We start from the raw sequence: 55,803 nt of genomic DNA on the forward strand, positions 1-55,803 counted from the left end.
GCCCTGCTTCACCGACAGCGTCGCCGCGTCCAGTCTCTCGCCCGCCCTGTAGAACGACCTGCCGTGGTACGAGAACGCCTTGGCGCCGTCGGCCGTCAGCTTGGCGGGGATCCGGGGGAAGGTCATGGCCCCGCCCGCGCCCCGGCCCGGCTCGACCTTGGACAGGTCGAGCGACGCGACCGCGACGTCGTTGCGGGTCTTGCCGTCGGCCGTGACGTCGGCGGTGATGCGGCCGGTCGAGCCCTTCGTCACAACCTTCAGGTCGGTGAACTTGAGGTCCAGCTCCCAGCGGCCCTTCGCGTCCTTGTGGCCGAGGAAGCGCACGCTGCCCTTGAAGGTCGTGGAGACGGCGTGCTGCGACAGGTCGTAGGTGCCCTTGCCGGCGGAGAAGGTGAACGCACCGTTCCCCTTCGCCTGCTGGGCGCCGTCGGCCACCTGGACCTTGCCGTCACTGACCGGGCCCGTGACATAGGCCCGGAAGGACTCCTTCACGCCCCAGGTCAGGGTGCCGTCCTTGAGCTCGAAGGTGGCCGGCGGCTTCGCGGACGCCGACGGCTTCGCCGCCGTCGGGGGTTCGTCGCCGGCCGCGTAGGCCGGCACGGCGGCGCCCGTCGCGGCCACCGTGGCTATCGCCGCCGCGAGCGCGAGCGACCTGTGGGATACGGCCATGGTGTCGGGTCTCCTTTTGAAGAAGTGCGGCCCTTGCAGGCAGCGTATGAAAGGTAGTCAGGCGGACGGCCGTGCGGGAAGGGGTGGCCCGGCCGGTCACGCGGAGCGCTTGCGACGCATCCGTACGACGGCGTAACCGGCGGCGGCCAGCAGGACCGCGCCTCCGGCGACGCCGGCGATCAGCGGCACGTCATCGGAGGAGGAGGATGAGGAGGACGAGGAGGAGCCGCCGTCCTCCCGGGCGGCCGCCCCGGGCGCCGCGAGCGGCCCGTGCCCCACGTCCGGCAGCGGCGGCACCGGCGCCCCGGCCGTCAGGGGGACGGCCAGCGAGACCGGGTCCATCGCCGCGCCCTCCCGGTAGAGGCCGCCGAACGCCCCGGCGCCCTGGGCGGTCAGCTTCGCCGGGGCCTCGGTCACGGACGCGAGCCCGTCCTTCTGCCGGAGGCCCGCCGCGTCGAAGGTGACCAGCGGTACGGCCTTCCCGGGTGCGGAACCCGCGCGCCCCACCCGTGCGGACAGGGTGCCCTCGCGGTGCCTCACCTCGACCTCGACACCGCTCAGCGTCAGGTCGAGGTCCTTGCCGGTGAAGCGGAGGGTGCCCGCGAAGGACGCGGCGAGGGCCGCCCCTCGGTCCTCGTAGCGGCCCTTGCCGTCCGTGAAGCGGAAGAGCGCGCCGCCCTCGCGGGCGCCGTCGGCCACCGTCCAGGAGCCCTGGGCGATGGGGCCGGTGACGTACTCGCGGAAGGTGCGGCGTACGCCCCAGTCGACGGCCGCGCCCGTGAACTCGCCCCGTTCGGCGGGCTGTCCGGCCGGGGGGCCGGAGGGGGACGGCGACTCGTTGCGCGCGGCCGGGCCGGTGACGAGGTCGGCGGAGAGGGTCACCGGGTCGAGCTGCGTACCGGCGGTGTAGTAGCCGGCGAACGCCTCCGCGCCCTCGGCGGTCAGCTTCGCCGGAACTCCCGTGAGACTCACCGTCGTTCCGGCGCCGCGCAGGTCCGCGCCGGTCAGGTCGAGCGCGGCGAGCGGGACGCGGGTGCGGGAGGTGACTTCGCCCGTTCCCCTCGCCTTGCCGGTGATGTCGGCGAGGAGGGTGCCGCCCGTGCCCTCGATCCGGACGGCGGGCCGGGCGATCGTCAGGTCGAGCTCGGACGAGCCGTCGGGTTTCCGGTGACCGGTGAAGCGCACCCCGCCGGAGAAGCCGGCCTCGAAGGCGCCCTTGTCCGGCGTGTAGGTGCCCTTCGCGGAGTGGAAGCGGAACTGGCTGCTCCCGACCGTAGCGGCGCCGCCCAGCAGTTCCCAGCTCCCCCGGGCGACGGGCCCGGTGACGTAGCTCTGGAACGAGGACTTGACGCCCCAGTCCAGACGGCCGCCGGACACCTCGCGGCTCTCCGGGGCCGCTGCCGCCGGCCACGGCAGGAGCGCGGCGCAGAGTGCCGCGAGGATTACGGCGACGGGCGCACGGGCACATCTGTACGGCGACATCGAAAACCTTTCCCGCCGGAGGAGCCGGAAGCACACCGACGTGGCCACTTAGGTAAGGCTAACCTAAGCTATAGCCCGCAGTGCGTACACCCGTCCCCCACGGAAAGGCAGGACCGTGCAGCAACGGCAGGCGCCGGACGCGCCGTTGGGCCCGTCGCGCCCCCTGGCCACCTTGCTCGCCCTCGCCCTGGGCCTCGTCGCCCTCGTCGCCCTCACGGCCTGTGGGACGGACGGCACGGCGTCCCCGGGACCGTCGGCCTCCCCCTCCACGGCCGACCGCGCCGACGTGCCGCCGGGGCCGCCGCCCCGGCCTCGACTCCCGGCGACCGTACGGTCGGCCGACGGCCGGGACGTCACCGTGCGCTCCGCCGACCGGATCGTCCCGCTGTCCGGGGCCGTCGCCGAGACCGTCTTCTCGCTCGGGCTCGGCGACCGGGTCGTCGCGCGGGACGTCTCGGCCACCTTCGAGCAGGCCCGGAAGCTGCCGGTCGTCACGCGGGCGCACGACGTGTCGGCGGAGAGCGTGCTCTCGCTGAAGCCCGGCGTCGTCCTCGCCGACACCCGGACCGGGCCGCGCGAGGCCCTCGACCAGATCCGCCGGGCCGGCGTCCCGGTCGTCCTGCTGGACCCGCCGTCCCGACTCTCCGACATCGGGCCGCAGATCGAGCGGATCGCGGCGGCCCTGGGCGTACGCGACGCGGGCGCGGCGCTGCGGCGGCGGACGCAGGAGCGGGTCGACGAGGTGCGGCGCGGGATCCCGCGCGGCGGCGGCCGGCCGCGTGTCGCCTTCCTCTACCTGCGCGGCTCGGCGTCCGTCTATCTGCTCGGCGGGGCCCGGTCCGGCGCGTCCTCGCTCATCGAGGCGGCGGGCGGCGTGGACGCGGGCAAGGAGTCCGGGCTGACGAAGGACTTCACGCCCATCACCAGCGAGGCGCTCGCCAAGGCCGCGCCCGACGTCATCCTCGTGATGTCCAGGGGACTGGCGTCGGTCGGCGGGGTGGACGGGCTGCTGAAGGTGCCGGGCGTCGCCGAGACGCCGGCCGGGCTGGACCGGCGGGTGGCCTCCGTCGACGACGGGGTGCTGCTCAACTACGGGCCGCGGACGGACGTGGTGCTGCGCTCGCTGGCCGGACAGATCCACCGGGGCGGCAGGTGAGCACCCGGGCGGCGACCGCGGCCGCACGGCCGCGCACCGTTCCCGTGGTGCTCGGCGCCGCCATGACCGCCGCGCTCGTCCTCGCCTGCCTCGCCTCGGCCGGGACCGGCGCCTACGACATCCCGCTCGGCGACGTCGTCGGCTCGCTGCTGCACCGGACCGGGCTGGGCGGGGCGGAGCTGGACCGGGTCGGCGAGAGCGTCCTGTGGAACGTCCGGCTGCCGCGGGTGGTGCTGGCGCTGCTCGTCGGTTCGTCGCTGGGGTGCGCGGGGGCGCTCACGCAGGGCGTGTTCGGCAACCCGCTGGCCGAACCGGCCGTCATCGGCGTCTCGATGGGCTCGGCGGTGGGTGCCGTCGCGTCCATCGCGCTCGGGCTGGGTTTCCTCGGGACGTGGACGGTCTCGGCGTGCGCGTTCGTGAGCGGGCTGGTGACGGTGCTGGCGGTGTACGCGCTGTCGCGGTCCGGGGGGCGCACGGAGGTGGTGACGCTGTTGCTGACGGGCATCGCGATGAACGCGTTCGCGGGGGCGCTCATCGGGCTCGGGGTCTTCCTCGCCGACAACGCGCAGGTGTCGCAGATCGCGTTCTGGCAGCTGGGGTCGCTGGCGCAGGCCACCTGGCCGAAGGTGCTGGCGGTTCTGCCGTGTGCGGTGGCGGGGCTGGCGGTGGCGCCGCTGTACGCGCGGCGGCTGGATCTGCTGGCGCTCGGCGAGCGCCCGGCGCGTCATCTCGGCGTGGACGTCGAGCGGTTGAGGCTGGTGCTGGTGCTGGTCGTGGCGCTGCTGACGGCCGCGGCGGTGGCGGTGGCGGGGGTGGTGGCGTTCGTGGGGCTGCTGGTGCCGCATCTGCTGCGGATGGTGGCGGGGCCGGGGCATCGGTTCCTGGTGCCGGGGAGTGCGGTGGGTGGTGCGTTGGTGCTGGTGTCCGCGGACCTGGCCGCTCGGACGGCCGTTCAGCCGGCCGAACTGCCGCTGGGGGTGCTGACGGCGCTGGTGGGGAGTCCGTTCTTTTTCGTGCTGTTGCGGAGGGCGCGGCGGGGGCGCGGGGGGTGGATGTGAGCCGCTCCGCGGGGAGTTGACCCCGGACCCCCCGGAGGGGGCACAACTCCCCACCCCCACAACCCCCAGGAGACCCACATGCTCAGGCGACGCCCCCGTCCCCTCCCCCAGAACCCGCCCCCCGGCACCGTCCTCGCCGAGGCGCGCGCCCTGCGCGTCGTCCTCGCCGGGCGGACCGTCCTCGACGGCGTCGGCATCGGCGTCCGGGCCGGCGAAGTCGTCGCCCTCGTGGGGCCGAACGGCGCCGGGAAGTCCACGCTCCTCGCGGCGCTCGCGCGCGATCTGCCCGCCGCGGGCGGGCGCGTCGCGATCGCCGGGCGGCCCGCGGCGGAGTGGGGCGCGGCGGAGCTGGCGCTCCGCAGGGCCGTCCTGCCGCAGGCGGCCGAACTGCGCTTCCCCTTCACCGTGGAGGAGGTCGTGAGGATGGGCCGGGCCCCCTGGGCCGGCACCGGGGCCGAGGAGGAGGACGACGCCGCCGTGGCGGAAGCGATGCGGCTGACCGAGGTGGCCGGATTCGCCCCCCGCCCCTTCTCCGCCCTCTCCGGCGGGGAGCGCGCCCGCGTCGCCCTCGCCCGCGTCCTCGCGCAGCGCACCCCGCTGCTGCTGCTCGACGAGCCGACGGCCGCGCTCGACCTGCGGCACCAGGAACTGGTGCTGCGCGTCTGCCGGGAGCGCGCCGCCGCAGGTTGCGCCGTCGTCGTCGTGCTGCACGACCTCGGGCTGGCGGGCGCCTACGCGGACCGCGTCGCCGTGCTGCACGAGGGGCGGATCGCGGCCGACGGGCCGCCCTCCGCCGTCTTCGAGGCGGAAATGATCGGCCGCGTCTACGGACAGCCCGTAGAAGTGATCAAGCACCCGGCCACCGGTGAACCTTTGGTGCTGCCGATACGGGATGGTCGAAATTTTGCCCCGTGAGAGCAGAATCACGCCCCCGCACGGGAACAGGGTAGGCAAGCCTCAGATAAGTTAGGTCGGCCTAATTCGACAGTGCGTTTTCGGCCACCGCCGGAACCCGACTCTCCGAGCAAGCCTGGAGCCCGTATGCGAGCCCTCCGCTCCTCCGCCGTCACCGTCGTCGCCGCGGCGGCAGCGCTGGCAACCGTTTCCGGTTGTGCCGAGAAGTCCGACGCCAAGGATTCCGACGCGATACGCGTGACCGCGTCCGACGACTCGTGCGAGGTCTCGAAGACCTCGTTCCCCGCGGGGCACGTCAAGATCGATATCGAGAACAAGGGCTCCAAGGTCACCGAGGTCTACGTCTACGCCGCCGACGACCGGATCGTCACCGAGCGGGAGAACATCGGCCCCGGCACCAAGGCCGAGATCACCGCGACGGTCAAGAAGCCGGGCTCCTACGAAATCGCCTGCAAGCCCGGTATGAAGGGCGACGGAATCCGGCAGAAGATCACCGTCACCGGCGGCGACGGCACGGAGAAGAAGAGCGACCCGGCCCTCGACAAGGCGGTCGCCGAGTACCGCACGTACGTCCAGCAGCAGGCCGACGAGACCCTGCCCGCGGCGCGGAAGTTCGCCGAGGCGGTCAGGAACGGCGACCTGGACGGGGCGAGGAAGACCTACGCCCCGTCCCGCACCGGCTGGGAGCGCACCGAGCCGGTCGCCGAGTCCTTCGGCGACATCGACCCGAAGGTCGACGTCCGCGAGGACGGCCTGGAGAAGGGCCAGAAGTGGACCGGCTGGCACCGGCTGGAGAAGTCCCTCTGGCAGGACAAGAAGATCACGGACGAGGACAAGGCCCTCGCCGACCAGCTGATCAAGGACCTCCAGGACTGGCAGAAGCGCGTCGGCACCGCCGAGATCACCCCCACCAGCATGGCCAACGGCGCCAAGGAACTCCTCGACGAGGTCTACCGGAACAAGATCACCGGTGAGGAGGAGCGCTACAGCCACACCGACCTGGACGACTTCGAGGCCAATGTCGAGGGCGCCGAGAAGGCCTTCACCCTGCTGAAGCCGGTCGCCGCCAAGCAGGACGGGCCGCTGGTGGCCGAGCTGGACAAGCAGTTCGCCAACGTGAGGAAGGCGCTCGACGACTACCGCGAGGGCGACGGCTTCAAGGCGTACGACTCCGTCGGCAAGGACGACCGCAAGAAGCTGTCCGACGTGGTCAACGCGCTCTCCGAGCCGCTGTCCAAGCTCGCCGGCGCCGTGGCGAAGTGAGCGGGGGCACACCGATGACCGAGCAGGACACCCGACCCGGGCCCTCCCGCCGCACCCTGCTGGGCTGGGGCGGCGCCGGACTGGCGCTCGGCGCCGCCGTGGCCGGCGGCACGGCCGCCGCGCTGGACCTGGGCGGCGAGGACGCCGGGCCGGCCGCCGCCGGCGGCGACGCCGTCCCCTTCCACGGCGTCCACCAGGCGGGCATCGCCACGCCCGTCCAGGACCGGCTGCACTTCGCCGCGTTCGACGTGACGACCACCGACCGCGCCAAGCTGATCGCCCTCCTCAAGGAGTGGACCGCGGCCGCCGCCGCGATGACCGCCGGGCGCGAGGTCGGCACGGGCGCGGTCGGCGACAACGACGAACTGCCGCCGGACGACACCGGCGAGGCCCTCGGCCTCAAGCCGTCCCGCCTCACCCTCACCTTCGGCATCGGCCCCGGCCTCTTCGAGAAGGACGGCAAGGACCGCTTCGGCCTCAAGTCCCGCCGCCCCGAGGCCCTGGTGGACCTGCCGCCGTTCCCCGGCGACAACCTCGACCCGGCCCGCAGCGGCGGCGACCTCTGCGTCCAGGCGTGCGCCGACGACCCGCAGGTCGCCGTGCACGCCATCCGCAACCTGGCCCGGATCGCGATGGGCCGCGCCGCCGTCCGCTGGTCGCAGCTCGGCTTCGGCAAGACGTCCTCGACGACGCCGGACGCCCAGACGCCGCGCAACATGCTCGGCTTCAAGGACGGCACCCGCAACATCGCGGGCACCGAGACCGACCGGCTCGACAAGCACGTATGGGTCGGCGAGAAGGACGGCCCCGCCTGGATGGCCGGCGGCTCGTACGTCGTCACCCGGCGCATCCGGATGCACATCGAGACCTGGGACCGCACCTCGCTCAAGGAGCAGGAGGACGTCTTCGGCCGCACCAAGGCCGAGGGCGCGCCGATCGGCAAGCAGCGCGAGCACGACGAGCCCAACCTGAAGGCGATGAAGCCGGACGCGCACGTGCGCCTGGCCCACCCGGACAGCAACTCCGGGGCGACCATCCTGCGCCGCGGCTACTCCTTCACGGACGGCACGGACGGGCTCGGACGCCTCGACGCCGGGCTGTTCTTCATCGCCTACCAGCGCGACGTGCGGGACGGCTTCATCCCGGTGCAGACGCGGCTGTCGAGGTCGGACGCGCTCAACGAGTACATCCAGCACGTCGGTTCGGCCGTCTTCGCCGTGCCGCCGGGCGTCCGGGACAAGGACGACTGGTGGGGCAGGGCGCTGTTCGCCTGAGTCCGCCCGGACTCCCCCGAGTCCGCCAGAGATCTTCCTGAAACGAGGAGAAGCCGCGTGTTCGGCAACTATCTGATCGGCCTGCGCGAGGGGCTGGAGGCCAGCCTGGTCGTCTGCATCCTCGTCGCCTACCTCGTCAAGAGCGAACGGCGGGACGCCCTGCGCCCCGTCTGGCTCGGCATCTCCGCCGCCGTCCTGCTCGCCATGGGCTTCGGCGCGGTGCTCCAGTACGGCTCGCGGACCATGACGTTCGAGGCCCAGGAGATGCTGGGCGGTTCGCTGTCCATCGTCGCCGTCGGCCTGGTGACGTGGATGGTCTTCTGGATGCGGCGCACCGCGCGGCACCTGAAGAAGGAGCTGCACGGCAAGCTGGACGCGGCGCTCGCCATGGGCACCGGCGCGCTCGTCCTCACCGCCTTCCTGGCCGTGGGCCGGGAGGGCCTGGAGACCGCGCTGTTCATCTGGACCGCCGTGCAGGCCACCGACGACGGCGTACGGCCGCTGGTCGGCGCCCTGTTGGGGCTGCTGACCGCGGTGGTGCTGGGCTGGCTGTTCTACCGGGGCGCCCTGCGGATCAACCTGGCGAAGTTCTTCACCTGGACCGGCGGCATGCTGATCGTGGTCGCGGCGGGTGTCCTGGCGTACGGCTTCCACGACTTGCAGGAGGCGGACGTCCTCCCGGGGCTGGGCAGCAAGGCGTTCGACGTCAGCGAGCAGATCCCGGCGGACAGCTGGTACGGCACGCTGCTCAAGGGCGTCTTCAACTTCCAGCCGGACCCGACCTGGTTGCAGGTCGCGGTGTGGGCGCTGTACCTCGTCCCGACCCTGCTGTTCTTCTTCGCCCCGGGAGGGGCCGGCAAGCCGGCGGCGGGTAAGGTGGCGCCGTCCCGAGCACCCCAGGAGGCCCAGGCCGATGCGACTGTCCCGGCTGCTGGCCGCGTTGACGCTGCCGCTTCTGCTGCTGGTGACGGCGGGGTGCGTGACGGTGCACGGCGAACGGGAGATCATCCCGTCGGTGAGCAGGGCTGAGGCCGGCGACGTCCTCGCCCGCTTCACCGCGGGCTACACCGAGGCGTACCGGCGTCTCGACCCGGCCGCCGTCGACCGGGTCGAGACGGGCGCCCTCGCCGAGATCGCCCGCGCGGACCTGGTGGAACAGCGCGCCCGGCTGCCGAAGGGCAACCCCGGCTACCCGGCGCTGAGGCTCGACGACGCGCGCTTCACGATCCCCAAGGCGGCCGGCTGGCCGAAGTTCTTCCTCGCGGACACCCGCAGCAACCGGGACGGCAACCGGTGGCTCGTCGTCTTCGTGCGGGCGGCCGCGGGCGAGCCGTGGAAGGCGGCGTACCTGACGCTGCACGCCCCGGGGTCCGTGCCGGCGTTCCGGACGGACCGGGACGGGTGGGCCGAGCCGGTGCCCCCCGCTTCCGGCGGCGGCCTCGCGCTGGCGCCGTCCGCGGTGAGCCGCGCCTACACGGCCTTCCTGCGGACGGGCTCGGGGGACGTCTTCGCACCCTCGGCCGCGACGACGCGGGCGCGGGCCGACCGGGCCCGCCTCGCCCGTACCCCCTCCTTCCGGACGGACTGGATCGACACGCCCGAGGGCGCGCCCGGCTTCCCGCCGCTCGCCCTCCGCACGGCGGACGGCGGCGCGGTCGTCTTCTTCACCGCGCACCACCGGGAGAAGCGCACGATGGCCCGCGGGGTCCGTCCCGGGATCACCGATCCGCGGACGAAGGCGCTGCTGTCCGGCGATCTGCGGACGGCCGTCACGTACACGCGGGTCTCGGAGGCGGCGGTGCGGGTGCCGGCCGGGGCCGGGGGCCGGGTGGAGTTCCTGAACCGGATCGAGTCGCTGGTGGCGGCGCGGGGGGAGTGAGGGCCTAGCGGCCCAGCGGCCACGCCGCGTGGTGCTCGTGGTCCGGCCGCTCCCCCGCGTACTGCGCGCACGCGTCCGTCAGCGCCTCCAGCAGCGTCAGCGGATCCGGCAGCGGCCGCTCGGGGCCGAGGAGCCACGCCACGTACGGCGCCGTCGCCCCGTCCCCCGGCAGCCGGGACGGCGGCAGCAGGACGTAGCTGCCGCGGCAGTGCCACCGCAGGCCGGGGTGCTCGTCCAGCGTCTCGGGGTGGCAGTCCAGCTCGCAGGGCCACCACTCGTCCTCGTCGTCGGGGGTGCCGCGCGTCGCGGTGAAGAAGAGCATGCGGTCGGGGGCGACCGTGGCGACGGGCCCGACCTCGACGCCGGCGGAGGTCAGCCGGTCGAGGGCGGCGCGCCCGGCCGGCGCGGGGACGTCGAGGACGTCATGGGCCATGCCGGTGGCGGTGACGAAGTTGGCCTCGGGCTGGGCGCGGAGCCACTTGGTGACCTTCTCGGGGTCGGTCGTGGCGAGCGTCTGCCAGGCGAAGGAGACCGGGTGGCGGCCCGGCGTGGGACAGCCGATGCGTTCGCAGGAACAGCCGTAGCCGGAGGGGTGCGCGGCCGGCGCGACGGGGAATCCCGCGGCGGCCGCGGCCAGGAGCAGTTCCTCGCGGGCGGCCCCGGTGGCCGCCCCCGCAGCCGCGGTGCCGCCCGGCCCGCTCCTGGGGCGGCGCAGCCACTGGGAGAACCGGCTCTTGCGTTCCATCTATCCCCTCACTTCGACCGCGGTCTCCGCTCAATGCTGCCACCATCCTGCGCCCGGTGTGACCGCCGGGCGCATCCGGGGGTGTGACGCCCGGCTCACCGGGGGGTGAGGCCGCGCAGCGCGAGGTCGACGACGGCGTCGGCGTAGGCGTGCGTGAGGGGCAGGGTGCGCAGCAGCCAGCGGTGGGCGAGGGGGCCGACGATCAGCTCCAGGGCGGTGCGCGGGTCGGCGTCCGGGTCGGCCTGCCCGGCCTCCTGGGCGGCGCGGATGCGCCGTACGTAGAGTTCGAGCTGGGGCTCCAGCACCCGCTCGGTGAACTGGGCGCACAGCTCCGGGTTGACGACGCTCTCGGCGGCGAGGGCCCGCGAAGGGGCGTCGAAGCGGGGGCTGTTGAGCTCGTCGACGGTGGCGCGGACGACGGCCTTGAGGTCGGCGGCGAGGTCCCCGGTGTCGGGGAGCTCCGTCCCGCCGTCGGCGGCCTCCTCGCCGAGGGCGACGAAGGCGTCGAGCAGGACGGCGGCCTTGGAGGGCCACCAGCGGTAGATGGTCTGCTTGCCGACCCCGGCCCGGGCGGCGATGGCCTCGATGGTGAGCCGCTGGTAGCCGGACTCCCCGATGAGGTCGAGGGCGGCGGTGAGGATCGCCTGGCGGGAACGCTCGCTGCGGCGGGTGCGGTCGGGCTGCGGCTTGGGGTTCTTGGGGGTGCTGGAGGCCATGGGCAGCAGCGTAGCGGCAGTACGAGGCGAGACGGTTCGTCTCATTTCCGTTGACAAGACGAAACGTCTCGTGCAGTAATGGGTTCACGCGACGAGACGTACCGTCTCGCCAGACCAGGAGGAGGAGAGCCCGTATGACCCGAGGCAACGGACACCCGCTCGGCATCGGCGGCACCCGCAGGAACCTCTCCCGCGCCGCGCTCCGCGGCGGGACCGGGGGCGGCCCGGCGGGCGGCCGGGGCACCGACCCCCTCGCGCAGAAGCGCGAACTGCTGCGCGCGCTGCGGGAGGGGCGGGCGGCCCGGTAAACCACCCGTACGGTGCATGCGCGAAAGCCGCCCCGCGTGGACGATTTGGGCACGTACGCTCGGCGCGTACGTGCCCAACACCACCGTGAGGAGCGCGAGTTGCGTACCGCACCACCACGCACGGCGAGACCACGCCGCTTCCTGATGTGCCCTCCGACCCACTTCAAGGTCACCTACTCGATCAACCCCTGGATGGATCCGGCGAAACCCGTCGATCTGCCGCTCGCCCTCACGCAGTGGGAAGACCTCCGCGACCGCTACCGCTCCCTCGGCCACACCGTCGAGGAGCTCGAACCCCGCCCGGATCTCCCGGACATGGTCTTCGCCGCCAACGGCGCGACCGTCGTCGAGGGCCGGGTGCTGGGCGCCCGCTTCGCCCATCCGCAGCGGGCCGCGGAGGCGGCCGTGCACCGCGCGTGGTTCCGCTCCCACGGCTACGACGAGGTGCGCGAGCCCGAGCACATCAACGAGGGCGAGGGCGACTTCGCCGTCACCGACTCCTGGCTGCTGGCCGGCCGCGGCTTCCGCAGCAGTCCCCTCTCCCACCCCGAGGCACAGGAGTACTTCGGCCGGCCGGTCATCGGGCTCGACCTCGTCGACCCGCGCTACTACCACCTCGACACGGCGCTCTGCGTCCTCGACGGGGACGAGGTCATGTACTACCCCGGCGCCTTCTCCCCCGGCAGCCGGGCCGTCCTCCGCCGCCTCTTCCCCGACGCGCTCGTCGCGAGCGAGGAGGACGCGGCGGCGCTCGGCCTCAACGCCGTGAGCGACGGGCGGCACGTGCTGCTGCCGCAGGCGGCGGTGGGGCTCTTCGCGCCGCTGCGGGAGCGGGGCTTCGAGCCGATCGGGATGGATCTGGGCGAGCTGCTGAAGGGGGGCGGCAGCGTGAAGTGCTGCACGCAGGAGCTGCGCTGAGGTCCGCGCGGCTGCCCCCCCCGGGGCCGGACGGGCCGGTCCGGCCCCGGGCCGGACCCCTATCCGGCCCCGGCCGGCGGCGGCCACGCGTCGCCCCAGTCGGCGTCCCGCGCCGCCCGGTACACCTCGCCCCGCCGCTTCGTCACCGTCTCGCGCCGCAGCCCCTCCTCCGCCGTGCACAGGTCCAGCAGGACCTGCCCCTTGCGGATCTGGGGACGGCGGACGACGCGCGCCTCACCCGGCCGCGGCGGCACCGCGTCGCGCACCACCGCCACGTACGAGAACTTCTCGTCCTCGTACGCCAACGACCCGCCCTTGACCTGCCGGTGCAGCGACGACCGGCTGACCCGGGCCGAGAAGTGGCACCAGTCCGTCCCCGCCACGACGGGGCACGCGCCGCCGTGCGGACACGGGGCGACGACCGTGAGGCCGGCGCCGGTCAGCCGCTCCCGCGCCTCGGCGATCCGCGCGTAGCCCTCGGGCGTGCCCGGTTCGACGATCAGCGCGCCCCGGGCGCGGGCCGCCTGCGCGACGACCGCCGCGCGGTCGGCGGCGGTCAGCTCGCCGAGGACGTAGGAGACGGTGACCAGATCCGTGTCCTCGGGAATCTCCAGGCCGGCGCCGATCGCCTGCCGCCGCCACCGCGCCGCGCGCAGGGCGGGGGAGGCGGCGGAGCGGGCCAGTTCGCCGCCGAGGGCGAGCGCGGGCTCGGCCCAGTCGAGGACGGTGGTCCGCCGCTCGCCGGACGGCCAGGCGTCGGCGACCGCCCAGGTCGCGGCGCCGGTGCCGCCGCCGATGTCCACGTGCGAGGCCGGCGTCCACGCGGGCAGCCGCGTGCGGAAGGCCGCGAGCGCGGAGCGCACCGCCTCGAAGGTGGCGGGCATGCGGTAGGCGGCGTAGGCGGCCACGTCGGAGCGGTCGCGCAGGACCGGGGCGTCGGTGGGGGTGCGCCCCCGGTAGTTGGCGATCAGCCGCTCGACGGCCTGGGCCGCCTGCCGGGGCGGCAGACCGTCGAGCAGTCCGGCGAGCGCGGCGCGGAGGTTCTCGCCGGCCGGCGGGGCGTTCTCGGGGGCGGGGGCGTGCATTGGGCGAATTTTACGGGGCGGCCGGCTCCGGTGCGTCCGCCGCGGCCGCCCGCCGTCCCGGCCGGCACATCAGCACGAAGCACAGCACCGCCGCCACCGCGCAGCCGAGCTGGACGACGGCCATCGGCACCGCCGTGCGCTCGCCGGCGATCCCGACGAGCGGCGAGGCGACCGCGCCCAGCAGGTACGTGGAGGTGCCGAGCAGGGCGGACGCGGAGCCGGCCGCGTCCCGGGAGCGCATCAGCGCCTGGGCGTTGGTGTTGGGCATGGCGAGGCCCATGGCCGACATCAGGACGAAGAGCCCGGCCGCGACCGGCGCGAGCCCCGGCTCCCCCAGGACGCCGGAGGCCAGCACCACCAGGCCCGCCGCCGCGGCGGTGATCACGGCCAGGCCCCAGCCGAGCGCCTTGTCGAGGCTGACGCGCCCGACCAGCACCTTGCCGTTGACCTGGCCGACGATGACCAGCCCGACGGAGTTCAGGCCGAACAGCAGGCTGAAGGTCTGCGGCGAGGCCCCGTAGATGTCCTGGACGACGAAGGGCGAGGCCGATATGTAGGCGAACAGCGCGGCGAACGCGAAGCCGCCGGAGAGCATGTAGCCGGTGAAGACCCGGTCCGCGAGCAGGCCGCGCATCGAGCGCAGCGCCTCCCCCAGACCGCCGTCCTTGCGCCGCCCGGGCGGCAGCGTCTCGGGCAGGCAGAAGCGGACGAGCAGCGCGAGGACGGCGCCGATCACGGCGAGCACGACGAAGATCCCCCGCCAGTCCGTCAGCCGCAGCAGCTGGCCGCCGACGAGCGGGGCGACGACCGGGGCGACGCCCGAGATCAGCATCAGCGTGGAGAAGAAGCGGGCCATCGCCACGCCGTCGTAGAGGTCGCGCACCACGGCCCGGGCGATGACGATGCCGGCGGCGCCGGCCAGGCCCTGGACCAGCCGGAAGCCGACCAGCAGCCCGGTGGTGGGGGCCAGCGCGCACAGCGCGGTGGCGACGATGTAGACCACCATGCCGGCGAACAGCGGACGGCGGCGGCCCCACTTGTCGCTCATCGGCCCCACCACGAGCTGCCCCAGCGCCATGCCCATGAGGCAGGCGGTGAGGGTGAGCTGGACGGTGGCGGCGGGGCTTCCCAGCGAATCCGTCACCTCGGGCAGCGCCGGGAGGTACATGTCCATCGACAGCGGCGCCATCGCGGTCAGGCCGCCGAGGGTGAGCGTGAGGAACAGGGCGGCGCGGCGGCCGGGGCCGGGGGGCTCCGGGGCCTGCCGGCCGGCCGCGGCGGGGGCGGTGGTTGCGGCGGGGGCGGTCGCGGGGACGGGCTCCTTCATGCATCACTCCATGGTTAGTACAACTATCTACTCATGGTGGCATGCGCGGGGCAGTGCTCCGGCCGTTTCCGCGCGACCGGCCGGAGGTCGCGCGCCCCGCGGTGCGCCTCGCGCGCCTCCCTGAACGGCTGATTCCGGGAGTAGCGTCCGCGTCACGTTCCGGCCGGAACACCGGTTCCGGCCGGAACACCGCCCGGGGCGCTTGCCGGGGCACGTGCCGGGGCCATACCGAGGGGGACGGTCATGACCACAGGGGAACCACCCGATCCACCGCTCCCGCAGGGCACCCGCTTCTGGCCGCGCGTCTGGCTGTACTGGGCGACGGGAGGGGTGGCCCTCGTGCTGGGGGCGGTCCTGCCCGTGCTGCTGCAGGGCGGGGCGTCCGGGGAGAAGCCCGGCCCTCCTCCGCCGACGCCCGCACCGCCGACGCCCGCACCGCCAACTCTCCGCGTTTCCGGTGCCGTTGTGAGTGTCCTCACCCAGGGGGCGGTGAGTCCGGGCGTGACCCGGGTCCAGGCGAACGTGACGCTCACCGGTCTCAAGGGGCGGACCGCCTACATCAGGTGGCACACGTACAACGACGCCACCAAGCAGACCATAGGGCTCGACCACACCGTCCGCTCCCCCGTCCTGGGGTGGGACGTCACCAACTGGCACCCGACGTTTCCCGTTGTCGATCCCGCCGTCCACTGGCAGGTGCAGGTGACGCTGTTCGGGCCGGACGACGCTCAGTTGGCGACGAATCACTCCACGTTTGTGTTCCCGTCCTGAGCCCTGAACGTCGTCCTGGAAATCCGTTCGACTCGACTGCAACCGTGGTCGCCCTTTTCACGTGTTCCTCGGTGAAGCGCCCAGAACGGGCCCACAAGGGAGGAACACCATGAACCGTGCATACCGCCTCGCCATAGCCGGTGTCCTGACGGCCGGCCTCGTCGGCGGCGCCGCCGCCGGCGCCTTCGCCGCCGCGCCCGCTCCCGCCGCCTCTCCCAAGGCTGTCGCCGCCGCCAAGCCGGCCCTCACCGCCCAGCCGAGCGCCAAGACGGTGAAGGCGTGGCAGGAGTTCCGCGTGACCGGCAAGGCGACGGCCCTCAAGCCGGGTACGACGGTCACGCTCCAGCAGCAGAAGGGCACCAAGTGGGTCGCCCTCCCGGCCAAGGTCGCCGTCAACAAGAACGCGGCCTTCTCGATGCGCGTCAAGCTCGGCATCAAGGGCAAGAACACCCTCCGCGTGACCGGCGGCGGCGCCGTCTCCGCCCCGTTCACCGTGACCGTCCGCTGATGCGCTCAACGCGCCCCCGGGCCCGGTGATTTCGCCCCCGCCCCGCCCTTTCACCGTTTCTCGCCGCGCTGCCGCGCGGGGAGCCTGACGCGGCTGCGCCGCGTTCGTCCTCACGCGCCGGACGGGCTGAATCCCCCCTCTGGGGGAGGAGTTGAGGATGGGCGGCGGAGCCGCGACCGGGGGGCGGGGGTGCAGGGGGCGCAGCCGCCCGGCCGGCCACGCGGAGCGCGGTTCCGGGACCGGGCAGGGCCCGGAAGGGGGCAGGGGGTGGAGCCGCGGGTGGGGGTGCGGGGGCGGAGCCCCTGGTCAGGGTGCGGGGGGCGCAGCCCCCACCCACCCGCGCAGAGCGCGGTCCCCGGCCTCGGGGCGCCCCCGCCCGGGGTGCAGGGGCGGAGCCCCACAGGGGATGCAGGGGGCGCAGCCCCCGCCCACCGCGCGGCAGCGCGGTCCCGAGCCAAGGGCCCTAACCCCGCAAAGGCGCCAGGGGTCGAAGCCCGCCACCGCGCGGAGCGCGCTCCCGGGCCCAAGGGCCCAACCCTGCAAGGGGGCCAGAGGGCGAAGCCCTCGGTGTGGGGCGCAGGGGCGGAGCCCCGCCCCGCCCGCGCGCAGCGCAGGCACGAGCCCCGGGGCGAAGCCCCCCGCCCAGGGTGCAGGGGCGGAGCCCCACAGGGGATGCAGGGGGCGCAGCCCCCGCCCACCGCGCGGCAGCGCGGTGCCGCGGCGGGCGGGGGAAGGGGCGCAGCCCCTGGGGAACGGGGAAAGGGCGGGGTGGGGGAAATCAGCACGCGGGGTCGCGCGCCGCGGCGGCGGGCGTCGGTCGCCGCGCGGTGACCAGGAGGCCGAGCAGCGCCGTGGCCACCCCGCCCGCCGCGAGGATCCACCAGGCGGGCCGCACCGCCGAGGTGAAGGCGGAGGCGTCCGTCAAGGGAGCGCCCCGCAGGCCCGCGTTGAGGATCGCGCCGAGGACGGCGACGCCCATCGCGAAGGACGACCGGCCGAAGGTGGTGATCATCCCGGAGGCGAGACCGGCCCGGTCCGCCGGCAGCCCCGAGACCCCCGCCGTGATGATCAGCGGCGTCGCGAGCCCGACGCCCACGCCGAAGAGGACGTACTCCACGGCGAGGAGCCCCCACGAGGAGTCCGCCGTGAGCAGCGCGGTCAGCACCCCGCTGACCGCGAGCGCACCCCCCGCCCCGGCCAGCAGCGGCCGTCCGCCGCAGCGGCGGGCCAGCCGGGCCGCGCACACGGAGGAGAGGGCGAGGGCGCCCGCGGGGACCAGCATCCACAGGCCCGCCCGCGAGGCGGACATCCGCAGGGGGTTCTGGAGGTAGAGCGCGGTGAGGAAGAAGAAGCCGCCGAACGTCCCGAAGACGGCCGTGGAGGCGGCGATCGCGCCGCAGAACCGCGCGTCGCGGAAGAAGGCCGGCTCGATCAGCGGTTCGGCGCGCCGCCGCTCGTAGCCGAGCAGCCCGGCGCACGACGCGACGGCCACGGCGAGGCAGGCGAGGACGACGGGCGCCGTCCAGCCGGCCCGCGGCGCCTCGATGACCGCGTACGCCAGCGGCCCCAGCAGGGTGATGACCAGGAGCTGGCCCACCGGGTCGGGGCGGCGCGGCCGCTCGGCCCGCGACTCCGGGACGCCGCGCAGCGCGAACAGCGTCGAGACGACGCCGAAGGGGACGTTGAGCCAGAACACCGACCGCCAGCCGGCGGCGTCCACGAGCAGTCCGCCGACGACGGGCCCGAGGGCCAGGCCGATGCCGTAGGCGCCCATCCAGACGCCCATGGCGCGGATCCGCTCGTGCTCGTCGGGGAAGGTGTTCGCGACGATCGCCATGGCGACGGGACCGAGCCCCGCGGCCCCCGCGCCCTGGAGCACCCGGAACCCGATCAGCAGGGGCAGCGACGGCGCGAGCGCGCACAGCACCGAGGCGGCCGTGAAGACGGCGACGCCCGCCATCAGCACGCGTTTCCGCCCGATCCGGTCGCCCGTCGACCCGGCGTAGAGCATCAGCGTCGCCATCGCGAGGCTGTAGGCCGCGACGGCCCACTGCATGCCCGGGAGGGAGGCGCGCAGCTCCCGTTCCATGGCGGGAAGGGCGACGTTGAGCGCGGTCACGTCGATGCCGACCATGATGACGGCCGCCGAGCAGACGGCCAGGACGAGGTGGCGCCGGGGCGGGCCGGTCGGGGGCACAGCGGATGTCCTTTCCTGCTGAGGCACACACTCCGCGAGGCTTTCCCGACAGGGGCTTTCCCGACAGGGTCCAGCAGGGCCCGGCAGGGCCCACCCGCGGAGGTCTTTCCTCTTCGACCTTCCGCCGCCGGGCCCCCCGCCGCCACCGGACACCCGGTGGTTGGCGGGGCCACCGCCCGTCCCCCGATCGTCCGACGTCACTCCCGCAGCACGAGCCTCCCGAGCAGCGACACCGTCAGCGCGAAGCGGTCCGCGTGGACCAGCCGGCGGCCGGCCGGGACCGCCGTCCCCCCGGCCGTCACCGTGTCCGTCGCCGTCGCGGGATCCGTGGCGTGGAGCTCGAACTCCTCGACGAGGACGCGGTATTCGGACGGCGGGAGGAGCTGCGGGGCGGGCAGGGTCAGGTCGCCGGACCAGGTGAAGGACTGGGCGGCCGGCGCGCAGGTGAGTTCGAGGACGGTGCCGGTGCCGGCCCAGTCGAGGTCGCCGCCGCCCGCCGCGCGGCGTTCGACCGTGGCGAGGACGCGGCGGCTCGCGGCCATGGCCGCCCGGCCCGTGCCGGCCCGGGCGCCGAGGGCGTTGGAGGAGACGGGGCCGCTCAGTTCGAGGCGGACGGCGCCGGCGGCGGTCATGGTGGCCGTGACCGTGCGGTCGGGGAGCGGCTGGAGGAAACCGGCGGTGGTGACCCCGGAGAGGTGCAGGGGGTCCACGGAGTACGGCTGGTAGCGGGCCAGGGCCAGCCGGACGTGGGGGAAGTAGGCCGGTTCCGGGAGGGCGAAGTCCACGTCACAGGTCCACAGGCCGAGTTCGGCGTCGAAGGCGGGGGCGAAGGCGGCGACCGAGGCCGTCGCCGGGGCGCCGGCGACCGGTTCGGCGAGGACGACGCCGGTCGCGGTGCGCACGGCGGCGGGGAAGTCCGCGAGGGCGAGCGGACGCAGGGGCCCGGCGTCCGCCCCGGCCGGATCCCGGGCGCAGCGCGTCGCCAGCTCGTCGGGGAGGCCGTCCCCCAGGACGACGGCGAGGAGTTCGTCGTCGCCCGAGGAGAACCAGGGGCGGCGCAGGTGCACGCGGAAGCCGGCGTGGCGGCGGGTGCGGGTGACCCGGTGCCGGTCGTGGTCGACCGCGCTCTCCCAGCGGACGGTGGGGACGAGGTGGCTGACGTCGGGGGGTTCGGGGCGGCGGGAGGAGGGGACGGGCCAGGGGCCGGAGCCGGGGCCCCGGCGGGTGATCAGCTCGGGGCGGCCGGTGATGGCGGGGTGGAAGTACTCGCGGAAGCGGGTGGTGGCGACGGGGGTGTAGGTGACGTTGCGGTGCCGCGTGTCGCGGAACTCGTGGCGGACGCCGAAGAGGGAGCGGTCGTCGTCGGCGGGGCGGAGGGTGACGTCGCCGACGCGGGCGTGTCCGTCGGTGCGGCGCGGCGCGTCCTCGGAGACGTCGTCGGTCCACTCGCTCCAGGTGGCGTCGATGTCGACGCGGCCGGTGCTGCGGGCGTGGGAGCGGACGCGGCCGGCCAGGGGCGTGAAGGTCCTGCCCTCCTCGCGGGGGAAGGCGAGCGGCCCCAACTCCGGTTCCTCCAGGGGTTTCTCGACGGCGTGGACGAGGGTCAGCTCGGCCCACGGGGTGATCATCCAGTTCTCGCCGGCGGCCGCCGCGGCCGTCAGCTCGTCCTTCTTGGCCCGCGGCAGCCCGGCCCAGAGGGCGGAGTCGGTCAACAGCCTCCAGGCGCCGAAGAGTTCGAGGTCGGCGGTGTCGAGCAGGCAGCTCATCCGGACGGTGGCGACGGTCGCCTTCGGCAGCCGGACGGTCAGCTCCCGCGCCGCCGGCCCGCTCCGGACCGGCGGCCCGTCCCCCTCGACGATCCTCAGCCGCAGCGGCCTGGCCTGCGGCCAGGGGCCGGGGAAGTCGTACGTCTCGTTGGGCGCGGCGCCGGGCAGTCCGCGCAGGGACACGCCCCGGGCGGGGACGTCGGGCAGGTAGGGCAGCAGGAGCTGGGCGGCGTCGTGGACGACGTACTCGCCGGGCGCGAGTCCCGCGCCGCGCGGCACGGGCAGTTCGGTGAGCGGCCCGGTGTCGTGGGGGTCGTGCTTGGCGACGTGGATCTCGCCGAAGAACGCCAGGTCGCGGGTGACGAAGGGGTCCTCGGGGAGGCTGACGACGGTGTCGAGGAAGCTGCCCGCCTCGCGGCCGGCGTCCGCCGCCCAGCGCCGCCGGACGGCGTCGGGGACGTCCGGGCCGAAGACGTCGTCGTAGACGCCGTGCCGTTCGGCCGTCTGGAGCGGCGACTTGGGCGGGGCGATGTGCCGCTCGTCGAAGCCGCGGTAGCGGCGGTCGAGGTGGTCGACGGGGGTGTCGGCCGTGTGGTCGGGCACCTGCGCGGTGCGCAGGGCCGCCCAGGCGCCGGCCGGGACGGGCACCCCGGCGTCGTCCACCGTGCTGCGGATGACGAGCCGCGCCTCGGACTCGCCCTCCAGGAACGGCCACCGGGGCACGACCGCCGGCGGCGGGACGGGCTCCCAGCGGCGGTGGGTGACGGGGGCGGAGGCCACGTCGTCGGGGACGTCCGCGCCGGGCCCCGGCCCGTTGCCCGCCAGGTCGCACAGCCGGGCGCGCACCCGGTAGGTGTGCCCGTAGCGCAGGGCGGGCAGCGAGCCGGGCGGCGGGCGGAAGGCGGCGTCCAGCGGGAAGCGCGGGTCGGGGACGGACACGGGGACGACGGGCCGGTCGTCGGGGCCGAGGGTGCGGCCGGGCGGCGGGGCGGCCAGGCTCCAGCCGTGCCAGCCGAACAGCGCCTGGTGCGCGTAGAGTTGACCGGCCGCGTCCTCGCCGACCGCACCGGCCTTGACGTGCCCCTCGTCGGGGGCGACGGCCAGCGGCAGGGGCGGCTGCCCGGCGGGCCGGATCGCGTAGGTGCCGGTGCGCGCGCACAGCGGGAGCCAGGCGGTGACGGCCCCGGTGGCCGGGTCGGCGCGGCCGACGTCCACGCGGTAGCCGCGCACGAGGTGCGAGGCGTCGAGGACGGCCGCGGGGACGGGCTCGCCCGCCGGGCCGACGCCGGCCGCGTTGCGGGCGTCGGCCTCCATCCGGTCGGCGAGTTCGGCGTCCCCGCCGTCGCGGAGCACGGTGAGGCCGGCGCCGTGCAGGGCGGGCGGCGCGGTGGCGTCGGGGGCGGTGGAGGCGCGCGGGTCGGCCGCCGCGGCGAGCGCCTGGCCGACGATCCGGGAGAACTCGACGTAGGCGAGCGCCGCGCCGTCCACGTCCAGGTCGGTGACGAGCGTCCCGGGGCCGGCGAGGCGCAGCATCCGCCGCCCGTACGGCCCGTCGTCGGGGGCGTACGGCTCGAAGCGGGCGCCGGGGACGTGGCGGAGGTCCGTCCAGGGCCGCAGGCTTTCGTCCGCGTTCAGCCCGCCCTGCGGGTCGGTGAAGTGGACGCGGGCGAGCCAGCGGTCGGCGAGGCCGGGCGGCGGGGCGGCGACGAGGTCGAGGGCGAGGCCGAGGCGGCGCAGCAGCTCGGGGTGGTCGGCGAGGAGGGCGCAGGCGGTGTGGAAGTCCAGGTCGGGGCGTTCGGGCGGCTGTCGGGGGGCGGGGGCGGCCGGGCGGTCGTAGAAGCGGTACGCCTCGGCGGCGTTGTGGACGGCGGCGTTGGCGCGGTAGGCGTCGCCGGAGCGGTCGATGGTGCGGGGGCGGTAGGGGTTCGGGGCGGCGGCGGACGGCGCGGTGAACAGGGCGTCGAGGGCGGGGTAGGCGGCGGCGACGGCGCGGGCGAGGTCGAGGACGGGGGTGGTGAGGGGGGTGAGGAGGTCGTCGAGCGCGGGGTGGTCCCAGCGCGGCGGGAGCTGTTCGGCGGCGCCCTCGCCGCCGCCGGGCGGGAAGGCGCGGCGCCGCGCGGTGGCGGTCGCGACGGCCGTGTAGAGGGCCGTGACCCGGTCGTGGACGTCGCGGCCGGGGTACGAGCGCAGGACGGGCGGCGGGCCGTCGGCCGCGAACGCGGGCCCGCCGGGCGGACGTACGGGGGTGGAGGGCGGGAAGAGGCGCCGCCACAGGGCGCTGTCGGCGGGCGGGAAGCGGTCCTGGCGGGGGGCGGCGGGGACGAGCACGCCGGTGCCTCCGGCGCCGGGCGCGCGGAACGCGACGCGCAGCGCGGCGGCGCGGGCGGCGAGGGTGGCGGGCCAGTCGCGGAAGCCGGGGAAGCCGTCGAGGGTGGCGGCCCCGGTGAGGCGGGGGGTGACCAGGACGGTGAGCCGGAGCCCGCCGTCGGGTGCCGTGCCGTCGGGCAGGACGGTCCACCGGATCTGTTCGGGCACGGTCGGCTCACCTCACGGTCGCGAAGGCGGTGCAGTACTCGTCCACCGGGTCGCGCCGCAGCCCCGTCACGGGGTCGGGGTAGGGCGCCGTCATCTCGGCGAACGTGGGCGGGCGGACGGGGTCGGCGGCGGCGAGGGGCGGTGGCGGCGGGCCGGATCCGGCGAAGCGCTTCTCGCACTCCAGGGTGACCGACTGGGACCAGAAGCCGATGTGGACGCCGATGGTGATGCGCGCCCGGCCGTGGACGGTGCCGCCGGCGGACTCGTAGGAGAGGTCGAGGCAGAGTTCGACGGAGGCGGAGACGAGGCCGAGGACGTCCACCTCGCCGCGGGCGCGGAAGTACCCGGTGATCCGGCACTCGCCGGTGTCCGCCTCCAGCCGGAAGTAGATGCCGGCCATCACCGAGAGGCTGCCGGAGGCGACCCCGAAGTCGAGCGAGACCGCGGCCCCGAACTCCAGGGCGGCCTCCAGGACGGCGACGCGCTTCGGCGTGAGGACGATGCCGAAGAAGCCGCCGCCGCCGAGCATCGAGACGGTGAGCCGGAAGGGCGCCTGCCGGCTGCAGAAGGCGAAGCCGATCTCCAGCGGGCGGCCGACGAAGGGGAGGTCGAGGAAGGCGTCGAGGCGGATGTTCTCCAGGCTGAAGACGCCGACGGCCAGGCTGGGCAGCGGCAGTCCGTAGCGGGCGGTGATGCCGGAGGGGGTGACCTCGATGCCGGGCGGGTCGGAGAACCCGTCCGCGGGGATGAGCTTCCGCAGCGTCTCGACGAAGGAGAGCGGGCCGGTGAACCGCAGACCGGTGAAGCCGACGTCGATCTCCGGCTTGTGCCCGGCCCGTTGGACGAGGCGGACGTGGTCGAAGGTGAGGCGCATCGCCGGGAAGCCGGGGACGAGGACGAGGTCGAACCTCTCCAGCGAGCAGCTGACGTCGGCGCCGGAGGGCACGTCGGGGCGGAGCGAGCCGCGCAGGTCGGCGACGAGGGAGAGGCGGCCGTCCCGCGGGTGGGGGACGAAGACGGGGTCGTCCGCGGGCCACTGCCTGATGACCGGGTTCCATTCGAGGCGGGTGGCGACGGTCTCGGGCAGCTTGACGCCCCGGGCGGCCTGCTGGAGGGCGTCCCGGAGGGCGGGGACCGCTCCGGCGGGGGTGGTCCAGGTGGCGGTCTGCTGCCGGACGCGGTCGAGGAGGGCCCGGACGCCCGGGTCGGCCCCGGGCGGGAGGGAGCCGGTGAGGGCGTCGAGGGCGGCGGTGAAGTCGGCGAGGGCGGCGTCGAGGTCCTGGAGGGTGACGGGCGCCGCCGGTGCCGGGTGGTGCGCGAGGAAGTCCGCGATCAGCTGCGCGAGGCGCGCGGCGGTGTCGCGGACGCGCGTGGCCGCGGGCGGCAGGACGGGCGTCGCGTTGCCGACGAGGTCGCGGGTGCGGCGGAGGTCGGAGAGGAAGCCGGTGACGGTGCTGACGGTCTGGGTGAGGAAGTTCGGGACGTGCAGCGGCGGGAGGGGTACGTCGGGGGCGAGCTTCTCGACGATGTCCGCGAGGGAGAGGACGCCGAGGAAGTTGGCGTCCAGGAGGCCGAGGATGTCGGAGGGGTGGAAGAAGTCGGCGGGGTCGAACCGTCCGTCCGCCATCTTCTCCACGGCGTCGAGCCCGGCGGCGGCGCCGGCCACGGGCCCGGAGATCCGCGACAGTCCCGCCACGTCGAAGCTCGGCGCGACGAGCCCGCCGGAGCGGTCGCGTCCGCTCTCGAAGTCCATGACCAGGGCCTCGGTACCGGTGGTCAGGACGCTGAGGAAGACCTCGCCCGGGTTGCCCTTGCGGGCCCCCGCGGTCGCCCTGGCGAAGCCGGACAGGGCGTAGCGCCGGGCGTAGACGACGGGCACGGCCGCGGCGTTGCCGGTGAGCCCGGCGACGGCGGGCAGCGCGGCCGAGGCCCAGCTGAGCTGGGGGACGAACTGCGCCTCGCCGCCCGGGCCGGGCGCCGCCAGCGCGGGCGGCGCGGCGGCGCCCCAGACGAGGTGGGCGGCGTCGACGCTGGTGTCGCCGGGCTTGTCGGGCGGCGCCAACGCGACGGCCTGGCCGAGGAGTTCGGCGCTGGTGAGGGGCGGCGGCCCGGCCGCTGCGCGGGCGGCCGGGGGGACGGACCGGGCGTTGTACTCCGCGACGACGGCGGCGAGCCGGTCGCCGGTGGCCAGGTGTTCGGGCACGAACTGGAGCGGTGTGCGGAACTCGACGGACCGCCCCTCGTGGTCCACGGCCGTCACCTTGAAGCGGAACGGGTCCTCGGTGGCCGTCGCCGGGAAGAACGGGGCGGAGTCGGGCGGGTCGGGGGTGCCGGTGAGGTCGGGGGTGACCAGGGTGTCGAGCCGTACGGAGGTGAAGGGGAACAGCAGGTTGGCGAGCGGGTCCGCGGGGCCGTTCCCGGTGGGGAGCGGGCGCGCCGGGTCGTAGGTGCGCAGCGGCTGGCGGACGACGACGAAGACGCGCCGGAAGAGGAACGCGGCGCGCGGGTCGGTGACCTTCCGCTCGACCACGGTCACGACGGCCGCCCGGTGCCCGAAGGGGCACAGGTATCCCTCCCGCATCACACGGACGTAGTGGTCGCGGCCCAGCGTGGTCTGCTGCCGCCAGTCGGAGAGGTCGATGCCGGCGGGCCGCAGCGGCCACTGCCCGGCCGCCTCCAGCCAGCCGCCGGCGGCCGACAGCATCAGGAGGGGGACGCCGACGGGCGACGGGACGTACGACGGCGCGTCCCTGGCGGTGAGTTCGACGATCTCCCGGCGGTCCTGCGGGGTGAGCGGGAGGCCGGGCACCTCGGGGGCCGTCGTGCCGGCGTCCCGGTCGCGGTTCCACACGGCCCGCACGGTGCGGCCGAGGAGCCGTGTGTGCCACAGCTCGGCACGGGCGGCGTCCTCGTCGCCGCCCGTGCGGTGCACCCAGCGCGCCTGCGCGGGCGGTGACAGCAGGAGCCGGTAGGGCAGTTCGATGCCGGTGCGGGGGCGGGCGGGGTCGGCGAGGGGGTTCTCGGGGACGCGGGGCGGAACGGCACCGGCACCGTCCGCCTCCAGCGCCGCGTCCACCACCCGCAGCGGCAGCGAGCGCATCGCGTCGAGGAGTCCGGCCGTCGACCAGTCGACCACGTCGTCGGGGCCGACCTCGAAGACGAGCACGCTGCGGCCGGCGATCAGCGCGCCGACGGGCACGGACCGGGGTTCGGGCGGGACCGCGTCCGCCGCGAAGGCGTGCTCGGTCACGTGCTGCGGCCCGAACGCGACCACCAGCAGGCCCTCCCGCGCGGGATCCTCCCGCACCAGCCGCCGGCCGCCCGCCCGTTGCTCCAGCCGCAGGCCGGCGAACGCGACGCCCAGGTCCAGCAGGTCGGTGCCGCGCAGTACGCGGATCGGTGCCGGAGTGCTCATGCCCGCCCCCTCGCCTCGGCCCTCCCCCTGGATACCGCGCGGCGGGGCCGCGGGAGGAGGACCCGGACGGGTGACAAGGGGGCGAAGGGGCTCCCGATCGGGTGAAACAGGCGCGGAGCGGCCGTGGGGCGGCGCGCGCCCGGCCCCGCCGCTACAGCTCGGTGACGACCACGTCCAGCGCCCACGGGCGGCCCGCGCGCTCCGGGGCGCCGCCCTCCACGACGTACCCCAGGTCCCGCAGCACGTCGGCGAGTTCGGCCGGGGAGGCGGGGTCCGCGCCGGCCGTGAGCAGGTCGCGCAGCAGGCGGCCCTTGGTCGCCTTGTTGAAGTGGCTGACGACGGACCGCTTCTCGACGCCGTCCACCCGCCGCGACTGGAGCACCCGCACGGTCGCCGTCCGCCCGGCGACCTCGCCCTTGGGCCTCCACGCCGCCGCGTACGCCGCCGAGCGCAGGTCGAGGACGAGCCCGTCGCCCGCGGCCGGGGGCATCGCCTCCGCCATCGGCCCGCGCCAGAAGGCGCCGAGGGCGCCCGTCCCGGGCAGCTTGACGCCCATCGGGCAGCGGTAGGAGGGGATCGCGTCGTCGACGCCGACCGCGCCCCACAGGCCGGAGAAGACCAGCAGCGACCGGCCGGCCGCCCGGCGGGCCGCGGGCGACAGGCCGGCCAGGTCCAGCGCGTCGTAGAGGACGCCGGTGTAGATCTCCCCGGCGGGGCGGGTGCCGGCCGTGCGCAGCCCCGCGTTCTTGGCGACCTCGCCGCGCAGCCCCGGGCTCAGGCCCAGCACCCCGGCGGCCTTCTCCTCGTCGCCCGCGCACAGCCCGACCAGCTCGGCGAGGACCGCCTCCCGGGCGGCCGCCAGCTCGGGCAGGGCGAGGGCGGCGACGTCCACCGGCGCCCCCGTGCCTCCGGTGGCCTTCCCCTCGGACGGCGGCAACAGCACGAGCACGGTCGTTCTCCTCACTCGGTTCCACGGTCACGGCCGGCGGGCCGGCCCCCCGCGAGCCTAACGCCGTACGCCACGCCCACCGCGCCCCGCCGCCGGCCCGCCCCTACCCTCGGTGCCATGCCCCGCCACGGGACACGGGTGACGGACGAGGAGAGCGGCCCCCTCCGCGGGGCGCTGCGCGCCCTGCGCGAACGGACGGGCGCACCGGCCGCCTTCCCGCCCGCCGCCCAGGCGGAGGCCGAGCGCGCCGCCCGCCGCAGACCGCGCCTCCCGCCCCACGACGCGACGTGGCTGCCGCTGTTCACCCTCGACCCGCCCGGCGCACGGGAACTGGAACGGGCCCTGCACCTGGCCCGCCGCCCCGGCGGCGGCTACCGCGTCCACTGCGCCGTCGCCGACGTCGCCGCCTTCGTCTCCCCCGGCGGCGCCCTGGACGCCGAGACGCACCGGCGGGCGGTGGCCGTCCCGTACCCCGACGCCCGCGTCCCCCTCCACCCCCGCGTGCTCGGCGAGGACGCGGCGAGCCTGCTGCCGGACCACGACCGGCCGGCCCTGCTGTGGGAGCTCGACCTCGCCTCCGACGGCACCGTCGTCCGCGCCGGCCTGCGCCGCGCCCTCGTCCGCAGCCACGCCCGGCTGGACCCGGCGGGCGTCCAGCGGGCCCTGGACACCGGCACCGCGGAGGAACCGCTCGTGCTGCTGCGGGAGACCGGGCTGCTGCTGCGGGAGCTGGAGCGGGCCCGCGGCGGGATCTCGCTGCCCGTGCCCGTCCAGGAGGTCGTCCGCCGCGGCGACCGCTACCTGCCGGAGTACCGCACCCCGCCGCCGGCCGAGGAGTGGGGCGACCGGATCGCCGTCCTGACGCAGACGACGGCGGCCGGGCTGATGCTCGCCGCCGGCACCGGCGTCCTGCGCACGCTCCCCGCCCTCCCGGCGGCCGGCCCGCTCGCCACCCTGCGCCGCACCGCCCGCGCGCTCGGCGTCACCTGGCCGGACACCATGCCGTACCCGGTGATGCTGCGCGCCCTCACCCCCGCGCACCCGCAGCACGCCGCGTTCCTCCAGCGCTGCGCCGGGCTGCTGCGCAGGGCCCACTACACCGTCTTCGACCGCGAGCGCCCCGCCCGGCTCCCCGCCCCCGCCGACCCCGTGCACGCCGCCGTCGCCGCCCCCTACGCCCACTGCACCGCGCCGCTGCGCCGCCTCGCGGACCGCTACGCCCTGGAACTGTGCCTGGCCGCGGCCTCCGGCCGGGACGCCCCGGAGTGGGTGCGCTCCGCCCTGGCCGGCCTCCCCGGCGAGATGGCCGCCGGGGCCGCCCGCGCCGCGGAGGCGGAGCGGGCCTGCGCGGCGCTGGTCGACGCGGCCCTGCTGCGCGACCGCGTCGGCGAAATCTTCGACGCCCACGTCGTCGACGTCCTCCCCGGCCGCCCCACCGCCGGCACCGTCCACCTCCGCGACCCCGCCGTCCGCGGCCCCGTCGAGGGCGACCCCGCCGGCCCCCCGCTCCCCCTCGGCCACCGCCTCCGCGTCCGCCTGGCCGAGGCCGACCCGGGCCGCGCCGACGTCCGGTTCGCCCCCGCCTGAACCCGGCGTCAAAGGCCTGCTCACCGGCCCGGTACCATGGTCCGTACGGCGGACGAGCCGGCCGGGCGGCCGCGAGGGATCTCCCGATCCCCCGAGGAACGTCCGGGCTCCACACGGCAGGGTGGTGGGTAACACCCACCCGGGGTGACCCGCGGGACAGTGCCACAGAAAACAGACCGCCGGGCCTCTTCGGAGCGCCCGGTAAGGGTGAAACGGTGGTGTAAGAGACCACCAGTGCCCAGGGTGACCTGGGCAGCTAGGTAAACCCCACCCGGAGCAAGGTCAAGAGGAGCCGTCACGGCTCTGCGCGGACGCTTGAGGGCTGCCCGCCCGAGTCCGCGGGTAGACCGCACGAGCCCGCCGGCAACGGCGGGCCTAGATGGATGGCCGCCTCCCCGCGGCCCGCAAGGGCCCCGGGAGACAGAACCCGGCGTATAAGCCGACTCGTCCGTCGGCCATCTAGCGACAGGCCCCCTGAACTGCGAAACCGCAGGTCAGAGGGCCTTTTGCTGTTGAGTCGCCCGCCTCGTCATTCCTGGGTGATCATGGCCGTTCCGGCCCTTTTCTGCCCGTCGTGTGGCGATGATGTGGCGGTGAGGGCACCGCCTGAAGCGTATGACCAACCAGCATTCAGCCTTGGTCAGTCAACCGACCGACCACGTTCCCACAGTTCTTCGGTGTGCTCCGCGAAGCGGTCGAACAGCCCGCCGTCCTGAAGTTTGCGCAGGTGCAGCATGGGCGAGTCGTGACCGACCAACCGAGCAAGGTGGGGCGTGACAAGGGCCTGATCGTCGAAGCGAAAGACAGACAAGCCGACGTGGTTCGTAGCGTCCTCCTCCGAGGAGAAGCGCACCTCCAAGCCGGAGAGGTCAGACAGCTTGGCCAGCTCCTCCAAGCTGATACGGATGCGCGTGGAGACCTTGAGCGCAACGTCTTCGATGATCTCGCGCTGCTCGGTCACCCGACTGCCAGGATCACCGAGCAGGAATCGCACCCGGCACCCGGCTTCGACCTTCGCCCGGAGCGTGGCGTGGAACGCTGGCTGCTCGATCCAGAAGAAGTAGTTCGTGTACCCGGCGAGGATGATGTCTCGGGTGCTGTCGCCGATGAGCTGGCGCCACACCGAGGAGGGGCACGCTGAACGGTAGGGATAGGCCGAGATGATCTCCCGGTCCGGGCCGGTCTTCATGACTGCTCCCACAGTTTTGGGCCACAGCACCGCTTCATCAACTCCCAACACACTTGACGCGTCCACACGGTTTCGTGCGTGCGGGACCAGCTCCTCATCCGTGATCCATCGTTCCACCGTCTTGGCGGTCACACCGATGCGGGTTGCCAGCTGACGGGCTGAAAGCTTCTTGTCCGCCATAGCGGCTCGAAGGGATAAGTTCAAGGTCTCCACCTCGGTCGTTTGGGCGCCACTTTGGACGTTTGGGCGTTCTTGACGCTACCGATCGGAAGGCCGTCATGTCCCCTGAACGTCGATAGGAACGTCTGTGATGGGCGCCCATGCTCCGAGCATGGAAACCGCCAACGAGACGGCTCCGGACGCCCGCAGAAGAGGCGCGGAGGTTAGTAAGACGGCGAGGTGCACACATCAGCCCGGCGCCGAAGACCTCCTTCCGCCGCAGCCTGCCGTGATCAAGCGGGTTCATTGGACCGTGGAACCGGACCGTGAGCCAGATGCCAAACGGACCATGTACGCCCAGGAATGCGACGTCTGCGGCGAGGGCTCCCCGAGGGGCGCGGATGAGGACGAGGCGACGCAGTGGATCTTCCGCCACGTGAGGAACAACCCGTCGCACAACTCCTACACGGAGATCGTCAAGCGCGGGTGGCGCGCGTGGATGAGGCAGTCGTGATCCGGCGAAGGATCCTCCGGTGGGCGGGACCCATCTGGGCCTTGACCGTGGTTCTCTCCACGGCGCTGGTGATTCCCCTGGCGATTCTTGGCGACCCGTACCGCTGACGCTCGTCCCGCGTCCAGCCAGCACTCTGCAAGCCCCACAACTGGGTGACAGGCGCCCAGGGCGGGCGCCGGCCGCTGGCAGGATCACCCGCAGCCCCAGAGGGACACCGCCGGACGAGGAGCGCAGCAGTGAGTAACACCGAGTTCGAAGCCAAGGCGTTGGACATCGACGTAGAGGCCATCACGACAAAGATCAAGCGTGGAGGCGGCGTTCACGTGGCCGATCGCTTGATGCGTCGGTATGTGTACGACATCGTCCCCGGCGTGCAGGGCCGTTGGATTCGTCTCCGCGACACGGGGACCGAGGTCACCCTTTGCGTCAAGCACATCACCTCGGACGAGATCGACGGCACGCGCGAGGAGGAGGTGGCCGTTTCCTGTTTCGACACCACTAACGCCTTGCTGAACCTCATGGGTTTTACGGCGAAGGCGTACCAAGAGAACCGGCGCACCTCGTATCTCCTCAACGGCGTGCGCCTGGAAATCGATAGTTGGCCACTCATCCCTCCCTACTTGGAGATCGAGGGCGACAGTACCGAGGACGTCATTGCCACGGCGAAGATCATCGACCTGAAGCCGAGTGGGCTGACCGCCATGAACACTGTCGGGGTCTACACCCGATACGGAATCGATCTGGAGAGCATCCAGGAACTCCGCTTTCCCGACTGAGCCCCCTCACGAGAGGAGCGCCATGCACGACGATTTAGGCTCGCTACCCGTATCCGTGGTGCCTGATCGCACGGTACGGGTGAAAATAATCGACGCCTGCGGTCTCGCTTGCGGATTCTGCCACAACGAGGGAACGCCCGTGGCCGCAGACAACAAGGGCCGGGAACCTGGTCAGTACGCTGGTACGCCGGGCAAGAAGGGCCGTGTCTCGATCTACCTGCAAACCAATGGGGCGAACTTTCTGCCCGAGCGGATCGAACCGGACGCGGAGTTCGCTTTGGCTCTGGCTGCCACACGAGGTGCCATCGAGACCAACGAGGTTCACTTCACAGGCGGGGAGCCGACGCTCCATCCCAGGCTCCCTGACCTGGTGGCCATGGCTCGCCGCCTGGGCCTGACGGTTGGCCTGACGTCCAACGGGGAGAACGGCTCAGCCGTCATGGAGGAGTGCGCCAAGGCCGGTCTGGACCGCGTGAACCTGTCGGTGTTCGGCACCACAGCCGAGGAGTTAGCCGCTGTTCAAGCCCCCCGCTTCAACTCCGCCAAGTTGGCGGTGAAGAAGATTGCAGCACTTCACGCCACCATCGAGGCGGCGCTGAAGAGCGGCGTAAAGGTATCCGCAAATCTCGTTGTACCGGACGCCACTCATGCCCCAAGGGTTCTTCGCGTAATCGAAGAGTATGGACGTGACGTCGTGGTCCGGATGCTCATCAACCTTGAGGACGGTGGAGCATCCTTGGCAGCGATGCGTGAAGTGTTGGAAACACTGGGGGCTGTACCAGTACGCCACATCTTCACTGCCGGAACGTCCGACCAGCGCACCCGCTACCGGCTGCCCGACGGCCGCACACTATACGCAAAGTCCATCAGGCCGGTACGTCTACCGGAAACTTGCCACGGCTGTCAGTTCAACAACGGGACTGACTGCCAAGAGGGCTACTACGGCATCCGCCTCTATCGCGCCCACCACGGACCATTCATGGTGGGCGTGTGCATCCAACGAATGGATTTGTGCGCCACGCTGGGAGAATTCGTCATGAGTAAGCGGCGTGACGAAGTGCGTTATCTCCGAGACCAAGAGCTCCTGCGGCTGCGCCTGAAGTACCGAGAGCAGGTCCAAGAGACTACACCCGCCTAGCCTGCCCAAGTCGAAATCGAAGAAGTCCCCTGCCGAAGCGGGGGACTTCCTTCGTTCGCACATAGGTCAGAGCAGAGCGAGGAACGGGTTTTCCTCCAGCAGTGCCGACCGCTTCACGGGCCTGGGCTCCGGGTCCGGTTGGGGAGCGGGGCGGTAGGCGTCCATGCGGAGGACGGTTGCCGATTGCTGATTGTCGCTCTGGGTGCTGGCCGGCTGTGCGTCTGCGTGACATTGGGGCTCGTCGTCGGCGAGGGTGAAGACGACGGCGGGCCGTCCGCCGTTGCCTTTCTTCTCTGTGGTGACCGCGATCCCGGGGAGTGCCTTGACCTCGGCTGCCGAGGCGTTGACGAACGGGAGCACCTGGGACGAGGTGGCCTTGCCCCCGTGCATCGCGATCCGGGCCCGGACCTTCTCCACCAGGCTGAGTGGCTGCCGCTTCGGCTTGTCGGCCCCCGTGTCGCCGACGATGTCCAGCACCGAGTCCATGGCGTAGGTGACCAGTGCTGCCGCCGCCTCCAGATCCTCCACCGTGATCTGCGACCGCAGGTCGAACAGGGCGTACAGGGCCGCGATGCGGCGTACCTGCTCGTTGCAGCGGGCCGCGAACGCCTTCAGCCCTTCGGACTCCCGTGCTTTGGTGAGGAGGTCTCGTCGGATGATGTCGGCGGTGTCGTAGGCGTCTTCGGCGAGGGTGACGAGTCCGGTGCGCTGGCCGTGGCGGACGGCGCGGGCCATGGCTTTCCCCGGCTTCGGGGATGAGGTGTGCGGGCATGCGGTCGCGTTCGCTGAGCCAACGGACTTGGGCCACGGGCAGGATCAGCAGCCGGTTGTAGGAGCCGCCGTCGCGCTCAGTCGTGCTCATGCTGGCCCGGAACTCCTCCGGGGTGATGTGCCCCATGATCGAGGCGCGGGGGTCGTCCACCTGGACGGGCTCCTTGGCCCTGGAGGTGGCGACCGTGACCCCGTCCCACAAGTCCCGCAGTACCTGGGAGAGGTTGGCTTGCCGACGCCCGGCCCGCAGGACGCGGGCGTACTCCGTATCGACGATGAGCGCGTGTCCGTCGCGGTCGGCAAGGGCCTGGATAAGCCCGGCACCCCCGACCACGCCATTGATGACGTGGTCCGCCATGAACGAGGAGTTCGCATCCCTGGCCACCTCGGCAGCCACGCCCCAGGACTGGCCCTTGCCCTCACCGGTCCCGCCGCACAGCAGCACGTGAAGCATGAGAGGCATAGAGCCGGAGCCACGCTGAACACGGGTCTCGGGGAGCATCGCGGAGAACCCGCAGAGCAGGCCACCGAGCAGCCCGACCGGGGACCATTCGACATGCGGAGCCAGAGCGGCAATGTGGGACTGGAGACGGCCGGTCACCATGGTGCGGAAGTCAGGGGCGGTCACGCTGTGTCCTCTACGTCTACGTCCATGAACGACAGTTGGATGGGGGTCGGCCGGGGACGACGGCCGCACGGGGCGGCCGTCACGGTCCGGGGTGCGGCACTCAGGCCGCCGCCGCTTTTCCCTCCGCGTGCCCCTGGGCCGCCTGCCACGCCTGCCGGGCCTCCACCGGCAACCGCCCCTTCGGGCTCAGGTTCGGCCACCCATTGACCAACGCCCATGCCCTGATGACCTTGTTCTGCTCCCGGTCACTCATCCCCGAACGCGTCGCCTTCACCGGCTCCGGCAACGGGTCACCACCCACCAACTCACCCGCACACACCGCGTCCTTGAACCGACCCGGGGACCGGACATCCATCACCGACAACCCACGCTCCGCAGCGTCCTGGAGCTTGTGCCCCGCCCGCTCCCCACGCTCACCAAGAAGCAGGAGGACAGTGGAGTCATCGGCACGCCCCACCACCTCGTAGCCCAGGTTCCGCACGGCCTCCCTCACCTCGTCCCAGTCGTACCCGGGCACCTCCCCGGCCACCATGACAGAGGGCAGAGACTCAGGTTCGGCCACAGCCTCGGCAGTCGGCTCCGGTTCGGCTACGTCGTCTTGCGGCTGCTCGGGCTCCGGCTCAGCAACAGCATGAGACACCACAGGCTCAACGGAGGGCTGGTCAGTTCCCCCAGGGGCTCCAAGGGCGTCACACAGGTACCGGCCGAACACGACGTCGTGTTCAAGGCACAGGTCCCAAGACGACTTCCCCAGGCTCAAGGTGGAGGACGCTTCTACCTCGGTCCCGTCCTTCGCCATGTGGGCATCACACAGAACCTTCTCCACGGGAACCAGAACCGTCTTGCGCATGGCATTCCTTAGTTCGTTGAGGCTGTGAGGCGAGGAGGGCCAAAGCCTTCTTCGACGGCCCTTCCCGGTCCGCACGATCACCGGTCGGCGGAACCGAATTCATCATGCCCAGCAAACGAACTAACGCAATACCAATTCCATCGTGAACTGTTTCACGCTCGCCAATTAAGCCGAAACCATTGCCACTTACTAGACACGGGGGATATTATTAGAACGAAAGCAAAAGGACCCACCGGGGGTGCCTCTTTCCGACCGTGTACGGGTATCAAAGATTCGGAGTCCCTGAGCCCCTTTTTGGCGGGCGAACGCCCAGGTCAGGGTGCAGGAGGGCTGTCGGGCCCTAAAGACGGCTCAGAGACCCCTTCCGGGGCCTTTTTGGGGTTCGGAAGCGGCCTTGGTGGGCCCTAGTGGGGCTTCGGAAAGCTCCCCCACCCCTCCCCGGGGTGGCCTCGATCACACTTTGAGAGTCCGCAGTGCGATCCGGGTCGAATCACGCCTACGTTATTAGTGTCGGGGGGTATATATACCCCCCTCCCCTGGCCCTGCCCTGCCCTTCCCCCTGCCCCTCCAAGGGGGCAGGGAGTGCGAGGGAGTACCTAACCAATGAACCTCTAATAACCAACCCAATAAAAGAGAAGAAGGGGATCCTAATTCCCCCTCTGGGGGTGAAAATGAGGGTCCTCACCTGACTGCTATTCGGGTGGGGGAGGCGCGGGACCACCGGAATTACCCGTGCGTCCGTTGCCCGTGGCGCAGGGATGTCGATCTCGCCGAATTCTCCGACGGAGATATGGAGACGCTGCGCCGGGCCAACGGCCGGTCGGGAGCGGAGGCTCCTCGCGACGCCCCAGTCGTCGCCTGCCACCTCGACAAACCGGGCACGAGCCACGCCTACCGCTGGTGCGCCGGCTGGCTGGCCGTCGCCGGCCCCTACCACCTGTCCATCCGGCTGGCCGTCCTGTTCGAGTCCCTGCCCGGAGGAGCCCTTGCTCCTCGCCCCGGCTGGCCCAGGCTGTACGCGTCCCTGGAGGAGCTGCTGAAGGCTCGCGCGAGACAACTCCACGAAGGCTGATGCCGGCGGGGGCAGCACCGTGCCCGCGGGCTTCGAGAGCTGGTCGTCGAGGTCTGGCGGGGAGGCTGCCAACCACCTGGTTTGGGGCCCCTATTGGCCCTTCGGCGCCTCCCGTCAAGAGGCGTACGCTCGTGTCATGACGAGCGCTGGTGAACGCATCAAGATGGCGAGGAAGCTGCGAGGGCTGACGCAAACGGAGCTGGCCGAGGCATCAGGCGTGTCCGTGTCGGTCCTTCGAAGGCTGGAGAGGGGGGAGCAAGAGGGCGCGCGGATGGAGACGTGGCGTAAGTTCGCCACGGCCCTGCGCATGCCGACCATGGACCTCGTGGGCAGCCGCAGCGAGGAGGACGAAGAGCCGACGGAGCCCTGGGAAAGCGTTAAGAGGATGCTCAACACCCCTTCCGCCCTCCTAGACGCCCCGGACGATCCGCCAACCGTCGAGGGCGTGTCAGAAGCCCTGGATGCGCTGACACCGCTAGTCGAAGCCGACAGGTACCAGGACATCGCGGCTGTCCTTCCCGCGTTGCTCCGGGACGCTGACCTTCTGGGGTCGGCCGGCCGTGAACTCCGGGTGCGAGCCCTTCAACGCGTCGGCTGGTTGCTGATCCACACACGTCAGTTCAAGGCCGCCGAGGACGCCCTCACCCGATCGCTGGACGAAGTCTCTGACCGGCTACAGGCCGCGGTGACCATCGACTACATGTGCTGGCTGCTGCTACGACAGGGCCAGCTCGCCAAAGCCCGTGAGCTAGCCACCCAGTGGGCCGACGACGCCGAGCCGGTGCGTATGACCCGAGCAACGCCGGCCGAGCTTTCCCTATGGGGGCTGATGCTGGTCCGCCTCTCCGGCGCTGCCGTCCGGGACAACCGTGTCGGGGAGGCCGAGGACGCGATGAAGTATGCCCGTGCTGCGGCTGAGGCACTGGGGCACGAATGGCGGTTCCCGCCGCAGCTCAGCAACTCCACGTTCGGCCCGCTTACCGTCTTGATGAAGACCGCGGAGAATGCGGGGCTGGCCGGCCATCACTCTGCCGTGCTGCACCTCGGCGACAAGATCGCTAAGCGCCGGAAGGCGCAGAGCGCACGGTACAAGGTTGAGCTGACGTCGAGTGACTGGAACAGGCATCGGCTGGACGTCGCCAATGCGCATGCACAGTCCAACGACTACAGCCGGTGCGTGGAAGAGCTACTCAAGATCAACGAGCGCGCGCCGGAGTGGTTGCCCAACCAACACTACGCCCGAGACATCATCGAACGAGTGATTGAAGATCGCCGCACATTGACGGTAGAGATGCGCGACCTCGCCGCGGCGGTCCGCCTACCTCTCTAAACGATCACTTCGAGCACTTCGGCGCCTCGGGCATCCGAAGTGCTCGCGACAAGATGTTCGTCCCCTCCTAGCGTGTCTCGGCACAGCCAACAGGAGGGGAAGGCGAGGCAGTTGACTGATCTCGCGCGTCGTCGCAACATCGCGAACGCGTCCAGCGGTTACGACGAGATCCGCGTAGTTCTCTACACACTCATCCACGACGACAGCAAGCCGGACGAGGTGATGCAGCGCCTCCGCCGGCACGCCGAGGCCCGGGACTGGGTGGTGCACGAGGCGTTCGTGGATTTCGCCTCCTTGGAGAGCACCCGGACCGACCGGAAGTGCTGGCCGAAGGCCGAGCGGCTCCTCAAGGACAGGGCGGTTCAGGGTCTTGTGGCCCGTAGCGAGGACGAGTTGGCCTTCTACCGCTTGGGCAAGGACCGGCTCCGGAACTGGCTGCTGGAGCTGCCCGCGTTCGCCAAGTACGTCGGCGAAGGCCCGCAGCGTGCGCCGGCCGATGCCCCGTCGGGGGCTGCTCGATGAGGATTCGCCTCGGGGACTGGGTCAAGGACCGTGTGACCGGCCGCATCGGCGTCTTCGCGGAGGGGCTGGGGGACGGGCTCGCCAAGGTGGACATCCCGCACCAGCGCGGCTTCTGGGTGATCGCGGTGTGCCGGCTCGTGCCCCCGACCGCGGAGGAGATCGAGAGGCTTGGTCTCCCGTCCGGGAGGGTGCCGTGACGGTCACGGAAGAGGACATCGGGACGTGGGTCGAGGACGACGCTGGCCGCGCGGGTGAGCTTATGGGCGTGATCCCCAAGTGGGAACCGCCGGAGGCTTCCGGTCAGCCGACGCTGCGCTGCCCCGTGGACACCGCTTTCTTCCGGCCCGAGGGGGGCGGCGTCGAGTGGTCGGCCCCGGTGGACAAGGTCAGGGTCGTCCGCAGGGTCTCGCCGGCCTCCGCATCGGGCAGGGCGACCCGCCCGGAGGGAGTCGTCCTGTGATCCCTCTGCCGCACAGCAGCGGGCCGCCGGCCATGCCGACTCCGGTCAAGGGCTGCGCCATCTGTGTCCGTCTCGACAAGGCGCGGCAGGCCGCTCGGAAGCGGGGCGACCAGTCGGCGGTGGACAAGTACGGCTCCGCGGTTGTCGCGCATCACCTCAAGCGGCACCGGGGGGTGTCGTGGTGAGCCGACACCGCGCCCGTGACGGGCGGGGTGCCGCCGGTGGCCTGGCCCTCGTCGCCGGCTTGGCGGCCGTGGGAGTGGCGGTCTTGTGGCTTGCCGTGCACGGCACGGTGCACCGGTGAGGCTCGTCGCCTTCCCTCCGCTCGTCCAGGGCTGCAACACCTGCCGGGCGCGCGCTGAGGTGATCACCACGGCCCTCTTCCTCGGGGAGACGGAGATCGCCGAGTCTGGGCAATGCGCTCTTGCGGATCACCTGTGGGACGAGCACGAGATCGAGCCTTCGATCACCTCTCGATATGTGGTCAGGGCCGGTGAGGTGGTCGTGGACGACGAGGGCGAATGGATGCTCGTGCGCCGCGCCCCCTAGACCCCTGCCTCTCCGCTGGCCAGACACCCCTCAATAGGCGGAGAGGCAGGATCAAACCCCGCTCCTGTCGGCGGCCTTGGGCCCCGTACGGCTGATCGGAGCGGTGGCATGGGGCCCGGCCGGCTGCGGTAGCGACCCGCAGCCGGCCGGGCGCCCTTCCGACTGTGCAGGGGACGGCCGGAAGGGCTCCAAGATTCCGTCCCGCCGGACGGGACGTCACAACCCCCGGCGGGGCGGGCACCACCCCCGCCTGGCCGGTGTTTGCATCCGGCACTGGCCAGGCGGGTTCTCAGGCACACGGGTCCGGCCCAGTTTCGACAGTGCCGGGCCAGTACCCACCCCTCTATTGGCGAGGCAGGCCCTTATGACCGCCACCCTTGCACCGGGGCACCCTGTAACCGCTTCGGTCCTGATCACTAACCCCGCGGGGCATGTGCTCGTTGTAGCTCCTGCGAAGCAGGAAGCACCGTGGACGTTGCCCGGCGGGATCGTTGAATTGGGCGAGTCCCCGTTGGACGCCGCTCGGCGGGAGGTCCGCGAAGAACTGAACCTCGACCTCGGGGACCGCATACACACGCTCGCTGCTGTCGAGTGGCTAGCGGCCACTCGCCCCGGGCGCCGTGACCGACTCGCGTTCGTCTTGGCCGGCCCCATGCTCCAGGCCCACGAGGAGGAGAACATCATCTTGCAGCACGACGAGATCGCCGCATGGTCCTGGATGCCCGTCGGCGACTTGGTCTTGCAGTACCCCCGCATCGCGGCCCGCATCGTCCCGTGGCTTCATCAGCCCGACACCACCTCGTACCGAGAGACGAGGACCCCGGAGGGAACATCATGACCGACTTCGCCGACCGCCCCCTGCGCATCGGCACCCGCAGTTCACCCATGGCACTCGCCCAGACCGAGCAGGTCTCCCGGCTCCTCCGCGAACTGGTGCCCGGCCTCGCCATCGAGGTGAAGCCCACCACGACGGAGGCCGACCTCTGGCAGGGGGACCTTGCACAACTCGGTGGCAAGGGCCTGTTCGTCAAGGACATCGACGCGCAACTCCAGCGCGGGGACATCGACATGGCGATCCATTGCCTCAAGGACGTGCCAGGGGACGTCCCGATGCCGCAGGGCCTCGTGTTCGCCGCCATGCTCCCGCGCGCCGACGTCAGGGACGTCCTCCTGGTCCCCGAAGGATCTGGGGCCAAGACGCTGGCCGACCTTCCGCCCGGCGCCGCCGTCGCCACGACGGCCGTACGGCGCAAGGCCCAGATCCTCAAGGTACGCCCCGACCTCAACGTGATCAGGGTGCGGGGCGCGGTCGGGACACGGGTCGAGAAGCTCGACGGCAAGAAGGGTGATCTTCGGGCCGAGGCCATGGTGCTTGCCCGCGCCGGGCTGGAGCGCCTCCGCCTTGAAGGGCGAATCCGTCACGAGTTTTCGGTGCACGAGATCCTGCCCGCGGTCGGGGCCGGCGTCCTCGCCCTGGAGTGCCGCCGCGACGACGGCCCCGTCGTCGCCCTGCTGGAGCGCCTGAACGACCGCAAGACGCAGACCGAGGCAACCGCCGAGCGGGTCATGCTGCACGGCCTTCGCGGACACTGCAACAGTCCGATTGCCGGGTACTGCACCACCGAAGCCGACGGACAACTGTCGCTCCGTGGCATGGTCTTCTCGCGGGACGGCTCGAAGTTCGTCCATGCCCACGTCTGGGGCGAGGACTCGAACGACCCGGGCACCCTCGGAGCCCGCGTCTCCGCCGAACTTCTCCGCCAGGGTGCGCGGGACATCATCGAGGGCATCCCGCACTGACACCGCCTTAAGTCTCCTGTCTCCCGCACCTCCAGGGCGGGTTCCCGCCTCCATAGCGGGAGTCAGGTCGCAACGCCCTCTTCCATCCGGCGGCCCGCAGGGCTCCGTACGGCCGATCGAGGAGGGTTGTCACGAAGCCCGGCCGGCTGCGATTGGCTACCGCGGCTGGCCGGGGCGCACCACCGCACCGACAGTGCGGGGATGGCCCCCTGGGGGGAGGAGCTGGTTATGGCCGGCCTGCTTCACGATGTCCTGGAGGACACCAACTGGACCGCTGAACGGCTGCGTGAGTGGCGGTCTTCGGAGATGTGGCGATTCAGTGGCGATCAGGCGGCCTTGGGAGGTGAAGCAGCAGGTCAGACCCAGTAGGGAGACTATTCCCGGCGTACAGGCCGACTCGTCCGTCGGCCATCTTGCGAGAGCCCCCCGAACTGGCAGGTCACCGGGTCGGGGGGCTTTGGCCGTTGGGCCGCCCACCTCGTCGTCCCCGCGTGGTCATGGCCGTTCCGGCCCATTTTCCGGCCGTCGTGCGGCGAGTACCGAGAGACGAGGAACCCCGGAGGGAACAGCTCGAAGGCGAGAAGGGCGACCTCCAGGCCGAGGCCATGGTGCTCGCCCGCGCCGGGCTGGAGCGCCTGAACGACCCCCGGACGCAGACCGAGGCCACCGCCGAGCGGGTCATGCTGCACGGCCTGCGGGGGCACTGCAACAGCCCCATCGCCGGGTACTGCACCACCGAGCCCGACGGACAGCTCAGCCTGCGCGGCAGTGGCGGGGTACCTACAGCGTTCAGGCGTCGTCCTGTTCGGAGGTGCGGGCGGCCTCGAGGTGTTTGCGTAGAAGTTCCCGGTTCATCGGGAAGCGTTCGGACCGGTCGTCGGGAGTCGGCCGTGCGCCCGCGCGCAGGAGCCGGTCGCACAGGGAGCGCAGGTCGTCCAGCTCGCGGCGGGTGGAGGCGAGTTCGCGGTGGGCTTCGTTGAGCCGGGTCAGCGCTTCGGTCAGACGGCGCCTGGCGTCGAGGAGTTGTTCCCGGAGTTCGGTGATCTCGTGGTCGGACCCGGCGGGGGGGTAGTGGTTGGTGGTGATGTGGACCGGGCCATGGAAGGTCGCGTTCCGGATGGCGAGGGTCCGGCCGTCCAAGGCGCTCGGGTCCAGGACGGCCGGGGGGTCCTCCGGGTCGTCGGCGGTCCCGGGGGCGGCGGGCGCGGGGAGCCGGTTCGCCGCGTCCCAGAACTGGCGGGCGTGCCGCAGCACCCTCTCGCACTCGTCCGCGTCGCGCGTCGTGAGGTCGACCACCGCCTCCACGAAGTCCCAGTCGCTCTCCAGCCCCACTCCCGACAGCCTCCGGGCGATCGTCGACCGGCTGGGCACCTGGCCGGAGCGGAAGTTCTCGGGGACGAGCTGTGCGTAGAGGTCGTTGAGGGACAGGCCGGCGGCGTCGAGCCGGATGCGGAGCAGGTGGGCCAGGTCGTTGATCGCCGGGCCGGCGCCCTGCAACGGCCCCCAGGGGCGGCCGCGGCGTGCCACGGGCTGTGTTTCGGTCATGGCCCCTCCCCTCCCGGCTCCTCCCGGTCTCCTGGGACAAAGGTCTATGTCCCAGGCTCCTCCCCCCGTCCTACCCGGATCCCGTTCCGTCCAACACCGTCTCGGGACGGAAGGACTTCGGCGGACAGGGCGGTGGGACGGCCCTATCGTGGGTGTTGACAGCACGAACCCGCCCCCAGGGGTCAACTGATGGGCGGGCCGCCGTGCTCGGGTTACCGCTCGGGGGATCGTCACCGAGCCCGGTGTCGATCCCCTTGAAGCGGAGGTACCACTTCAGGGATTCGCGCACCACTCGGATCACCAGTCTCCCCCGGGGGGAGGCCAGCCACCTGTCTGCGCCCTCGCAAGCCGCACGCAGGTGCTTTCCCACGCCGTGAACGCTGGATCCGCGTATGCCGCCCCGCGGCGACGCCCGCTCGTCCAATGAGCCCTCCCTGGTGGTGCGTTCGGCCCGTGAGGGCCGCGGGCCCCCGGGTGGGACCCGGCCGAGTGGGGAGGGGTCCTGCGAGGACAAGCGTAGCGGCTCTTTGTCCAATTGTCCTTGGGACAGGGGCTGTTGGTGCTGGTGGTGCGTCTTTTGACCGGTGCGCCTTGTGGCGTACGGGGTGGACGGGGCGGCGTTGCAGGTTGCGCAACGCGCGTTGCAACGGTCGCCCGCCCCCGGCACCATGCCCCCGTGACCGACATCCTCGACCTGGCCCCCGTGATCCCCGTCGTCGTGCTGCACGACGCCGCCGACGCCGTGCCGTTGACGCGGGCGCTGGTCGCGGGAGGGCTGCGGGCGGTGGAGATCACGTTGCGGACGCACGGGGCGCTGGAGGCGATCGCCGAGGTGGCGGCCGAGGTGCCGGAGGCGGTGGTCGGGGCGGGGACGGTGCTGCGGCCCGCGCAGGTGGAGGCGGCGATCGGGGCGGGGGCGGGGTTCCTGGTCAGTCCGGGGTGGACGATGCGGCTGCTGGACGCGATGCGCGCGTCCGGGGTGCCGTTCCTGCCCGGCGTCTCGACCGCGTCCGAGGTGATGGCGCTGCTCGAACTGGGCGTGCGGGAGATGAAGTTCTTCCCGGCGGAGGCGGCCGGCGGGGCCGCGTACCTCGGGGCGCTGGCGGCCCCGCTGCCCACGGCGCGCTTCTGCCCCACCGGGGGGATGGACGAGGAGTCCGCGCGGACGTACCTCGCGCTGCCCAACGTCGGCTGCGTGGGCGGCACGTGGATGCTGCCGCCGGACGCGGTGCGCGGACGGGACTGGGCGCGGGTCGAGCGGCTGGCCCGTGCCGCGGCCCGGCTGCGTCAACACGGCGGTGACGTCTGAGCGTCAACACGGCGCTGACGCCCAGGTGATCACCGGGGCCCGGCGGCGATAACCTGCCCCCGCCATGAACGAATTCGCTGACGAGGCACGTTCACGTGTCGCACATCTGCTCCGGATGGCCAACACGACGGACGAACAGGTGCGGGCCCGGCTCATCGCGTACGCCGACACCACCCCGGAACCGCCGATCATGGACCGGGCCGGGATCGTCACCACGGGCTGCCCCCGCTGCCGCGGCACGGCGTGGAGACGCCAGGACACCGACGGACCGGTGTGGGTGTGCGGATCGTGCGGGCACGTGGAGGGCGTGACGGTGGAGTGCCCGCACTGCGCGGTCGCCATGGAGCCGCCGCCGCCCGGCGCCCCGGACCGCTGGCGCTGCCCCCGCTGCCCCCGCACGGCCGCCACCGGCGAGAGCGCACAGGACATCGAGGAGCGCGAGCGCAAGCGGCTGCGGGCGGCGAGCGGGCTGCTGGGGCGGACCGTGATCGGGACGGCGGTGATGGGACGGCGGCCGGGCTGACGTCCGGCCGCCGTCCCGGGGCGCGTCAGCGCAGGTGCGCGGTGTCGTTGAGCAGTCTCAGCGACGCGTTGCCGTCCGCGTAGTACGCCACCGCCGACAGCGAGGCGGCGGACAGCTCCATGCGGAACAGCGCCTCGGGCGGGGCGCCGAGGGCCAGCCGGACCAGGGTCTTGATCGGCGTCACATGGGTCACCAGCAGCACCGTGCGTCCCGCGTAACGCGCGAGGAGCTTGTCGCGGGAGAGGGCGACGCGGCGGGCGACGGCCGCGAAGCTCTCGCCGCCGGTGGGGGCGGCCTTGGTGGAGCCGAGCCAGGCGTCGAGGTCCTCGGGGAAGCGCTCGCGGACCTCGGCGAAGGTCAGCCCGTCCCAGGCGCCGAAGTCGGTCTCGCGCAGCCCCTCGTCGACGCGCACGTCGAGGCCGAGGCGGGCGGCGACGGCCTCGGCCGTCTCGCGGCAGCGGCGCAGCGGGGAGCTGACGACGGCCTGGATCGTGCCGCGCGCGGCGAGGGCGGCGGCGACGGCCTCGGCCTGGCGGCGGCCGGCGGGCGAGAGCCCGGGGTCGTCCCCGCCGCTGCCGGAGAAGCGCTTCTGCGGGGTGAGCGCGGTCTCGCCGTGGCGGAGGAGGACGAAGGTGGTGGGCGTGCCCAGGTCGGCGGGCGCGGCCCAGCCGACGGGCGCGGCCTTCGGTTCGGCGAGGGGCTCGGCGAGCGGCTCGGCGACGGCCGCCGGGGCGGCGTCGGCGAGGGCCGCCGCCGAGCGCGAGGGCTCCCACTTCCGGCCCTGCTTGCCCAGGTCCATCGCCTCGTTGGCGAGCCGGTCCGCGTGCTTGTTCTTCTCGCGGGGGATCCACCGGTAGGCGACCCGTCCGGCGGGGAAGACCGTCTGCGCCCGCGCGGCCAGCGGCTTCATGTCCGGGTGCTTGATCTTCCAGCGGCCGGTCATCTGCTCGACGACGAGCTTGGAGTCCATGCGGACCTGGATCTCGGCGTCGGGGTCGATGGCCCGGGCCGCCTCCAGCCCGGCGATGAGCCCGCGGTACTCGGCGACGTTGTTGGTCGCGGTGCCGATGTACTCGGCGGCCTCGGCGAGGGTCTCGCCGGTGGCCGCGTCGAGGACGACGGCGCCGTAGCCGGCGGGGCCCGGGTTGCCCCGGGAGCCGCCGTCGGCCTCGACGACGAAGCGGTTGGGCATCGGGACTACAGCCCCGACTCGGGCGTACGGACCAGGATGCGGCGGCAGTTCTCGCAGCGGACGACGGTGTCGGCGGCGGCCGCGCGCACCTCGTTGAGCTCGGTGATGTTGAGCTCCAGGCGGCAGCCCTCGCAGCGGCGCTGGTAGAGGCGGGCCGCGCCGACGCCGCCCTCCTTCTCGCGCAGCTTGTCGTAGAGCTTCAGCAGGTCGGCCGGGATGGAGCGGGCGACGACCTCGCGCTCCTTGGCCACGGTGGCGCTCTCGGCGTCGATCCCGGCGAGGGCGGCGTCGCGGCGGGCGACGGCGGCGTCGACCTTGCCCTGGACGGCCTCGACGCGGCCGGTCAGCTCGGTGACGCGCTCGGCGGCGGCCTCGCGGCGCTCCATGATCTCCAGGACGACGTCCTCCAGGTCGCCCTGGCGCTTGGCGAGGGAGGCGACCTCGTGCTGGAGGTTCTCCAGGTCCTTCGGGCTCATGCCGGCGCCGGAGTCCAGGCGCTGCTGGTCGCGGGCGGCGCGCTGGCGCACCTGGTCGACGTCCTGCTCGGCCTTGGTCTGCTCGCGGGCGGTGTCGCTCTCCTCGGTCTGCGCGGCGACGAGGAGGTCGCGGTGCTGGGCGAGGTCGCCCTCGAGGGACTGGATCTCGGCGTGCTCGGGCAGGCTCCTGCGCTTGTGGGCGAGCTGGGCGAGGCGGGTGTCGAGGGCCTGCAGATCGAGGAGGCGGATCTGGTCGGCGGGCGCGGCGTTCAGTTGGGGGCTCCTAGGAGTGGTGTTCGGTGACGGGGGCGGCCGCGTGGGCGGTCCAGGGGTCGGTGACCAGGCGCGAGACGTGCGTGCGCAGGCCCCAGCCGTGCCGGTCGGAGATCTCGTCGAGCTGGGCGGCGGCCTGCTCGCACCAGGGCCACTCGGTGGCCCAGTGGGCGGCGTCGACGAGGGCGAGGGGGCTCTGCAGCCGGGCCTCGGAGGCGGGGTGGTGGCGCAGGTCGGCGGTGACGTAGGCGTCGACGCCGGCGGCCCGTACCTCGTCGAAGAGGGAGTCGCCGGAGCCGCCGCAGACGGCGACGGTGCGCAGGGTGCGCCCGGGGTCGCCGGCGACGCGGACGCCCTGGGCGGTGGCGGGCAGCCGCTTCGCGCACAGCTCGCCGAACGCGCCGAGGGTGACGGGCGTGACGGGCTCGCAGATGCGGCCGAGCCCGCGGCGGCCCGTGGGGTCGGTGGGGTCGGGCACGAGGGGGCCGATGACGCGCAGGCCGAGGGCGCCGGCGAGGGCGTCGGAGACGCCGGGGTCGGCGCGGTCGGCGTTGGTGTGCGCGACGTGCAGCGCGATGTCGTTCTTGATCAGGGTGTGCACGGCGCGGCCCTTGAAGGTGCCGGCCGAGACCGTGGTGGTGCCGCGCAGGTAGAGCGGGTGGTGGGCGACGATCAGGTCGGCGCCGAGCTCCACGGCCTCGTCGACGACCTCCTGGACGGGGTCGACGGCGAAGAGGACCCGGGTCACGGAGGCGTCGGGGTCGCCGCAGACGGTGCCGACGGCGTCCCACTGCTCGGCCCGCTCCGGGGGCCACAGGGCGTCGAGGGCGGCGATGACTTCAGACAGTACGGGCACGGGGAAAGGCTACCTGCCTTCCCGTGCCCGTACGGCTGCCGTCACTTCACGAGGAAGCCGCGGAGGTCGTCCAGGACGCTGTTCGCGGCCGTGACGCCCAGGCCCAGGTACCAGGTCTCGTCCTTGACGTTCCTGGCCCGGCCCTCCTTGACGGCCTTGAGGTTCCTCCACAGCGGGTTGTTCTCCGCGGCGGAGCGCTTGGTCTTGTCCGGGTCGCCGTAGACGCCGGTGAAGATCCAGTCGGCGTCGGCCTGGTCGATCTTCTCCGGGCCGATCTGCACGGCGAGTTCGTCCGCCTGCTGGTTCTTCGGGCGGGGCAGGCCGACGTCCTTGAGGACGGTGCCTATGAAGGACTTCTCCGCGTAGAGGCGGGTGAACTGCGGCATGTAGCGCAGCATCGTGACGGTCGGCTTCTTGTCGCCGAGGTCCTTCCCCAGCCTCTTCGCCCTGGCCTCGTAGTCCGCGAGGTTCTTCTCGGCCTTGGCGGTCTCGTCGAGGGCGGCGGCGTTGAGGCGGTAGTTCTCCTTCCAGGTGAAGCCGGGGCGGACGGAGAAGACGGTGGGCGCGATCTTCGACAGGTTCTTGTAGTGCTTCTCCGCGCGGAGCTTGCTGCCGAGGATCAGGTCGGGGTGGAGGTTGTTGATGGCCTCCAGGTTGAGCCCGTTGACGGTGCCGACGCTCTGCGGGTTCCCGGCCTCCTTCCTGAGGTAGTCGGGCAGGGCGGCGTCGCCCTCGGTGGGGGCGTAGCCGACGGGCTTGATGCCGAGGGAGACGACGTTGTCGAGCTCGCCGACGTCGAGGACGACGACGCGCCGGGGCTTGGCCTTGATCTCCGTCCTGCCCATGGCGTGGGTGACGGTGCGCGGGAACCGGCCCGGGGCCGCGTCCGTGCCCATCTTCTTCGTCTCCTCGCCGGCCCTGCCGAAGTCCTTGCCGCCCTGGGCCACGGACTTGGAGCCCGCGCCGCCGTCCTTGCCCTGGCCGGAGGTCTCGGAGTCGCAGGCCGTGAGGGCCAGGGCGGCGGAGAGCGCGAGGGCCGCGAGGGCCGTGCCGCGCCGGCGGGGCGTTCGGCCAAGTGACATGGGGTCTCTCCCTCGGCGGTGACGGGACGGCACGGCGGGGGCCGCACCGGCTACTTAGGTTCGCCTTACCTTAAACCACCGCGGCCCGCCTTGCCCCGAAGGGTGCGGAATGCACCCAGCACATCTCCCACCCCCTCCACCGGCGAACCGCCCATCCTCCACCCGTACGCGTGAAGCGCCCTCACTCGCAGGGTGCGGTTTGGCGTCCCAAAACTACGTTCTGTGCCGGAGGTGACGTTTCTCATGACGGTCTGTGCCCCCCAGAGCACCCCAGAGACCACTCCCCGACGTGCGCCGATGGACTCACGCCGGCCGTCCTTCACGATCACGGCCGACGGTTCGTACGCGGCCTGGCTGGCGCTCAGCCGCGCCACCGGCGGCTGGTTCCCCGAGCGCTGGACCCTCGGCGGCCCCGAGCCCTACGCCGTCCCGCTGCCGGGCGGCCAGCCCGAGGAGCCCGACAGCGAGGTGCTGCCGCTCGCCGACGGGAGGGTGCTCATCCGGCGCCGGGTGGCCGAGCGGTACGCGCTGTCGCTGCTCTACCCGACCGGCCCCGGCACGGGCGAGCTGCCGCTGGGCGCCATCGAGTGCCCCTACCTGTCGCTGCTGCCGCCCGCCCCCGACGGCGCCTCCGCCTACGCGCTGGTGCACGGCGACCGCACGACGACGCTCTGGCGCGTCCACGGCACCGCCGCCGGGCCCGAGCTGCTCGCCCGGGTCGACGGCCGCTGCTCCGGCGGCGCCTGGCTGGACCGCTCGGGCCGGCTGCTCGCGCTCGACCGCGAACTGGAGGGCATCACCAAGGCCGTCGTCGTGGACCTGGCGCGGGGCGGCGAGGTCAGCCCCCTGCTCCAGATCACCGACCGCAGCAACGACCGCCTCGTCCTCGCCGACCCGGACAGCGGCCTGCTCCTCGTCCGCTCCGACGCGCCGGGCCAGGAGCGGCTCGGCTGGGGCGTGCTCGGCTCCTCGCGGCCGGTGCGCTTCCCCGAGTGCCTGCGCCAGCAGGGCGCGGCCGTCACGCCGTTCGCGGTCCAGCCCGGGCAGACGCTGTCGCCGGAGGGCTGCGCGGTGGCCTTCCGGGTGGACCGCGAGTCGGGCACCTCGGTGGGCGTGTGGCGGCCCGCCGAGCGGCAGTTGCGGCAGTTCCCCGGCCCGGCGGGCTGGGTGGCCGGGGCCGGACTGTGGACGGCCTGCGGGGAGTTGCGGCTGCCCTACGCGACGCCGCACGTCTCCTGCGGCCTGGCCCGGGTGCGCATGCCCGACCCCGAGGAGGAGCACGAGCCCGAACCCCTGCCCGTGACCCCCCGCCCGGTCCCCCTGCAACAGGCGCCGCACGCCCGCGCGCGGTAGGCACCGGACAGGAGCCGCTCCCCGGTCCCGCCCCGGACCGGGGTGGCCCCCGCGATCAAGGTCCCGTTAGACTTCGGTGCGGGGGTTTGCGCAGCTGTGCCGCCGAACGGTCCTGCGCGGAGCGCGTGTTGACGGACACCGGACGGACTCCGGCCGCGTGGCGCCGGCAACGCCGCGGCCCCCGCGCGCACAGCACGCAATCCACATCCACGGAGTGACTCCCCACATGTCCGAAGCCCGAACCGACACGACCGAGGCGCGCCCCCTGGAGGCGTCCGCCCAGGCCGCAGCCGCCGGCTCCGGCAGGCACCGCGGCCAGGCGTCGTCCGACGAGGTCCCCGCCACCACCGCCCACGGCAGGCACCGCCGCGTCACCGACGCGGCCTGAGCGGCGTTCCGCTCCAGCCGCCGCCCTCAGGCGTGTTCGACGACGGTGTCGTCGAGCACGCCTGAGCCGTTCCGCCCCGCGACGCCCACCGCGACGCGGATCCGCCCCTCCCCCGGCCCGCCGCGCCACATCCGCACCCGCAGCGTCTCCCCGGGCAGGACGACCCCCGAGAAGCGCGTCGTGTACGAGCGGACGCGCGTGGGGTCCCCGTCCAGCAGCGTGTCGACGACGGCCTTCAGCGCCATCCCGTAGGTGCACAGCCCGTGCAGGATCGGCCGCTCGAAACCGGCCCGCGCGGCGAACTCCGGGTCGGCGTGGAGCGGGTTCCAGTCCCCCGACAGCCGGTACAGCAGCGCCTGGTCCTCGCGGACGGGCCGCTCGACCGTCACGTCCGGCTCCCGGTCCGGCGGCGCCGGCCGCTCGCTCGCGCCCCGTTCGCCGCCGAAGCCGCCCTCGCCGCGGACGAACATCCGCGACTCCCCGCTCCACAACGGCCCGTCGGCGTCGGCGACATCGGTGCGCAGCACGACGACGGCGGCCTTGCCCTTGTCGTGGAGGGCCGCGATCCGGGAGGTCTGCGTCACGCCCTCGGCACGCACGGGGATCGGCCGGTGCAGGGTGAGGGACTGCCCGCCGTGCAGCACGGCCGCCAGGTCGACCTCGATGCCGGGGGTGTCCGTCCAGCCGGCCGCGATCATGCCGCCGCCGGCGACGGTCGCGAAGCTCGGCAGGACGTGCAGCCGGTCCTCCAGGACGTAGCGGAGTTCGGCCGGGTCGGTCGCCGGGACGCCCGCGCCGACGCCCAGGTGGTAGAGGAGGACGTCCTTGTGGTCCCAGGAGAGCGGGACGGCCCGCGGCTCGGCGGCCAGGGCCTTGGCTGCGTCAATGGGCATGGGCCCCTTATAACGGCTCCCGCGCGGCACGGGAAGAACGGGGCGGGACAAATGTCACAGGAACCTGTGGACTTTTGCGTCTGCCCAGGTCAGGGCGGGGTTCCCTAGAGTTCGTGGCATGACGGGCACGGCCGACGAGAGCGAGTGGGCGAAGCCGCTGGGGAAGAAGGCGTTCCTCCCCTGGCTGTTCGCGCTGACCGGGGACACCTTCCACATGGCCCTGGGCGACATGCCCCTGCCCTGGCTCGCCGGGCTGGGCGAGCTCGCCTTCGTCGCGCTCTACGGCACCGCCGTCTTCACGGCCCTCGACGAGCGGTGGCGCCGCACGCTCCTGCCGCCGGCGGCGCTGGCCTGTCTCGTCGCGGTCACCTTCGCGCTCAACATCGGCTACCTCGACCACTGGCAGATGTGCTTCCCGCTGCTGTCCATCGCCATCGGCGTCGTGCTGCGCGACCGCGGCCGGGCGATGGCCACCACCCTCGGCACCCTCGGCATCACCTCCGGGTCCCTCTGGTTCCTGCGGCCCGAGGACGCCAGCACCGGCAGCGTCCTCGCCGTCGCCTGGGGCACCGCGCTCGGCGGGGTGGTCGCCGCGTCCGCCCTCAACCTGCGCGAGGCGGTCAGGAAGCTGCGCGACACCCGTGAACAGCTCGCCCGCGCCGCCGTCGAGCGGGAGCGGCTGCGGTTCTCCCGCGACCTGCACGATCTCCTCGGGCACACGATGTCCGTGATCGTCGTCAAGGCGGAGGCCGTCCGGCGCCTCGGCCCGAAGAACCTGGAGGCCGCGCTCGGCCAGGCCGCCGACATCGAGGCCGTGGGCCGCCAGGCCCTCACCGAGATCCGCGAGGCCGTCACCGGCTACCGCGAGGGCAGCCTCACCACCGAGCTGGACAACGCCCGTTCGCTGCTCGACGCGTCCGGGATCGCCGCCGGGATCCGCCAGTCCGGGCCGCCGCTGCCGCCGCAGACCGGCGCCCTGCTGGGCTGGGTCATCCGCGAGGGCGTCACCAACGTCGTGCGCCACAGCGGGGCTTCGCGCTGCGACATCGAGGTGCGCGGCGAACCCGACCGCGTCCACCTGGAGATCACCGACAACGGGCGCGGCGTAGGCTCGTCCGGTGGGGACGGGAACGGGCTGAAGGGCCTGACGGAACGGCTCGCCGCCGCCGGCGGATCGCTGACCTCCGGTCCCGACGGACGGCGGGGCTTCCGGCTGGTCGCCGAACTGCCCGTGGACGACGAGGAGGTGCGGGCCGCGTGATCAGGACGCTGCTGGCCGAGGACCAGGGCATGATGCGGGGTGCGCTCGCGCTGCTGCTCGGGCTGGAGGACGACATCGAGGTCGTCGCGCAGGTCGGTGACGGGGACGCCATCGTCTCCACGGCCCTGGAGACCCGGCCCGACGTCGCCCTCCTCGACATCGAACTGCCGGGCCGCAGCGGGCTGGACGCGGCCGCGGAACTCCGCACCGCGCTCCCCTCCTGCCACGTCCTCATCCTCACCACCTTCGGCCGCCCCGGCTACCTCCGCCGTGCCATGGAGGCCGGCGCCTCCGGCTTCCTCGTCAAGGACGGCCCGGTGGAGGAGCTGGCCGCCGCGATCCGCCGCGTGCTGGCCGGCGAACGCGTCATCGACCCGGCCCTGGCGGCCGCGGCGTTGAGCGCCGGGCCCAACCCGCTGACCCAGCGCGAGCGGGACGTGCTGGCGGCGGCGGTCGACGGGGCGACGGTCGCCGACATCGCGGCCCGCGTCCACCTCTCGCCCGCCACGGTCCGCAACTACCTCTCGGCCGCCATCGGCAAGACGGGCACGCGCAACCGCATGGAGGCGGTGCGGGCGGCCCGCCAGAGGGGCTGGCTGTAGGCGGCGTCCGGCATCACGTCACACGTCTCCGGCCCGCCCTCTCGTGCCGCGGCCGGGGAGACGCCAGACTGTGCCCCGCGCCACTCCCGCTTCCGCAGAGCGGGCCGTACCCGTGTACCCGGGGAGGATCGGTGAAGGTCGGTTCCTGGAACGAGTGGGATCCGCTGAGGCACGTCGTCGTCGGCCGGGCCGACGGCACCATGGTGCAGGCCCCCGAGCCGGCGGTCGTCCGCGACTGGCCCGAACACGGCTTTCCCCGCGGAACGTACGGACCGTTGCCCGAGGAGATGACGGCCGCCGCCAACGAGCAGCTGGACTCCTTCGCCCGCGTCCTCGAGGCACGCGGCATCCGGGTCGACCGGCCCCGGCCGCTGGACTTCGGCCGGCCGGTCGCCACCCCCGAGTGGACGCAGCGGAGCATGTTCGGCGCCATGCCGGTCCGGGACGTCCTGGTGGTGATCGGCAACGAGCTGCTGGAGGCGACGATGTCGTTCCGCAGCCGCTGGTTCGAGTACCTGGCCCACCGGCCGCTGATCGAGGACTACTTCCGCGCCGACCCGGACATGCGCTGGGAGGCGGCCCCCAAGCCCCGGCTGACCGGGGCGTCGTACCGGCCGGGCTTCTGGGAGGAGTTCGGGGCCCTGCCGGCCGGGGAGCAGATCGCCCGGGTCAGGGCCGGGGACCTGGTGCTGACCGAGGCCGAGCCGCTCTTCGACGCCGCGGACATCGCCCGCTGCGGCAAGGATCTTTTCGTCCAGCGGTCCCTGGCCACCAACGCGGCGGGGATCCGCTGGCTGCGGCACCATCTGCCGGAGCACCGGGTGCACGGGGTGACGTTCGGCACCACGCACCCCCTGCACATCGACGCCACCTGGGTGCCGCTGCGCCCCGGCCTCGTCCTGCACTGCGCCGAGCGGCCCGCCGAGGAGGAGCTGCTGCGGTACCTCGCGGTCAACGACTGGCAGGTCGTGCCGGCCGCCGCCCCCGGGCGCCGGGAGCCGCCGCCGCTTTCCGCGTGCAGCCGCTGGCTGTCGATGAACCTGCTGGTCCTGGACCCCCGGACGGTCTGCGTGGAAGCGAGCGAGACCGCGCAGATGGAACAGCTCGACCGGCTGGGCTTCGAGGTCGTGCCGGTGCCGTTCTGGGACGTGGCCCCCTTCGGCGGCGGACTGCACTGCGCCACGCTCGACGTCCACCGCGAAGGCGTCCTCGAGGACTACTTCCCCCGGCGGTCCGGCAGGTTCTGAGCCCGGGAAACCGGGGGCACCCCCGCCGGGGATAGGGCGGGGCGGGGCCCGATCCCCCGGCCCCGACACCCCCGTGGCAGCATGATCCGCATGGCTCCCACCCCCACCGCCCTCGCCGCCTTCGAAGAAGCCAAGGGCTTCATGCCGCTGGACGAGGGGCTCGCCCTGCACGCCGCCGCCGAGCACGCCGCGGCGGAGCTCGGCGGCCTGCCCCTCCTCGAAGTGGGCACCTACTGCGGCCGCTCCACGATCCTCCTCGCCGACGCGGCCCGCGCGGCCGGCACGAGCGTCGTCACGGTCGACCACCACCGCGGCAGCGAGGAGCAGCAGCCGGGCTGGGAGTACCACGACGCGTCCCTCGTCGACCCGGAGGTCGGCAGGATGGACACGCTGCCCGCGTTCCGCCGGACGCTGCACCGCGCCGGGCTGGAGGAGCACGTCATAGCCGTCGTGGGGCGCTCCCCGCGGATCGCGGCCCTGTGGCACGCGCCCCTCGCGCTCGTGTTCGTCGACGGCGGGCACACCGACGAGCACGCGACCGCCGACTACGAGGGCTGGACGCCGCACCTGGCCGAGGGCGGGCTGCTGGTGATCCACGACGTGTTCCCCGACCCCGCGGACGGCGGGCAGGCCCCGTACCGGATCTACCGCCGGGCCCTGGAGTCGGGGGAGTTCACGGAGGTCTCCGTCACGCGTTCCCTCCGCGTACTGCGGCGGACGGGCGTCCGGCGCTAGCATCGCGCGGGTGTCCTACGGCAGTCATTCCCGCCCCCGCGTCCTGGCGGCGGCGCTCGTCACGCTGACGGCGCTGGCCGCCCTCACCGGCTGCGACGACAAGGACGTCGCCGGTCCGGCCGCCGCGGGCAGGGCGACCGGCCCGCGCACGACCGCCCCGCCAACGGCCGGGGAGCGCACGGCCGGCCCCGGGACGGCCGGGCCCGCCACCGCGAGCACCCCGCCCCCGTCCGCCCCGGCGGAACCCTCCGTCCGGGCCGGGCACCAGGAGCCGCCGGCGGGCGACGGCCCCCTCCGCGGCAGGACCGTCGTCCTCGACCCCGGCCACAACATCCGCAACCAGGACCACTCCGCCGAGATCAACCGTTCCGTGGACATCGGTACGGGCCGCAAGGAGTGCGACACCACCGGCACCTCCACCAACTCCGGTTACGCGGAGGCCGAGTTCAGCCTCGACATGGCGCACCGCGTCCGGGACATCCTGGCGGCGCAGGGCGCCCGGGTCGTCCTCACCCACGACGGCGACCGGCCGTACGGCCCCTGCGTGGACGAGCGGGCGGCGATCGGCAACGCGGCGCACGCCGACGCCGCGCTGTCGGTGCACGCGGACGGCGCGGCCGAGGGGCAGCGCGGCTTCCACGTGATCCTCCCCGCGAAGGTCAAGGGCGGCCGGGCGGACACCGGGCCGATCGTCGGCCCGTCCAGGGAGCTCGGCGAACGCGTCGCCGGCACCTTCGTCCGGGAAACCGGAAGCGCACCGTCCAACTACATCGGCCACGGCACCGGACTGGACGTCCGCGGCGACCTCGGCGGCCTCAACCTCTCCACGGTTCCCAAGGTGTTCGTCGAGTGCGGCAACATGCGCGACGCGCAGGACGCCGCCCGTCTCACCGATCCCGCATGGCGCGCCAGGGCGGCGCAGGGCATCGCGCAGGGCATCGCCGACTTCGTCCGGGGCAGGTGAGTTTCGAATAACGGCAGGCCACGGGCGTGTCACGAGGGCGAAACGAAGAGGCGCCCCGGACGGCGGACCGGTAGGTTCCCCCGTACCATGGGGGGCCGCGTTCGCCCGACGCCCCTCCACGTCTCGCGACATGTCACGCGACAGCGAACGAAAACGACGGCACTGACAAAGGATTTCAGGTGAACATCCGCTCCCTCACTAGAGGCGACGGCGTGGTGATCGGAGCAGCGGTGTTGCTGTTCATCGCCTCGTTCCTCGATTACTACTCGTTCGACTGCAGCGGGCCGATCTGCGGGAAGATCGACTTGCCCAACCTCTGGTCGGGCAAGGTCTTCCCGGCACTGCCGTCGATCGTGCTGGCGGGGCTGGTCGCGGCGGCCCTCATCGTCGCCTCCCGCTTCCAGCCCGAGGGCCGCAAGGCGCTCGGCCTCACGCTGGAGCAGTGGGGCACGGCCCTCGCGGTCTTCGCGACGTGGACCGTGCTGTGGACGATGTTCGACGGCCCGCTGGAGCACGGCGACGACTCCAAGCTCGGTGTCGGCATCGGCCGCATCCTGGCCCTCATCGCCAACCTGCTGATCGCCGCCACGGCCCTGTTCGCCGCGCGCGTCCCGGCGCTGAAGGCGCCGCTGATGGGCGCCCCGCGCCCGCAGGTCCCCTCCTCCCCGTACGGCACCGGCGCGCACCCCGGCTACGGCTACCCGGGCCCGGGCGCCCCGTACGGCGGCCAGCCCGGTCAGCCGGGGCAGCCCTACGGCGCCTCGCAGTCCGACCCGGCGGCGAGCGGCCCGACCCCGGCGGCGTCCGCGCCCGCCCCGGCCCC

General features: G+C 73.1%; 53 protein-coding genes, 1 other RNA gene and 2 pseudogenes (2 of these 56 cut by a window edge). 36 read left to right on the forward strand and 20 right to left on the reverse strand.

Annotated features, from left to right (window positions below):
- Both AC230_RS09440 and AC230_RS09445 read right to left on the reverse strand, forming a co-directional pair.
- Window positions 1-669, reverse strand: the 5' end (the start) of a protein-coding gene (locus AC230_RS09440) for an HtaA domain-containing protein (protein WP_049715621.1). It extends 975 nt beyond the left edge of the window; the window shows 669 of its 1,644 coding nt (coding positions 1-669); the start codon lies at window positions 667-669; the stop codon falls past the left edge of the window.
- A gap of 96 nt (window positions 670-765) precedes the next feature.
- Window positions 766-2,151 carry an HtaA domain-containing protein gene (locus AC230_RS09445; protein ID WP_049715622.1) on the reverse strand — a complete coding sequence of 462 codons (1,386 nt, stop codon included), beginning with the start codon at window positions 2,149-2,151 and terminating at the stop codon, window positions 766-768.
- Window positions 2,152-2,314: 163 nt separating this feature from the next.
- Here AC230_RS09445 and AC230_RS09450 point away from each other — a divergent pair, with 163 nt between their 5' ends.
- The 7 genes from AC230_RS09450 (at window position 2,315) to AC230_RS09480 (ending at window position 9,696) form a co-directional block, all read left to right on the forward strand.
- Window positions 2,315-3,307, forward strand: coding sequence for a heme/hemin ABC transporter substrate-binding protein (locus tag AC230_RS09450; RefSeq protein WP_078871129.1), 993 nt, complete (start codon window positions 2,315-2,317; stop codon window positions 3,305-3,307).
- Between the two features lie 44 nt (window positions 3,308-3,351).
- A complete protein-coding gene (locus AC230_RS09455) occupies window positions 3,352-4,365 on the forward strand; it encodes a FecCD family ABC transporter permease (protein WP_241833170.1) in 1,014 nt (337 codons plus the stop codon).
- 78 nt (window positions 4,366-4,443) lie between these two features.
- Window positions 4,444-5,280, forward strand: coding sequence for a heme ABC transporter ATP-binding protein (locus tag AC230_RS09460; RefSeq protein WP_049715624.1), 837 nt, complete (start codon window positions 4,444-4,446; stop codon window positions 5,278-5,280).
- A 126-nt stretch (window positions 5,281-5,406) separates the two neighbouring features.
- Window positions 5,407-6,543: an iron uptake system protein EfeO gene (gene efeO, locus AC230_RS09465; protein ID WP_049715625.1), complete on the forward strand. Its 1,137-nt coding sequence runs from the start codon at window positions 5,407-5,409 to the stop codon at window positions 6,541-6,543.
- 14 nt (window positions 6,544-6,557) lie between these two features.
- Complete coding sequence (gene efeB / locus AC230_RS09470) at window positions 6,558-7,817, forward strand: iron uptake transporter deferrochelatase/peroxidase subunit (protein WP_049715626.1); 1,260 nt, start codon at window positions 6,558-6,560, stop codon at window positions 7,815-7,817.
- A 57-nt stretch (window positions 7,818-7,874) separates the two neighbouring features.
- Window positions 7,875-8,846: an iron uptake transporter permease EfeU gene (gene efeU / locus AC230_RS09475; RefSeq protein ID WP_049715627.1), complete on the forward strand. Its 972-nt coding sequence runs from the start codon at window positions 7,875-7,877 to the stop codon at window positions 8,844-8,846.
- Window positions 8,731-9,696 (forward strand): SCO2278 family lipoprotein, encoded by a 966-nt coding sequence (locus AC230_RS09480; protein WP_479683262.1) that lies wholly within the window; start codon window positions 8,731-8,733, stop codon window positions 9,694-9,696. The genes efeU and AC230_RS09480 overlap by 116 nt, the downstream gene beginning before the upstream one ends.
- A gap of 4 nt (window positions 9,697-9,700) precedes the next feature.
- On the opposite strand, the gene AC230_RS09485 is transcribed toward AC230_RS09480, so the two are convergent.
- Window positions 9,701-10,441: a bifunctional DNA primase/polymerase gene (locus AC230_RS09485; protein WP_049715628.1), complete on the reverse strand. Its 741-nt coding sequence runs from the start codon at window positions 10,439-10,441 to the stop codon at window positions 9,701-9,703.
- Between the two features lie 95 nt (window positions 10,442-10,536).
- Window positions 10,537-11,157, reverse strand: a complete 621-nt coding sequence (locus AC230_RS09490; RefSeq protein ID WP_049715629.1) for a TetR/AcrR family transcriptional regulator — start codon at window positions 11,155-11,157, stop codon at window positions 10,537-10,539.
- 134 nt (window positions 11,158-11,291) lie between these two features.
- Here AC230_RS09490 and AC230_RS32950 point away from each other — a divergent pair, with 134 nt between their 5' ends.
- Together AC230_RS32950 and ddaH are read left to right on the forward strand one after the other, a co-directional pair.
- Window positions 11,292-11,465, forward strand: coding sequence for a DUF6243 family protein (locus AC230_RS32950; RefSeq protein WP_198535480.1), 174 nt, complete (start codon window positions 11,292-11,294; stop codon window positions 11,463-11,465).
- A 99-nt stretch (window positions 11,466-11,564) separates the two neighbouring features.
- Entirely contained in the window at window positions 11,565-12,383 is an 819-nt protein-coding gene (gene ddaH, locus AC230_RS09495) for a dimethylargininase (RefSeq protein ID WP_338399787.1), read from the forward strand.
- A 59-nt stretch (window positions 12,384-12,442) separates the two neighbouring features.
- On the opposite strand, the gene AC230_RS09500 is transcribed toward ddaH, so the two are convergent.
- Window positions 12,443-13,468, reverse strand: a complete 1,026-nt coding sequence (locus AC230_RS09500) for a small ribosomal subunit Rsm22 family protein (protein ID WP_049715631.1) — start codon at window positions 13,466-13,468, stop codon at window positions 12,443-12,445.
- A 10-nt stretch (window positions 13,469-13,478) separates the two neighbouring features.
- Window positions 13,479-14,795, reverse strand: a complete 1,317-nt coding sequence (locus tag AC230_RS09505) for a multidrug effflux MFS transporter (RefSeq protein ID WP_049715632.1) — start codon at window positions 14,793-14,795, stop codon at window positions 13,479-13,481.
- A 243-nt stretch (window positions 14,796-15,038) separates the two neighbouring features.
- On the opposite strand from AC230_RS09505, the gene AC230_RS32475 reads away from it, so the two are divergent.
- Both AC230_RS32475 and AC230_RS09515 read left to right on the forward strand, forming a co-directional pair.
- Window positions 15,039-15,566: a hypothetical protein gene (locus AC230_RS32475; RefSeq protein ID WP_157868540.1), complete on the forward strand. Its 528-nt coding sequence runs from the start codon at window positions 15,039-15,041 to the stop codon at window positions 15,564-15,566.
- Between the two features lie 109 nt (window positions 15,567-15,675).
- Window positions 15,676-16,074 (forward strand): hypothetical protein, encoded by a 399-nt coding sequence (locus tag AC230_RS09515; protein WP_049715634.1) that lies wholly within the window; start codon window positions 15,676-15,678, stop codon window positions 16,072-16,074.
- Between the two features lie 778 nt (window positions 16,075-16,852).
- On the opposite strand, the gene AC230_RS09520 is transcribed toward AC230_RS09515, so the two are convergent.
- The 4 genes from AC230_RS09520 to yaaA all read right to left on the reverse strand — a co-directional run bounded on the left by AC230_RS09520 (window position 16,853) and on the right by yaaA (window position 26,936).
- Window positions 16,853-18,271: an MFS transporter gene (locus AC230_RS09520; RefSeq protein WP_053161100.1), complete on the reverse strand. Its 1,419-nt coding sequence runs from the start codon at window positions 18,269-18,271 to the stop codon at window positions 16,853-16,855.
- A gap of 197 nt (window positions 18,272-18,468) precedes the next feature.
- A complete protein-coding gene (locus tag AC230_RS09525) occupies window positions 18,469-22,572 on the reverse strand; it encodes a hypothetical protein (protein ID WP_049715635.1) in 4,104 nt (1,367 codons plus the stop codon).
- A gap of 7 nt (window positions 22,573-22,579) precedes the next feature.
- A complete protein-coding gene (locus tag AC230_RS09530) occupies window positions 22,580-25,987 on the reverse strand; it encodes a hypothetical protein (protein ID WP_049715636.1) in 3,408 nt (1,135 codons plus the stop codon).
- 151 nt (window positions 25,988-26,138) lie between these two features.
- Window positions 26,139-26,936 carry a peroxide stress protein YaaA gene (yaaA, locus tag AC230_RS09535; RefSeq protein ID WP_049715637.1) on the reverse strand — a complete coding sequence of 266 codons (798 nt, stop codon included), beginning with the start codon at window positions 26,934-26,936 and terminating at the stop codon, window positions 26,139-26,141.
- Window positions 26,937-27,053: 117 nt separating this feature from the next.
- Between yaaA and AC230_RS09540 the strand changes: the two genes are divergently transcribed.
- Together AC230_RS09540 and rnpB are read left to right on the forward strand one after the other, a co-directional pair.
- Entirely contained in the window at window positions 27,054-28,523 is a 1,470-nt protein-coding gene (locus AC230_RS09540; RefSeq protein ID WP_049715638.1) for an RNB domain-containing ribonuclease, read from the forward strand.
- A 53-nt stretch (window positions 28,524-28,576) separates the two neighbouring features.
- Window positions 28,577-28,974, forward strand: an RNA gene (gene rnpB / locus AC230_RS30295) — RNase P RNA component class A.
- 189 nt (window positions 28,975-29,163) lie between these two features.
- On the opposite strand, the gene AC230_RS09545 is transcribed toward rnpB, so the two are convergent.
- On the reverse strand, window positions 29,164-29,892 hold the full coding sequence (locus AC230_RS09545) for a transcriptional regulator (protein ID WP_078871088.1): 729 nt from the start codon (window positions 29,890-29,892) through the stop codon (window positions 29,164-29,166).
- A gap of 151 nt (window positions 29,893-30,043) precedes the next feature.
- On the opposite strand from AC230_RS09545, the gene AC230_RS34800 reads away from it, so the two are divergent.
- From AC230_RS34800 to AC230_RS09560, 3 genes are all read left to right on the forward strand, one after another.
- Window positions 30,044-30,385, forward strand: coding sequence for a DUF7848 domain-containing protein (locus AC230_RS34800; protein WP_479683263.1), 342 nt, complete (start codon window positions 30,044-30,046; stop codon window positions 30,383-30,385).
- 236 nt (window positions 30,386-30,621) lie between these two features.
- A complete protein-coding gene (locus tag AC230_RS09555) occupies window positions 30,622-31,161 on the forward strand; it encodes a class IV adenylate cyclase (RefSeq protein WP_049715640.1) in 540 nt (179 codons plus the stop codon).
- 22 nt (window positions 31,162-31,183) lie between these two features.
- The gene (locus AC230_RS09560) at window positions 31,184-32,299 is read left to right on the forward strand and encodes a radical SAM protein (protein ID WP_049715641.1); all 1,116 of its coding nucleotides are present in this window, start codon (window positions 31,184-31,186) and stop codon (window positions 32,297-32,299) included.
- A 66-nt stretch (window positions 32,300-32,365) separates the two neighbouring features.
- Here AC230_RS09560 and AC230_RS34280 read toward each other — a convergent pair whose 3' ends face one another.
- The 3 genes and pseudogenes from AC230_RS34280 to AC230_RS09575 form a co-directional block, all read right to left on the reverse strand.
- Entirely contained in the window at window positions 32,366-33,034 is a 669-nt protein-coding gene (locus AC230_RS34280) for a DUF3987 domain-containing protein (RefSeq protein WP_049715642.1), read from the reverse strand.
- Between the two features lie 79 nt (window positions 33,035-33,113).
- Window positions 33,114-33,674: pseudogene (locus AC230_RS34650) on the reverse strand (DUF3987 domain-containing protein); the annotation flags it as partial.
- A 124-nt stretch (window positions 33,675-33,798) separates the two neighbouring features.
- Window positions 33,799-34,548: a hypothetical protein gene (locus AC230_RS09575; protein ID WP_049715644.1), complete on the reverse strand. Its 750-nt coding sequence runs from the start codon at window positions 34,546-34,548 to the stop codon at window positions 33,799-33,801.
- Window positions 34,549-35,248: 700 nt separating this feature from the next.
- Between AC230_RS09575 and AC230_RS09580 the strand changes: the two genes are divergently transcribed.
- From AC230_RS09580 to AC230_RS30915, 10 genes and pseudogenes are all read left to right on the forward strand, one after another.
- The gene (locus tag AC230_RS09580; protein ID WP_049715645.1) at window positions 35,249-35,620 is read left to right on the forward strand and encodes a DUF6283 family protein; all 372 of its coding nucleotides are present in this window, start codon (window positions 35,249-35,251) and stop codon (window positions 35,618-35,620) included.
- Between the two features lie 136 nt (window positions 35,621-35,756).
- The gene (locus tag AC230_RS09585) at window positions 35,757-36,950 is read left to right on the forward strand and encodes a helix-turn-helix domain-containing protein (RefSeq protein ID WP_078871131.1); all 1,194 of its coding nucleotides are present in this window, start codon (window positions 35,757-35,759) and stop codon (window positions 36,948-36,950) included.
- Window positions 36,951-37,061: 111 nt separating this feature from the next.
- Window positions 37,062-37,472, forward strand: coding sequence for a hypothetical protein (locus AC230_RS09590; RefSeq protein WP_049715646.1), 411 nt, complete (start codon window positions 37,062-37,064; stop codon window positions 37,470-37,472).
- Window positions 37,469-37,669, forward strand: a complete 201-nt coding sequence (locus AC230_RS32480) for a hypothetical protein (RefSeq protein ID WP_157868542.1) — start codon at window positions 37,469-37,471, stop codon at window positions 37,667-37,669. Before AC230_RS09590 ends, AC230_RS32480 begins: the two co-directional genes overlap by 4 nt.
- Window positions 37,666-37,932, forward strand: a complete 267-nt coding sequence (locus AC230_RS09595) for a hypothetical protein (RefSeq protein ID WP_049715647.1) — start codon at window positions 37,666-37,668, stop codon at window positions 37,930-37,932. The genes AC230_RS32480 and AC230_RS09595 overlap by 4 nt, the downstream gene beginning before the upstream one ends.
- Window positions 37,929-38,117 carry a hypothetical protein gene (locus tag AC230_RS09600; protein ID WP_049715648.1) on the forward strand — a complete coding sequence of 63 codons (189 nt, stop codon included), beginning with the start codon at window positions 37,929-37,931 and terminating at the stop codon, window positions 38,115-38,117. Before AC230_RS09595 ends, AC230_RS09600 begins: the two co-directional genes overlap by 4 nt.
- A gap of 115 nt (window positions 38,118-38,232) precedes the next feature.
- A complete protein-coding gene (locus AC230_RS09605; RefSeq protein ID WP_049715649.1) occupies window positions 38,233-38,481 on the forward strand; it encodes a hypothetical protein in 249 nt (82 codons plus the stop codon).
- 364 nt (window positions 38,482-38,845) lie between these two features.
- A complete protein-coding gene (locus AC230_RS09610; protein WP_078871089.1) occupies window positions 38,846-39,319 on the forward strand; it encodes an NUDIX domain-containing protein in 474 nt (157 codons plus the stop codon).
- On the forward strand, window positions 39,316-40,281 hold the full coding sequence (hemC, locus tag AC230_RS09615; RefSeq protein ID WP_049715651.1) for a hydroxymethylbilane synthase: 966 nt from the start codon (window positions 39,316-39,318) through the stop codon (window positions 40,279-40,281). The genes AC230_RS09610 and hemC overlap by 4 nt, the downstream gene beginning before the upstream one ends.
- Window positions 40,282-40,916: 635 nt before the next feature.
- Window positions 40,917-41,048 (forward strand): annotated as a pseudogene (locus AC230_RS30915) (hydroxymethylbilane synthase); the annotation flags it as partial.
- Window positions 41,049-41,070: 22 nt separating this feature from the next.
- Here the strand turns inward: AC230_RS30915 and AC230_RS32485 are convergent.
- On the reverse strand, window positions 41,071-41,826 hold the full coding sequence (locus tag AC230_RS32485; protein WP_049715652.1) for a hypothetical protein: 756 nt from the start codon (window positions 41,824-41,826) through the stop codon (window positions 41,071-41,073).
- A 676-nt stretch (window positions 41,827-42,502) separates the two neighbouring features.
- Here AC230_RS32485 and eda point away from each other — a divergent pair.
- Window positions 42,503-43,135: a bifunctional 4-hydroxy-2-oxoglutarate aldolase/2-dehydro-3-deoxy-phosphogluconate aldolase gene (gene eda, locus AC230_RS09625; RefSeq protein WP_049715653.1), complete on the forward strand. Its 633-nt coding sequence runs from the start codon at window positions 42,503-42,505 to the stop codon at window positions 43,133-43,135.
- Window positions 43,136-43,199: 64 nt separating this feature from the next.
- Window positions 43,200-43,658, forward strand: coding sequence for a hypothetical protein (locus tag AC230_RS33540; protein WP_241833152.1), 459 nt, complete (start codon window positions 43,200-43,202; stop codon window positions 43,656-43,658).
- 25 nt (window positions 43,659-43,683) lie between these two features.
- Here AC230_RS33540 and AC230_RS09635 read toward each other — a convergent pair whose 3' ends face one another.
- Genes AC230_RS09635 through AC230_RS09650 form a run of 4 tightly spaced genes read right to left on the reverse strand, consistent with a single transcriptional unit; the run spans window position 43,684 to window position 47,537 of the window.
- Window positions 43,684-44,850: a bifunctional RNase H/acid phosphatase gene (locus AC230_RS09635; RefSeq protein ID WP_049715654.1), complete on the reverse strand. Its 1,167-nt coding sequence runs from the start codon at window positions 44,848-44,850 to the stop codon at window positions 43,684-43,686.
- A 5-nt stretch (window positions 44,851-44,855) separates the two neighbouring features.
- Window positions 44,856-45,599, reverse strand: a complete 744-nt coding sequence (locus AC230_RS34495) for a zinc ribbon domain-containing protein (protein WP_049715655.1) — start codon at window positions 45,597-45,599, stop codon at window positions 44,856-44,858.
- A gap of 10 nt (window positions 45,600-45,609) precedes the next feature.
- Complete coding sequence (locus tag AC230_RS09645; protein ID WP_049715656.1) at window positions 45,610-46,455, reverse strand: Nif3-like dinuclear metal center hexameric protein; 846 nt, start codon at window positions 46,453-46,455, stop codon at window positions 45,610-45,612.
- Window positions 46,456-46,496: 41 nt separating this feature from the next.
- Window positions 46,497-47,537, reverse strand: coding sequence for an ABC transporter substrate-binding protein (locus AC230_RS09650; protein WP_049715657.1), 1,041 nt, complete (start codon window positions 47,535-47,537; stop codon window positions 46,497-46,499).
- 297 nt (window positions 47,538-47,834) lie between these two features.
- Here AC230_RS09650 and AC230_RS09655 point away from each other — a divergent pair, with 297 nt between their 5' ends.
- Entirely contained in the window at window positions 47,835-48,890 is a 1,056-nt protein-coding gene (locus AC230_RS09655; protein WP_049715658.1) for a hypothetical protein, read from the forward strand.
- Between the two features lie 226 nt (window positions 48,891-49,116).
- The gene (locus AC230_RS32955; RefSeq protein WP_198535481.1) at window positions 49,117-49,278 is read left to right on the forward strand and encodes a hypothetical protein; all 162 of its coding nucleotides are present in this window, start codon (window positions 49,117-49,119) and stop codon (window positions 49,276-49,278) included.
- A 26-nt stretch (window positions 49,279-49,304) separates the two neighbouring features.
- Here AC230_RS32955 and AC230_RS09660 read toward each other — a convergent pair whose 3' ends face one another.
- Window positions 49,305-50,171, reverse strand: a complete 867-nt coding sequence (locus AC230_RS09660) for a MaoC/PaaZ C-terminal domain-containing protein (protein WP_049715659.1) — start codon at window positions 50,169-50,171, stop codon at window positions 49,305-49,307.
- Between the two features lie 118 nt (window positions 50,172-50,289).
- Between AC230_RS09660 and AC230_RS09665 the strand changes: the two genes are divergently transcribed.
- From AC230_RS09665 to AC230_RS09690, 6 genes are all read left to right on the forward strand, one after another.
- On the forward strand, window positions 50,290-51,432 hold the full coding sequence (locus AC230_RS09665) for a sensor histidine kinase (protein WP_049715660.1): 1,143 nt from the start codon (window positions 50,290-50,292) through the stop codon (window positions 51,430-51,432).
- Window positions 51,429-52,034, forward strand: a complete 606-nt coding sequence (locus AC230_RS09670) for a response regulator transcription factor (protein ID WP_049715661.1) — start codon at window positions 51,429-51,431, stop codon at window positions 52,032-52,034. Before AC230_RS09665 ends, AC230_RS09670 begins: the two co-directional genes overlap by 4 nt.
- A 131-nt stretch (window positions 52,035-52,165) precedes the next feature.
- Window positions 52,166-53,281, forward strand: coding sequence for a serine/threonine protein kinase (locus tag AC230_RS09675; protein WP_049715662.1), 1,116 nt, complete (start codon window positions 52,166-52,168; stop codon window positions 53,279-53,281).
- A gap of 81 nt (window positions 53,282-53,362) precedes the next feature.
- Entirely contained in the window at window positions 53,363-54,016 is a 654-nt protein-coding gene (locus tag AC230_RS09680; RefSeq protein WP_198535482.1) for a class I SAM-dependent methyltransferase, read from the forward strand.
- A gap of 10 nt (window positions 54,017-54,026) precedes the next feature.
- Entirely contained in the window at window positions 54,027-54,980 is a 954-nt protein-coding gene (locus tag AC230_RS09685) for an N-acetylmuramoyl-L-alanine amidase (protein ID WP_241833155.1), read from the forward strand.
- A 179-nt stretch (window positions 54,981-55,159) separates the two neighbouring features.
- A protein-coding gene (locus AC230_RS09690) for a DUF5336 domain-containing protein (RefSeq protein WP_078871092.1) crosses the window boundary here: on the forward strand, window positions 55,160-55,803 show its 5' portion. 205 nt of this gene lie beyond the right edge of the window; the window shows 644 of its 849 coding nt (coding positions 1-644); its start codon is at window positions 55,160-55,162; its stop codon lies off the right edge, out of view.

The sequence above is a fragment of the Streptomyces caatingaensis genome, from assembly GCF_001187435.1.
In the GTDB taxonomy this organism is placed as follows: domain Bacteria; phylum Actinomycetota; class Actinomycetes; order Streptomycetales; family Streptomycetaceae; genus Streptomyces; species Streptomyces caatingaensis.

Bases quoted from the DNA above. Each gene is read 5' to 3' on its own strand.
- AC230_RS09540 (WP_049715638.1), top strand. From the start codon at position 27,054: ATGCCCCGCCACGGGACACGGGTGACGGACGAGGAGAGCGGCCCCCTC.
- hemC (WP_049715651.1), top strand. From the start codon at position 39,316: ATGACCGACTTCGCCGACCGCCCCCTGCGCATCGGCACCCGCAGTTCA.
- AC230_RS09575 (WP_049715644.1), bottom strand. From the start codon at position 34,548: ATGCGCAAGACGGTTCTGGTTCCCGTGGAGAAGGTTCTGTGTGATGCC.
- AC230_RS34800 (WP_479683263.1), top strand. From the start codon at position 30,044: ATGGAAACCGCCAACGAGACGGCTCCGGACGCCCGCAGAAGAGGCGCG.
- AC230_RS32475 (WP_157868540.1), top strand. From the start codon at position 15,039: ATGACCACAGGGGAACCACCCGATCCACCGCTCCCGCAGGGCACCCGC.
- efeO (WP_049715625.1), top strand. From the start codon at position 5,407: ATGCGAGCCCTCCGCTCCTCCGCCGTCACCGTCGTCGCCGCGGCGGCA.
- AC230_RS32480 (WP_157868542.1), top strand. From the start codon at position 37,469: ATGAGGATTCGCCTCGGGGACTGGGTCAAGGACCGTGTGACCGGCCGC.
- AC230_RS09545 (WP_078871088.1), bottom strand. From the start codon at position 29,892: ATGGCGGACAAGAAGCTTTCAGCCCGTCAGCTGGCAACCCGCATCGGT.
- AC230_RS09560 (WP_049715641.1), top strand. From the start codon at position 31,184: ATGCACGACGATTTAGGCTCGCTACCCGTATCCGTGGTGCCTGATCGC.
- AC230_RS32955 (WP_198535481.1), top strand. From the start codon at position 49,117: ATGTCCGAAGCCCGAACCGACACGACCGAGGCGCGCCCCCTGGAGGCG.
- AC230_RS09655 (WP_049715658.1), top strand. From the start codon at position 47,835: ATGGACTCACGCCGGCCGTCCTTCACGATCACGGCCGACGGTTCGTAC.
- AC230_RS09515 (WP_049715634.1), top strand. From the start codon at position 15,676: ATGAACCGTGCATACCGCCTCGCCATAGCCGGTGTCCTGACGGCCGGC.
- AC230_RS33540 (WP_241833152.1), top strand. From the start codon at position 43,200: ATGAACGAATTCGCTGACGAGGCACGTTCACGTGTCGCACATCTGCTC.
- AC230_RS09500 (WP_049715631.1), bottom strand. From the start codon at position 13,468: ATGCACGCCCCCGCCCCCGAGAACGCCCCGCCGGCCGGCGAGAACCTC.
- AC230_RS09660 (WP_049715659.1), bottom strand. From the start codon at position 50,171: ATGCCCATTGACGCAGCCAAGGCCCTGGCCGCCGAGCCGCGGGCCGTC.
- AC230_RS34280 (WP_049715642.1), bottom strand. From the start codon at position 33,034: ATGGCCCGCGCCGTCCGCCACGGCCAGCGCACCGGACTCGTCACCCTC.
- AC230_RS09485 (WP_049715628.1), bottom strand. From the start codon at position 10,441: ATGGAACGCAAGAGCCGGTTCTCCCAGTGGCTGCGCCGCCCCAGGAGC.
- AC230_RS09585 (WP_078871131.1), top strand. From the start codon at position 35,757: ATGACGAGCGCTGGTGAACGCATCAAGATGGCGAGGAAGCTGCGAGGG.
- AC230_RS09635 (WP_049715654.1), bottom strand. From the start codon at position 44,850: ATGCCCAACCGCTTCGTCGTCGAGGCCGACGGCGGCTCCCGGGGCAAC.
- AC230_RS09665 (WP_049715660.1), top strand. From the start codon at position 50,290: ATGACGGGCACGGCCGACGAGAGCGAGTGGGCGAAGCCGCTGGGGAAG.
- AC230_RS09460 (WP_049715624.1), top strand. From the start codon at position 4,444: ATGCTCAGGCGACGCCCCCGTCCCCTCCCCCAGAACCCGCCCCCCGGC.
- AC230_RS09445 (WP_049715622.1), bottom strand. From the start codon at position 2,151: ATGTCGCCGTACAGATGTGCCCGTGCGCCCGTCGCCGTAATCCTCGCG.
- AC230_RS09680 (WP_198535482.1), top strand. From the start codon at position 53,363: ATGATCCGCATGGCTCCCACCCCCACCGCCCTCGCCGCCTTCGAAGAA.
- AC230_RS32485 (WP_049715652.1), bottom strand. From the start codon at position 41,826: ATGACCGAAACACAGCCCGTGGCACGCCGCGGCCGCCCCTGGGGGCCG.
- AC230_RS09530 (WP_049715636.1), bottom strand. From the start codon at position 25,987: ATGAGCACTCCGGCACCGATCCGCGTACTGCGCGGCACCGACCTGCTG.
- AC230_RS32950 (WP_198535480.1), top strand. From the start codon at position 11,292: ATGACCCGAGGCAACGGACACCCGCTCGGCATCGGCGGCACCCGCAGG.
- AC230_RS09480 (WP_479683262.1), top strand. From the start codon at position 8,731: ATGCGACTGTCCCGGCTGCTGGCCGCGTTGACGCTGCCGCTTCTGCTG.
- AC230_RS09505 (WP_049715632.1), bottom strand. From the start codon at position 14,795: ATGAAGGAGCCCGTCCCCGCGACCGCCCCCGCCGCAACCACCGCCCCC.
- AC230_RS09610 (WP_078871089.1), top strand. From the start codon at position 38,846: ATGACCGCCACCCTTGCACCGGGGCACCCTGTAACCGCTTCGGTCCTG.
- AC230_RS09650 (WP_049715657.1), bottom strand. From the start codon at position 47,537: ATGTCACTTGGCCGAACGCCCCGCCGGCGCGGCACGGCCCTCGCGGCC.
- AC230_RS09490 (WP_049715629.1), bottom strand. From the start codon at position 11,157: ATGGCCTCCAGCACCCCCAAGAACCCCAAGCCGCAGCCCGACCGCACC.
- efeB (WP_049715626.1), top strand. From the start codon at position 6,558: ATGACCGAGCAGGACACCCGACCCGGGCCCTCCCGCCGCACCCTGCTG.